The organism is Nocardia amikacinitolerans, from assembly GCF_900215415.1.
In the GTDB taxonomy this organism is placed as follows: Bacteria; Actinomycetota; Actinomycetes; order Mycobacteriales; family Mycobacteriaceae; genus Nocardia; species Nocardia amikacinitolerans.
Genome location: NZ_OBEG01000007.1, coordinates 1 through 57468, shown reverse-complemented (window position 1 = coordinate 57468; position 57468 = coordinate 1). Strand labels below are relative to the sequence as shown.

General features: G+C 69.0%; 50 protein-coding genes and 1 tRNA gene (1 of these 51 only partly in view). 25 read left to right on the top strand and 26 right to left on the bottom strand.

Translation table 11 applies throughout. The features are described from left to right. A protein-coding gene (locus CRP45_RS27745; protein WP_097247697.1) for a penicillin-binding protein crosses the window boundary here: on the top strand, positions 1-110 show its 3' portion. The gene continues 2245 nt to the left of window position 1, outside the view; 110 of the gene's 2355 nt are visible here — the last part of the coding sequence; the start codon falls outside the window, past its left edge; its stop codon occupies positions 108-110. A 60-nt stretch (positions 111-170) separates the two neighbouring features. On the opposite strand, the gene CRP45_RS27740 is transcribed toward CRP45_RS27745, so the two are convergent. Further along, the gene (locus CRP45_RS27740) at positions 171-635 is read right to left on the bottom strand and encodes a GatB/YqeY domain-containing protein (RefSeq protein WP_097247696.1); all 465 of its coding nucleotides are present in this window, start codon (positions 633-635) and stop codon (positions 171-173) included. 153 nt (positions 636-788) lie between these two features. Between CRP45_RS27740 and CRP45_RS27735 the strand changes: the two genes are divergently transcribed. From CRP45_RS27735 to CRP45_RS27725, 3 genes are all read left to right on the top strand, one after another. Continuing rightward, positions 789-1751: a metallophosphoesterase gene (locus CRP45_RS27735; RefSeq protein ID WP_067790227.1), complete on the top strand. Its 963-nt coding sequence runs from the start codon at positions 789-791 to the stop codon at positions 1749-1751. Between the two features lie 648 nt (positions 1752-2399). After that, entirely contained in the window at positions 2400-3380 is a 981-nt protein-coding gene (locus tag CRP45_RS27730) for a DUF8017 domain-containing protein (RefSeq protein ID WP_218841198.1), read from the top strand. 60 nt (positions 3381-3440) lie between these two features. After that, positions 3441-3514: transfer RNA gene (locus CRP45_RS27725), tRNA-Pro, on the top strand. Between the two features lie 163 nt (positions 3515-3677). On the opposite strand, the gene CRP45_RS27720 is transcribed toward CRP45_RS27725, so the two are convergent. After that, entirely contained in the window at positions 3678-5132 is a 1455-nt protein-coding gene (locus tag CRP45_RS27720) for a flavin monoamine oxidase family protein (protein ID WP_143861558.1), read from the bottom strand. Between CRP45_RS27720 and CRP45_RS27715 the strand changes: the two genes are divergently transcribed. The 5 genes from CRP45_RS27715 to CRP45_RS27695 all read left to right on the top strand — a co-directional run bounded on the left by CRP45_RS27715 (position 5113) and on the right by CRP45_RS27695 (position 13694). Then, positions 5113-5697, top strand: coding sequence for a TetR/AcrR family transcriptional regulator (locus CRP45_RS27715; protein ID WP_245910507.1), 585 nt, complete (start codon positions 5113-5115; stop codon positions 5695-5697). The two genes, CRP45_RS27720 and CRP45_RS27715, sit on opposite strands and share 20 nt — an antisense overlap. 557 nt (positions 5698-6254) lie before the next feature. Beyond that, the gene (locus CRP45_RS27710) at positions 6255-6962 is read left to right on the top strand and encodes a GntR family transcriptional regulator (protein WP_067790236.1); all 708 of its coding nucleotides are present in this window, start codon (positions 6255-6257) and stop codon (positions 6960-6962) included. A 10-nt stretch (positions 6963-6972) separates the two neighbouring features. Continuing rightward, positions 6973-10575, top strand: a complete 3603-nt coding sequence (gene uca, locus CRP45_RS27705) for an urea carboxylase (RefSeq protein ID WP_245910504.1) — start codon at positions 6973-6975, stop codon at positions 10573-10575. Next, the gene (gene atzF / locus CRP45_RS27700; RefSeq protein WP_097247692.1) at positions 10572-12299 is read left to right on the top strand and encodes an allophanate hydrolase; all 1728 of its coding nucleotides are present in this window, start codon (positions 10572-10574) and stop codon (positions 12297-12299) included. The genes uca and atzF overlap by 4 nt, the downstream gene beginning before the upstream one ends. 150 nt (positions 12300-12449) lie before the next feature. Further along, complete coding sequence (locus CRP45_RS27695; RefSeq protein ID WP_097247691.1) at positions 12450-13694, top strand: FAD-dependent monooxygenase; 1245 nt, start codon at positions 12450-12452, stop codon at positions 13692-13694. Positions 13695-13719: 25 nt separating this feature from the next. Here the strand turns inward: CRP45_RS27695 and CRP45_RS27690 are convergent, their stop codons facing one another. The 3 genes from CRP45_RS27690 to CRP45_RS27680 form a co-directional block, all read right to left on the bottom strand. After that, positions 13720-14388, bottom strand: a complete 669-nt coding sequence (locus tag CRP45_RS27690) for an arsenate reductase ArsC (RefSeq protein ID WP_097247690.1) — start codon at positions 14386-14388, stop codon at positions 13720-13722. 360 nt (positions 14389-14748) lie between these two features. Further along, positions 14749-15240 (bottom strand): hypothetical protein, encoded by a 492-nt coding sequence (locus CRP45_RS27685; RefSeq protein WP_097247689.1) that lies wholly within the window; start codon positions 15238-15240, stop codon positions 14749-14751. Between the two features lie 630 nt (positions 15241-15870). Continuing rightward, entirely contained in the window at positions 15871-17421 is a 1551-nt protein-coding gene (locus CRP45_RS27680; protein ID WP_097247688.1) for an MFS transporter, read from the bottom strand. 154 nt (positions 17422-17575) lie between these two features. On the opposite strand from CRP45_RS27680, the gene CRP45_RS27675 reads away from it, so the two are divergent. Next, a complete protein-coding gene (locus CRP45_RS27675) occupies positions 17576-18313 on the top strand; it encodes a TetR/AcrR family transcriptional regulator (protein WP_097247687.1) in 738 nt (245 codons plus the stop codon). Positions 18314-18385: 72 nt separating this feature from the next. On the opposite strand, the gene CRP45_RS27670 is transcribed toward CRP45_RS27675, so the two are convergent. The 6 genes from CRP45_RS27670 to CRP45_RS27645 form a co-directional block, all read right to left on the bottom strand. Beyond that, on the bottom strand, positions 18386-19876 hold the full coding sequence (locus CRP45_RS27670) for a catalase (RefSeq protein WP_097247686.1): 1491 nt from the start codon (positions 19874-19876) through the stop codon (positions 18386-18388). A gap of 70 nt (positions 19877-19946) precedes the next feature. Beyond that, positions 19947-20396: a Fur family transcriptional regulator gene (locus CRP45_RS27665; protein ID WP_097247685.1), complete on the bottom strand. Its 450-nt coding sequence runs from the start codon at positions 20394-20396 to the stop codon at positions 19947-19949. A gap of 312 nt (positions 20397-20708) precedes the next feature. Then, complete coding sequence (locus tag CRP45_RS27660) at positions 20709-21941, bottom strand: NAD(P)/FAD-dependent oxidoreductase (RefSeq protein ID WP_097247684.1); 1233 nt, start codon at positions 21939-21941, stop codon at positions 20709-20711. Continuing rightward, on the bottom strand, positions 21938-22123 hold the full coding sequence (locus CRP45_RS27655; protein ID WP_097247683.1) for a rubredoxin: 186 nt from the start codon (positions 22121-22123) through the stop codon (positions 21938-21940). The genes CRP45_RS27660 and CRP45_RS27655 overlap by 4 nt, the downstream gene beginning before the upstream one ends. After that, positions 22120-22305 (bottom strand): rubredoxin, encoded by a 186-nt coding sequence (locus CRP45_RS27650; RefSeq protein ID WP_097247682.1) that lies wholly within the window; start codon positions 22303-22305, stop codon positions 22120-22122. The genes CRP45_RS27655 and CRP45_RS27650 overlap by 4 nt, the downstream gene beginning before the upstream one ends. Next, positions 22305-23522 carry an alkane 1-monooxygenase gene (locus tag CRP45_RS27645; RefSeq protein WP_097247681.1) on the bottom strand — a complete coding sequence of 406 codons (1218 nt, stop codon included), beginning with the start codon at positions 23520-23522 and terminating at the stop codon, positions 22305-22307. The genes CRP45_RS27650 and CRP45_RS27645 overlap by 1 nt, the downstream gene beginning before the upstream one ends. 133 nt (positions 23523-23655) lie before the next feature. On the opposite strand from CRP45_RS27645, the gene CRP45_RS27640 reads away from it, so the two are divergent. Then, positions 23656-24273, top strand: coding sequence for a TetR/AcrR family transcriptional regulator (locus CRP45_RS27640; protein ID WP_245910503.1), 618 nt, complete (start codon positions 23656-23658; stop codon positions 24271-24273). A gap of 45 nt (positions 24274-24318) precedes the next feature. On the opposite strand, the gene CRP45_RS27635 is transcribed toward CRP45_RS27640, so the two are convergent. Both CRP45_RS27635 and CRP45_RS27630 read right to left on the bottom strand, forming a co-directional pair. Continuing rightward, a complete protein-coding gene (locus tag CRP45_RS27635) occupies positions 24319-25398 on the bottom strand; it encodes a tetratricopeptide repeat protein (protein ID WP_097247680.1) in 1080 nt (359 codons plus the stop codon). A gap of 13 nt (positions 25399-25411) precedes the next feature. Beyond that, positions 25412-26878, bottom strand: a complete 1467-nt coding sequence (locus tag CRP45_RS27630; RefSeq protein ID WP_097247879.1) for an ATP-binding protein — start codon at positions 26876-26878, stop codon at positions 25412-25414. Between the two features lie 435 nt (positions 26879-27313). Here CRP45_RS27630 and CRP45_RS27625 point away from each other — a divergent pair, with 435 nt between their 5' ends. Continuing rightward, positions 27314-28552, top strand: coding sequence for an APC family permease (locus tag CRP45_RS27625; RefSeq protein WP_097247679.1), 1239 nt, complete (start codon positions 27314-27316; stop codon positions 28550-28552). A gap of 75 nt (positions 28553-28627) precedes the next feature. Continuing rightward, on the top strand, positions 28628-29986 hold the full coding sequence (locus tag CRP45_RS27620) for a serine hydrolase domain-containing protein (protein WP_097247678.1): 1359 nt from the start codon (positions 28628-28630) through the stop codon (positions 29984-29986). Positions 29987-30003: 17 nt separating this feature from the next. Here CRP45_RS27620 and CRP45_RS27615 read toward each other — a convergent pair whose 3' ends face one another. The 3 genes from CRP45_RS27615 to CRP45_RS27605 form a co-directional block, all read right to left on the bottom strand. After that, positions 30004-30615: a hypothetical protein gene (locus tag CRP45_RS27615; RefSeq protein ID WP_143861557.1), complete on the bottom strand. Its 612-nt coding sequence runs from the start codon at positions 30613-30615 to the stop codon at positions 30004-30006. Positions 30616-30740: 125 nt separating this feature from the next. After that, positions 30741-31775: an aspartate-semialdehyde dehydrogenase gene (locus CRP45_RS27610; RefSeq protein ID WP_067790303.1), complete on the bottom strand. Its 1035-nt coding sequence runs from the start codon at positions 31773-31775 to the stop codon at positions 30741-30743. Between the two features lie 5 nt (positions 31776-31780). After that, entirely contained in the window at positions 31781-33046 is a 1266-nt protein-coding gene (locus CRP45_RS27605) for an aspartate kinase (RefSeq protein WP_097247676.1), read from the bottom strand. 165 nt (positions 33047-33211) lie between these two features. Between CRP45_RS27605 and CRP45_RS27600 the strand changes: the two genes are divergently transcribed. Further along, the gene (locus tag CRP45_RS27600) at positions 33212-33622 is read left to right on the top strand and encodes a secondary thiamine-phosphate synthase enzyme YjbQ (protein WP_097247675.1); all 411 of its coding nucleotides are present in this window, start codon (positions 33212-33214) and stop codon (positions 33620-33622) included. A 3-nt stretch (positions 33623-33625) separates the two neighbouring features. On the opposite strand, the gene CRP45_RS27595 is transcribed toward CRP45_RS27600, so the two are convergent. After that, the gene (locus tag CRP45_RS27595) at positions 33626-34201 is read right to left on the bottom strand and encodes a dihydrofolate reductase family protein (RefSeq protein WP_097247674.1); all 576 of its coding nucleotides are present in this window, start codon (positions 34199-34201) and stop codon (positions 33626-33628) included. A gap of 35 nt (positions 34202-34236) precedes the next feature. Further along, the gene (locus CRP45_RS27590) at positions 34237-34803 is read right to left on the bottom strand and encodes a dihydrofolate reductase family protein (RefSeq protein WP_097247673.1); all 567 of its coding nucleotides are present in this window, start codon (positions 34801-34803) and stop codon (positions 34237-34239) included. A gap of 75 nt (positions 34804-34878) precedes the next feature. Here CRP45_RS27590 and CRP45_RS27585 point away from each other — a divergent pair, with 75 nt between their 5' ends. The 4 genes from CRP45_RS27585 (at position 34879) to CRP45_RS27570 (ending at position 37753) form a co-directional block, all read left to right on the top strand. Next, entirely contained in the window at positions 34879-35451 is a 573-nt protein-coding gene (locus CRP45_RS27585) for a TetR/AcrR family transcriptional regulator (protein ID WP_097247672.1), read from the top strand. Between the two features lie 58 nt (positions 35452-35509). Next, positions 35510-35695, top strand: a complete 186-nt coding sequence (locus tag CRP45_RS27580) for a DUF1918 domain-containing protein (RefSeq protein ID WP_067790338.1) — start codon at positions 35510-35512, stop codon at positions 35693-35695. Positions 35696-35951: 256 nt separating this feature from the next. Continuing rightward, entirely contained in the window at positions 35952-36407 is a 456-nt protein-coding gene (locus CRP45_RS27575; protein WP_097247671.1) for an SRPBCC family protein, read from the top strand. A 131-nt stretch (positions 36408-36538) separates the two neighbouring features. Then, positions 36539-37753 (top strand): low temperature requirement protein A, encoded by a 1215-nt coding sequence (locus CRP45_RS27570; protein ID WP_097247878.1) that lies wholly within the window; start codon positions 36539-36541, stop codon positions 37751-37753. Between the two features lie 60 nt (positions 37754-37813). Here CRP45_RS27570 and CRP45_RS27565 read toward each other — a convergent pair whose 3' ends face one another. The 4 genes from CRP45_RS27565 to CRP45_RS27550 all read right to left on the bottom strand — a co-directional run bounded on the left by CRP45_RS27565 (position 37814) and on the right by CRP45_RS27550 (position 43013). Beyond that, positions 37814-38662, bottom strand: coding sequence for a hypothetical protein (locus CRP45_RS27565; RefSeq protein ID WP_097247877.1), 849 nt, complete (start codon positions 38660-38662; stop codon positions 37814-37816). Positions 38663-38758: 96 nt separating this feature from the next. Beyond that, positions 38759-40345, bottom strand: coding sequence for a GMC oxidoreductase (locus CRP45_RS27560; protein WP_483869975.1), 1587 nt, complete (start codon positions 40343-40345; stop codon positions 38759-38761). Between the two features lie 139 nt (positions 40346-40484). After that, the gene (locus CRP45_RS27555) at positions 40485-42158 is read right to left on the bottom strand and encodes an alpha/beta hydrolase (protein ID WP_245910499.1); all 1674 of its coding nucleotides are present in this window, start codon (positions 42156-42158) and stop codon (positions 40485-40487) included. 87 nt (positions 42159-42245) lie between these two features. Beyond that, complete coding sequence (locus CRP45_RS27550) at positions 42246-43013, bottom strand: sulfite exporter TauE/SafE family protein (RefSeq protein ID WP_067790343.1); 768 nt, start codon at positions 43011-43013, stop codon at positions 42246-42248. Between the two features lie 266 nt (positions 43014-43279). Here CRP45_RS27550 and leuA point away from each other — a divergent pair, with 266 nt between their 5' ends. Then, positions 43280-45073 carry a 2-isopropylmalate synthase gene (leuA, locus tag CRP45_RS27545; RefSeq protein WP_097247668.1) on the top strand — a complete coding sequence of 598 codons (1794 nt, stop codon included), beginning with the start codon at positions 43280-43282 and terminating at the stop codon, positions 45071-45073. 114 nt (positions 45074-45187) lie between these two features. Here the strand turns inward: leuA and CRP45_RS27540 are convergent, their stop codons facing one another. Further along, entirely contained in the window at positions 45188-45544 is a 357-nt protein-coding gene (locus CRP45_RS27540) for a hypothetical protein (RefSeq protein WP_097247667.1), read from the bottom strand. A gap of 176 nt (positions 45545-45720) precedes the next feature. Here CRP45_RS27540 and CRP45_RS27535 point away from each other — a divergent pair, with 176 nt between their 5' ends. Next, positions 45721-47505, top strand: a complete 1785-nt coding sequence (locus tag CRP45_RS27535) for a MinD/ParA family ATP-binding protein (RefSeq protein ID WP_097247876.1) — start codon at positions 45721-45723, stop codon at positions 47503-47505. 997 nt (positions 47506-48502) lie between these two features. Here the strand turns inward: CRP45_RS27535 and CRP45_RS27530 are convergent. After that, the gene (locus CRP45_RS27530; RefSeq protein ID WP_097247875.1) at positions 48503-49399 is read right to left on the bottom strand and encodes a LysR family transcriptional regulator; all 897 of its coding nucleotides are present in this window, start codon (positions 49397-49399) and stop codon (positions 48503-48505) included. Between the two features lie 122 nt (positions 49400-49521). On the opposite strand from CRP45_RS27530, the gene CRP45_RS27525 reads away from it, so the two are divergent. From CRP45_RS27525 to CRP45_RS27505, 5 genes are all read left to right on the top strand, one after another. Beyond that, positions 49522-50454 carry an EamA family transporter gene (locus CRP45_RS27525; RefSeq protein ID WP_097247874.1) on the top strand — a complete coding sequence of 311 codons (933 nt, stop codon included), beginning with the start codon at positions 49522-49524 and terminating at the stop codon, positions 50452-50454. Between the two features lie 500 nt (positions 50455-50954). Beyond that, a complete protein-coding gene (locus tag CRP45_RS27520) occupies positions 50955-52670 on the top strand; it encodes a hydroxysqualene dehydroxylase (RefSeq protein WP_245910497.1) in 1716 nt (571 codons plus the stop codon). 22 nt (positions 52671-52692) lie between these two features. After that, positions 52693-53325, top strand: a complete 633-nt coding sequence (locus tag CRP45_RS27515) for a pyridoxamine 5'-phosphate oxidase family protein (RefSeq protein WP_097247665.1) — start codon at positions 52693-52695, stop codon at positions 53323-53325. Between the two features lie 253 nt (positions 53326-53578). Further along, positions 53579-54799 (top strand): Mur ligase family protein, encoded by a 1221-nt coding sequence (locus CRP45_RS27510; protein ID WP_097247664.1) that lies wholly within the window; start codon positions 53579-53581, stop codon positions 54797-54799. Next, a complete protein-coding gene (locus CRP45_RS27505) occupies positions 54792-55502 on the top strand; it encodes a type 1 glutamine amidotransferase (protein ID WP_097247663.1) in 711 nt (236 codons plus the stop codon). Before CRP45_RS27510 ends, CRP45_RS27505 begins: the two co-directional genes overlap by 8 nt. Before the next feature lie 86 nt (positions 55503-55588). Here CRP45_RS27505 and CRP45_RS27500 read toward each other — a convergent pair whose 3' ends face one another. Together CRP45_RS27500 and CRP45_RS27495 are read right to left on the bottom strand one after the other, a co-directional pair. Next, positions 55589-56497 (bottom strand): transglutaminase family protein, encoded by a 909-nt coding sequence (locus CRP45_RS27500; RefSeq protein ID WP_097247662.1) that lies wholly within the window; start codon positions 56495-56497, stop codon positions 55589-55591. Then, positions 56494-57468: alpha-E domain-containing protein (locus CRP45_RS27495; protein ID WP_245910495.1), on the bottom strand; the 975-nt coding region annotated here is incomplete at its 5' end. The genes CRP45_RS27500 and CRP45_RS27495, both read right to left, overlap by 4 nt.

Below are 57468 nucleotides of genomic sequence, written 5' to 3'. Positions count from 1 at the left end.
TCAGTGACGGCACCCAGCGCCAGGCACCGCCGCCGCCCGCTCCTGGTCCGCTGCCGCCGCCTCCGGCGCTGCCGCCGGGCTTCCCGCTGCCGCCTTGGTGGCCTAGGTAAACAGAGAACCGCCGACCGGCGTTGCTGCCGGTCGGCGGTTCTGGTTTTCGGGGCGCGGTGTCAGAGGCGGGCTTTGACGGCCGCGGAGATGCGCGAGCCGTCGGCCTTGCCTTGGGCGAGCGCGGTCGCGATCTTCATGACCTGACCCATCTGGCGCATGCCGGGTCGCTCGCCGATTTCCTCGGCGACCTGGGCGATCGCGGTGTCGGCCAGGTCGGCGATCTCGGCCTCGGTCAGCTGGGTCGGCAGGTACTCGTCGATGATCCGCGCCTCGGCGTGTTCGTTGGCGGCGAGCTCGCCGCGACCGGCCTGGGTGTAGACCTCGGCCGACTCGTTGCGCTTCTTCGCCTCCTTCTGCAGCACCGCGATCACCTCGGCGTCGGAGAGTTCACGCGCCTGGGCGCCCGCGACCTCGGCGGTCTGGATCGCGGCAAGCAGCATGCGCAACGTCGCGAGGCGTAGCGTGTCCTTGGCTTTCATCGCGGCGGTCATGTCCGTCCGCAGCCGATCTTTGAGTTCCGACATGAGGCACACGGTATCCGGTCGACGTCGCCCGTCCCACTACATTTCGCCTCGGCGCGTGCCATCACCGCTGCTCGCGGACCCTCTCCGTCCGTTCGGCGCGGCTGTGCGGAAACACACTCGGCGTTCTGAGGCACCCTCACCTATGCTGGGCAAATGCCCGTAATCTCGACCGCCGCCGTCCGCCGAACCGCGCTGGGAGCCACCGGGGCCGCGGTAGCCGGAATCGGCTACGCCTCGCTGATCGAACGCAACGCGTTCATCCTGCGCGAGGCGACCATGCCGGTGCTGCCGCCCGGTTCGTCGAGCCTACGGGTGCTGCACATCAGCGATCTGCACATGATGCCAGGTCAGAAGCTCAAGCAGCAGTGGCTGCGCGAGCTGGATCGGCTGGAGCCGGACCTGGTCGTCAACACCGGCGACAACCTTTCGCACCAGAAGTCGGTGCCCGCGGTGGTTCAGTCCCTCGGCGGATTGCTCTCCCGCCCTGGCCTTTTCGTTTTCGGCAGCAACGACTACTTCGCGCCGGTGCCGAAGAACCCGCTGAAGTACTTCAAGAAGGATCACCGCCGCGTCTTCGGCGCGCCGCTGCCGTGGAAGGACCTGCGGGCGGCGTTCACCGAACGCGGCTGGCTCGACCTCACCCACGTACGCCGCGACCTCGAGGTGGCGGGCGTCCGGATCGCCACCGCCGGCGTCGACGACCCGCACCTGCGGCGCGACCGGTACGATACGGTCGCCGGCGCCCCGAATCCCCTCGCCGATCTGCGCATCGGCCTCACCCACTCGCCCGAGCCGCGGGTGCTGGACCGCTTCGCCGACGATGGCTACGACCTGGTGCTGGCCGGCCACACCCACGGCGGCCAACTGGTGCTGCCCGGCTACGGCGCGCTGGTCACCAACTGCGGCATCGACAAGTCGCGCGTGAAGGGTCCGTCGAAGTGGGGCGAGCACACGCAGCTGCACGTCTCCGCGGGCATCGGCACCTCGCCGTGGGCGCCCTACCGCTTCTGCTGCCGCCCCGAAGCCACCCTGCTCACCCTCGTCGCCGCGCCGCCGAAGCGTCCGGCCGCCGAGAGCAATCACGGGCTTTCGACTTCGGAGACCGTCTCTCGCTGATCGCCCCTCGGCGGTACCGGCGGACGTAGTTCGTCATCGGCCCGATCCCGGCGCCGATGAAAGTCATCAGCTCATCGTGGATCTCGGTGTCGCTGTAGGCGTGTCCGGTTTTCGTGTCGCGGACGGCCGGAGGTCGCATATATCAAGCGGCGCAAGGCTTGTCCGTGCTCACCGGGCGCGGGCCGTCCCGTGCCGACCCGGTAGGGTCGCGTGCCGAAACTTGAAACAGTCGACTAGGGGACGACTTTGAGCAGAGGATTCGACGGCCCGCACACCGAACCCGGCGTCATCGGCATGCCCGGCGCTCCGGACCATACGGTGGTGCGGGGCGGTTCGGAGTTCGGGGGTGTGCCGAATCCTCCAGCGGTTCAATGGGCTTCGCACGTCCGATCAATGCCGCCGGGTGCGCCTGTTTTCGCGACGCACCCTCCGTACGTCCCGGGCGGAATCACCGAGGGCTCGCGGCCTGCTGGTGGCGCGCAGCCCGCTGGTGGCACGCAGCCCACTGCGGGTTCACAGTCCACTGCGGCATCGCAGCCCACTGCGACATCGCAGCCCACTGCTGCATCGCAGTCCGCTGCTGCATCGCAGCCCACTGCGGGTTCGCCGGAAGCCGGGCAGGGGATCGAGCCACACATCCATACCTCGATGGAACCAACGGGAGGGCCGCACGGCGGGTTCGCGCCCACTCCGGGTATCGCCCCGCAGCAGGACCGCAGCGGTTGGTCACCTACGCCAGGTCCGGTATTGCACACGCCCACCGACAGCTCGGGTCCACAGCAGGACCGTGACCGTTGGTCGGCCACGCCGGGTGCGGTGCCGCACCTGCCTGCGGACGGGTCGGTTTCGCAGTGGACCACGGCGAACGGGTCGATTCCGCAGTGGGTGACCGAGTCTCCTCGGTCCGGGGCGGGAGGCGCGCGGGCCTGGGTCGGTGTCGGAGTCGCGGCGACGGTGTTGGCGGCGGGCGCTGCGGCGGTGGTCGTCGCGGGCGGGCCGGAGGAGGCCAGCGCGGACGGGACGCCGTCGATGGTGAGCGCGCTGACCACCTCGTCCGGTACGCGAGCCCCGGCGCGGCGGCAGGAGACGAACGCGGGGCCGCCGGTGGTTCCGGGTTACCAGGTCGTCGTCGCGCCCGAGAGCGGCGCCGCGTACGACGTGCCCGCCGACTGGACCGTCGGCGACTCCGGCGGCTTCGGCAAGCCGCCCAACGCCGTCGGCGGAAAGGGCTACGCCACCGAGGGCAAGGACTACTGCCCCGGCTCGACGCGCACCGTGGCGTTCGTCACCGGTTCGGACAACACCGATACCGTCCGCGCCGCAACCGAACTCGGCACGAAGACGGCGAAGATCGCCTACCCGAACGCGCCCGGCGGCGGCATCCCCGGCGCACCGCAGCCACTGGACTCCCTCGACGGCGCCCAGCACGGCACGTTCGTCGAGACCAGGGGCGCCATCACCGACGCGAAGCCCGGCTGCGCCACCGAGTACTCGGTGTACACCTTCGCCACCGGCGCCGACATCGGCAGCTTCGTCATGGTGATCGCGGCCGACACCGGCGTCCCGAACGCCGTCGACGCCGAGACCGCCAAGCGGATCTTCCGCAGCGTTCGCACCTACGAAAGCTGATTGACCTGCCGGTTTAACGTCTGGACCTTCCCTGTTGTAAGCTACTCCAGGTTCGCTTCACGGGGTGTGGCGCAGCTTGGTAGCGCGCTTCGTTCGGGACGAAGAGGTCGCAGGTTCAAATCCTGTCACCCCGACTCGTGTGGTTGAGACACGATAGAGGCCCTGACCAGTTCGCTGGTCAGGGCCTCTGTTTTGTCTGCCGACCGATACAGCTTCCCGGGTTTCGAGCCTTTCCGCAGGAGAGGTTGCTCTGTGGCGTCGTCGGGCGACGTCTGCGCCCCCAACGGGGACGACGAGTCAGATCACGGTCGTTCGGCTGCGCACCAATGCGGCGAGCACTTCACGCGCGGCACGCTCACCTGATTCGACCGCACCATCGATATATCCCGCCCAGCGGGTCGCGGTCTCGGTGCCCGCCCAGTGCAGCGGTCCGATCGGGGTGCGCAGCGCGGGGCCGAAGCGGGTGAGGGTGGACGGTGTCGCGAAAGCTCCGTAGCAGCCGCGGCTGTACTCCTCCTCGGCCCAGTCGCGTTCGCGGTACGCGATCGGGTCGGCCGCCGCGGGGCCGAAATAGCCGACGAGGTCTTTCAGTACCTGCGCTCGGCGCGCTTCGGGATCCAACCGGGACGCGGCGTCGGCGTGCTTGCCTTCGAAGAAGCCGACGAGCACGCCGGGCGCGCCGTCCGGCGGGGTGTTGTCGAAGACCGTGCCGACCGGCCGCGTATCACTGTTGGCCTGGCCGCTGAAACCCTGCGCCCGCCAGAACGGTTCGCGATACGCGACATTGAACTTGATGACCCGCCCCATCGGCATGCGCTGGACCAGCTGATCACGCCCACCGGGCAGCCCGGGCAGGTACCGGATCCGCGCGGCGAGCGGCGGCGGCACCGCGATCACCGCCCGTCGCGCCCGCACAACCGTGCGACCGGCCGAGATCCGCAACTCGTCGTCGCTCCAGATCAGATCCGCCACCGGGGCGTCGAGGACGACCCGCTCGCCGAGTTCCGCGGCCAGCTCGAGCGCGATCCGCTGACTGCCGCCGACCACGCGGTCCTGCTGCGCGCCGCCATCGGTATTGATCAGCGCGTCGAGCCCGCCCGCCGCTCCGACGTAGAACGCGGCCCACAGCGCGGACATATCTTCCGGCTCGGCGGAGAACACCGCCTCGGTGACCAACCGCAGGAAGGCGCGTCCCGTCGGCGTGTAAGCGTGCCTGTTCACCCAGGTCGCGAAGGTCTGGCCGTCCAGCTTGTCGGCCTGCTCGGCGAGCCACGGGTCGCGTTCGGCGACCGCGCGCGCCACCCGGTCCAGCCGCAGCTGCGCCTGTCCGATGTCGGCCAGCGCGAGCGGGTTCAGCTTGGGAATCCGGCCGCTGAAGACCGAACGCTTGCCGCCGAACTCGCCGATGTTCTGTCCGGCGACATGGGTCGGGAACGTGGACAGCCCGAGTTCGGCGATCAAGCCGAGCACCCGATCCTGACCCGGACCGACCCACTGCCCGCCCATCTCGATCGGGATGCCGTCGAGCAGGTCTTCGTTGAGCAGCCGTCCGCCGACTCGGTCCCGCGCCTCCAGGACCAGCACCTCCTTTCCGGCCCGGACCAGCTCGCGAGCGGCAACCAGCCCCGCCACGCCCGCGCCGACGACTACGACGTCCGCCGATTGCACCATCTCGACCTGCTTCCATACACGGTGTATCCGAGATTCAATGTGTATGTGATATCCCTGACGTATGGAGCCTGTCAAGACCATGCGGGACAAGTACGCCGAGAACACACGCCAGACGTTGCTCGACACCGGGCGGCGGCTGTTCGCCGAGCGCGACTACGCCAAGCTCTCGGCCGAAGAGCTGGTACGGACCGCCGGGCTCACCCGAGGCGCGCTCTACCATCACTTCGACGGCAAACGCGGACTCTTCGAGGCGGTCTTCGACGAACTGGAAAGCCAAGCGGCGCAACGAATTCGCGAGGCGACCGCGGCGGGCTCGGATCCGCTCGACCAAGCCGAGCGCGGCGTCGGGGCGTTTCTGGACGTCTGCGCCGACCCCGACTACCGCAAGATCGTCCTGATGGACGGCCCCATCGCCCTCGGCTGGCAGCGCTGGCGCGAGCTCGATCGGCAGCACCTCGGCGGCCTGGTGCTCGACGCCGTCCGAACCCTCCTGGCCGACCAGCTGATCAAGCCCTACCCCGCCGAACTGCTCGCCAGCGCCCTCTACGGCGCCCTCACCGAACTCTCCCTCACCCTCACCGAGGTAGACGACGGCCGCCCCCGAGCCACCGAACTCATGCGCGACCTGATCGAAGGCCTGCGATGACGCGGTGATCGCGCGAGATCGCTTTCGAGACAGGGGCTACAGCGAGGCGGTATAGTTCGTGGCGTCACTTCGGTGATGCCGAGAGGGTGGAGCGCCGCTTCCGACGACGCCCCACCCGGGTGGGTTACCTAGCCCGCACTCGGCGGACCAGAGAGAGCGCCCCGGCGGTCACGACAGCCGCTATGCACAGGATGCCGTAATCGACCGGGGCCTTGCTCTTCTTCCGGCGATGCTTCGCCATTCCCCCACCACCTCCTTTCTGGGCGCGGTGTCTGGACCAGAGTCCACCGCCCCTCGACGGGAGGTGTGCACACCTTATGCGATGTGCTCGGTCAAATGTCCTGTCGCGCAGCATGTCCGGCGGAATGTCCGGATTCGTCGGCGCGTCGCATTGGCGCGTCGCGAGCCGCTCGAGCTCCGAGCGGCGCTGCGGATGGATGTGCCGCGGCGAACTTCGTTTCGGCCGCACTGATCCGGAGTGGGCGGTGAGGAGACGCTTACCGCTTGATAACTTGCGGACACATGGTGGAAACGCGAGGTCCATAGCGTATACACGCATGTCGACAAGGGTGGCCACGACGGCTGATGCGGCGGGACGGCCGTTGCGGGACGTGGTTTATGCGGCGTTGCGCGACGAGCTGATGAACGGTGACATCAAGTTCGGGGAGCGGCTCACCGAGCCGAAACTGTCCGCGCGCTTCGGTATTTCGCGTACTCCGATTCGTGAAGCGCTCACCGTGCTCTGCTCGGACGGCCTGTTGCGCAGGGAGGAGTACGGCTTCAGCCCGGTGCGGCCGAGCATTCCGCTCATTCGCGATCTGTACGAGTTGCGAATCACGTTGGAGCTCGGCGGTATTCAACGCGCCATCAGCAATCCGGCGGTGCGCCACGATCACGCCTTGCTGGAGGCGGAGCGGGCGAGCTGGCTCGAACTCCAGGCCGATCCGCCGGAGCAGGAACCGGGTTTCGTGGTGCGCGACGAGGAATTCCACGTCACGCTGCTCACCGCGGCGGGCAACGCCGAATTGGTGCGCGCGCTGCAATCGGTGAACTCCCGCATTCGGCACGTGCGCATGTACGACTTCATGGTCAACAACCGGATCGAGACCACGATCACCGAGCATCTCGCGATCCTCGACGCGGTGCTGGCCGACGACCTGCCGCTGGCGTATCGCCTGCTGCACACCCACATCGGGGAATCACTGGACGTCGTCCTGGAGCGGGTCACCCGCGCCATCGCGGCGATGTCGATGGCAACTGAATAAGGAGTACACGGTGGAGTTCGACACTGTGCTCGTCGCGAATCGCGGCGAGATCGCGGGCCGGGTACTGCGCACCGCGAAGATGCTCGGCCTGAAGACCGTCGCCGTCTACTCCGACGCCGACGCCGCCGCGCCGCACGTGGCGGCCGCCGACGCCGCGGTCCGGCTCGGCCCGGCCCAGGCGGCCGAGTCGTATCTGCGCGCCGACCTGGTGATCGAGGCGGCGCAGGCGACCGGCGCTGGCGCGATCCATCCCGGCTACGGATTCCTCTCGGAGAACGCGGATTTCGCCGCCGCGGTAGCCGACGCCGGTATCGCGTTCGTCGGCCCGACGCCGGAGCAGCTGCGGATCTTCGGCGACAAGCACACCGCGCGCGAGGCCGCGAAACGTGTCGGCGTGCCGTTGATTCCAGGCAGCGGCCTGCTGGAGTCGGCCGATCACGCGGTCGCTGAGGCGGAGCTGATCGGGTTTCCGGTGATGCTCAAGGCCGTCGGTGGCGGTGGCGGTATCGGCATGCAGAGCTGTTTCACCGCGGACGAACTCCGCGCGGCCTACCTGCGGGTCCAGCGACTCGCCGCGACGAACTTCGCCTCGACGGGTGTCTTCCTCGAGCGTTTCGTGGCACGCGCGCGGCACGTCGAGGTGCAGCTTTTCGGCGACGGGCACGGCAGGGTGGTCAGCCTCGGCACCAGGGACTGCTCACTACAGCGCCGCAATCAGAAGGTGATCGAGGAAGCGCCCGCGCCTGGCATCAACCCAAAGCTGGCCGACCAATTGCTTTCCGCCTCACGAGAATTGGCCAAGTCGGTCGACTACCGCTCGGCGGGCACGGTCGAGTTCGTCTACGACGCCGAACGCGGCGCTGCTTCGTTCTTGGAGATGAACACCCGGCTCCAGGTCGAACACCCTGTCACCGAGGCGATCACGGGCGTGGACCTGGTCGAATGGATGCTGCGGCTGGCGGGCGGCGACGCCACGATGCTGGACGCACTGCCGGAAACCGGTCCCGCCCAATCGGGTTGGGCCGTCGAGGCCCGCGTCTACGCCGAGGACCCCGGTCAGGACTACCGGCCGAGCGCCGGACTGATCACGGCCGCCGAATTCCCCATCGGCGCGCGCGTCGACACCTGGGTGGGCACCGGCACCGAGGTGAGCCCGTACTACGACCCGTTGCTGGCCAAGGTGATCACCGCGGGCCCCACCCGCGACGCTGCCTTCACCGGTTTGGCCGACGCCCTCGCCGAGACCCGGATCCACGGCGTCCAGACGAACCTCGCCCAATTGCACGCCGCGGCTACGGATCCGCGGGTCCTGACGACTTCTCACGTCACGAGCACGCTCGCCGACATCCGCCCCACCGCACCACGCATCGACGTGCTGCGCGGCGGCACCATGACCACCATCCAGGATCGTCCCGGCCGAATCGGCTTGTGGGAGGTCGGAATCCCGCCATCCGGCCCGATGGACGACCTCTCCTTCACCCTGGCCAACGCCGCCGTCGGCAACCCGGAGGGCGTCCCAGCCCTGGAGTGCACGCTGAACGGTCCGAGGCTGCGCTTCGCCGCCACCACCGTGGTCTGCGTGACCGGCGCGGACGCACCGATCACCGTCGACGACGAGCCCGCGCCGATGTGGGAACCGATCACGATCCCCGCCGGTTCGGTGCTGGACATCGGCGCACCGCACGACGCGGGCCTGCGCACCTATCTCGCCGTGCGCGGCGGCATCGACGCCCCGCTCTACCACGGCAGCGCGTCCACGTTCACCCTCGGCGGGTTCGGTGGCACCACGGGCAAAGCCGTTGCGGCGGGCGATGTTCTGCACATCGTCGCCGACCGCGCGGGCTTGACCGAGCCTGCTCCGGCGCCAACGCGGCCGGAGTTCACCCACGAGTGGCAGCTGGCCGTCGGCATCGGCCCGCAGACCGCCCCCGCCTACTTCACCGACGCGGACATGGAGCAGTTCGCGGCGCACCCGTGGCGGGTCGGCAGCCACGCCAACCGCACCGGCATCCGGCTCGAGGGCCCGAAGCCGACCTGGTCGCGGGCCGACGGCGGCGACGCGGGTCTGCACCCGTCGAACCTGCACGACAACCCCTACAGCGTCGGCGCGCTCAACGTCTCGGGCGACACCCCCATCCTGCTCGGCCCGGACGGACCGAGCCTCGGCGGTTTCGCCTGCCCGATCACCGTGATCTCGGCGCACCGGTGGAAGCTCGGCCAGCTCCGGCCCGGCGACACCGTACGGTTCGTGCCCGTGGACGACGCCGAGGCCACCGCGCTGCGCCGTTCCGACAACCGCCGCGCGCAAGCGACGGTTTCGGCCACCAGCGACGCTCTGGGCGATCGCGGCGTCCTCGGCACGGCTCCCGGGGACGAAGACCGACCTCGGGTGGCGTACCTGCGCGGCGGCGACGACAACATCCTCGTCGAATACGGCGAGATGGTGCTGGACCTGGGTCTGCGCATGCGGGTGCACGCGCTCACCGAGGCGTTGTTCGCGGCCGGTCTGCCCGGCATCGTGGACGTGACGCCCGGTGTCCGTTCGCTGCACATCCACTTCGATCCGGAGGTGCTCGCCCAGCACCGTTTGCTCGGCACGCTGGTCGAGCTGGAAGCGGAACTGCCCGCCACCCACGATCTCGTGGTGCCGAGCCGCACCATCCGGCTGCCGCTCTCCTTCGACGACCCCTCCATCGCCGAAGCGATCGACCGCTATCGCAGCGGCGTCCGCGACACCGCGCCGTGGCTGCCGTCGAACGTCGAATTCATCAGGCGCATCAACGGACTCGACAGCGTCGAGCAAGTGCGCGACACCGTGTTCGACGCCGAGTACTTAGTGCTCGGCCTCGGCGACGTGTATCTCGGTGCGCCGCTGGCGGTTCCGCTCGATCCGCGACACCGCCTGGTGACCACCAAGTACAACCCGGCCCGCACCTGGACCCCCTCGGACGCGGTCGGCATCGGCGGCAAGTACCTGTGCGTGTACGGCATGGCATCCCCCGGCGGCTACCAGCTGATCGGCCGAACCGTGCCGATCTGGTCGAGTTATCGGCAGTCCGCGCCCTTCGAGCCGGGTACCCCGTGGCTGTTCCGGTTCTTCGACCGCATCGTCTGGGAACCGGTGAGCCCCGAGGAACTGCTCGAGCATCGCACGGCGGCGGCCGCGGGCCGGTTCGACGCCGAGGTGAGCGAAGGGACGTTCGCGCTGGCCGATCATCTGCGCCTGCTCGCCGAGAACGCCGCATCCATCGCGGAATTCGAGACGAAGCAGACGGCGGCGTTCGAGGCGGAGAAGCGGGCGTGGCACGCGGCGGGCGAATTCGAGCGCACGGCAACCGAACCGGAGCGGCTCGAATCCGTCGCGGACCCGTTGGCCGGGCTGCCCGCCGACGCGACCGTCGTGACGGCGCCGATGATCGGCAATGTGTGGCGTGTCGAGGTCGAGGAGGGGCAGCGGCTCGAGGTGGGCGCGCCGGTCGCCATCCTGGAGGCCATGAAGCTGGAGCTGCCCGTGCACAGCCCTGGCGCGGGCACGGTGCTCAGGGTGTTGACCGCGCCGGGCGCCAAGGTGGCCCCCGGTACCCCGCTGGCAGTGATCGGAGTGGACGAATGACCGCAGGCGTCGTCGGTATCCAGCAGGATTCGCCCACCGCGCGGGTCGCGGCCGCGTACCGGCGCATCGCCGAGGTGGACCGCCCCGAGGTGTGGATCACGCTGCGCCCCGAGCACGAGACCGCCGCCGACGCCGCCGAGGTGGAGCGGCGGCTGGCGGCGGGTGAGACGCTGCCGCTGGCCGGGCAGCTGGTCGCGGTCAAGGACAACATCGACGTGGCGGGACTGCCCACCACCGCCGCCTGTCCCGAATTCGCCTACACCGCAACGGTTACCGCGACGTCGGTGGCGCGGCTGCAAGCCGCGGGCGCCATCGTGCTCGGCAAGACGAACCTGGACCAGTTCGCCACCGGCCTGGTCGGCACCCGGAGCCCGTACGGCGCGGTGCGGCATGCCGAGCATCCCGAGCTGATCTCCGGCGGCTCGTCCTCGGGTTCGGCGGTCGCGGTCGCGCTCGGCCTCGCCGACATCGGCGTCGGCACCGACACGGCCGGGTCGGGCCGGGTGCCCGCCGCGCTGCACGGCATCGTCGGCATCAAGGCGACCCTGGGGATCATTCCGGCGCACGGCGTCGTCCCGGCCTGCGCCGACTACGACGCCGTCACCGTGTTCGCCACCGACCTCGATCGGGCGGTCGCCGCGGCGGCCGTGATGGCCGGTCCCGAGGCGGACGATCCGCGCAGTCGCGACTGGCCCGCCGATGTCCGGCTCGCCGCGCCGCAGTCCCCGCGCGTCGCGGTGCCGCGGGCCGCGGATCTCGCCGCACTGAGCGACGAATACCGCGACGCCTTCGCGAGAACCGTTGCCGCCGTGGCCGATTCCGGTATCGAGACGGTCGAGCTGGATATCTCGCCGCTGCTCGAGGCGGCGCTGCTGCTCTACGACGGCGCGATCGTCGCGGAACGCTATGCGGCGGTGGGGCGGTTCCTGGCGACCGGTCCTGCGGGTGCGGATCCCACGGTGGCGGCCATCATCGGCGCGGCCGAGTCCACCACCGGCCCTGGCTTCGCCGCCGACCTCGACACGCTGACCCGCACCCGCGCGAGAACCGCGCTGCTGCTGCGGGACTGCGACGCGCTGCTGCTGCCGACCACCACCGAACACCCGAGTATCGCCGCGGTGCAGGCGGATCCGATCGGCATCAACCGCCGCATGGGCACCTACACGAACTTCTGCAACCTGCTGGACATGTCGGCGGTCGCCGTTCCCGGTCAACCGACCGCGGCGGGCACTCCCTTCGGCGTGATGGTGGTGACGCCGACCTTCGGCGATCAGGTCGCGATCGACATCGCCGCCCGCATCGGCGGACTCGCGCACGCGCCGCTGCTGGTCGAGGACGGGGTGCAGCTCGCCGTGTTCGGCGCGCACCTGCGCGGCCAGCCGCTGCACTGGCAGCTCGAGCGGATCGGCGCCCGGTTCGCCGGTGAGATCTCCACCACCGACGCCTATCGGCTGACCGCCCTCGACACCGTTCCCGCCAAGCCGGGACTGGTCAGGCACGGCGCTGGCCTCGGCGCGCCGATCCTCGGCGAGTTGTTCACCGTCTCGCGCGCCGGGCTCGGCGGCTTCCTGGCGGAACTGCCCCCGCCCATGGCGTTGACCAGCATCGAACTCGCCGACGGGCGGTCCGTGGTCGGTTTCGCCTGCACCTACGACGCGGCCCTGACCGCCACCGACATCACCGAGTTCGGCGGCTGGAAGGCGTATCTGAACGCCGCGAACTGATCACCCGCGCTCCTCCGATGGCCCGGCAGCCCACCCGCTGCCGGGCCATCGGCGTTCGGCGTGTCCACGGATTTAGACATTTGTACTAGACAAACGTGCAACTCCTCTGTTAGACATTTGTCTAAGACATTCGAACCAGGAGCAGCCGACATGAGCATCACCCCCACCACCAACTCCCTCCGCGTGCTGATCAGCGGCGGCGGTATCGGCGGCAATGCCGTTGCGCTGCAACTGCTCCGCGCAGGTATCCGCGCCACCGTCGTCGAGCGGGCGGCCGCGCCGCGCCCCGGCGGGCAGGCGGTGGACCTGCGCGGACCCAGTCGAGAGGTCGCCGAGCGAATGGGACTGATGCCGGGCATCCAGGCCCGACAGCTCGACGAACGCGGCATGCTCTACCTCGACGACGCGGGCCGCGAGGAATTGCGCTTGCCCGCAGAGCTTTTCGACGGCAAGGGCGGCGTCGCCGAAATCGAGATCACCAGGGGCGATCTGAACCAGGTCCTGCTCGACGCGCTCGCGGCGGCGGGTGGTGTCGACTACCGCTACGGCGAGTGGGTCACCGAGATAGATCAGGACACCGAGGGTGTCGAGGTCATCTTCGCCTCGGGCGCCGTCGAGCGCTTCGACATCGTGATCGGCGCCGACGGATTGCATTCCGCGACGCGGCGATTGGTGTTCGGGCCGGACGAGGCCTTCGCCACCTACCTGGGCGGATACATGTCGTTCTTCACCATGCCGACGCCGAAAGGCACCGAACCGCATTGGTTCTCGATGCATTCACTGGTCGGCGCGACCGGCATCGGACTGCGCCCCGATGCCGACCCGTCGACGTGCAAGGCGATCGTCATGCTGCGCGGCGACGCCGATCCGACGCTGCGCCGCGATGTCGCGGCGCAACAGCGACTCATCAGTGAGCGGCTCGCGGGCGGCGGCTGGCATTCGGCCGCCATCACGGCGGCGATGACCGAGGCCGAGGACTTCTACTTCGACGAACTGGCCCGGATCGACATGCCGAGCTGGATCCGCGGCCGCGTCGCCCTGCTCGGCGACGCCGGATACTGCGGTTCGCCGCTGACCGGGCAGGGCACCGCCATGGCGCTGGTCGGCGCCTACGTGCTTGCCGGTGAGATCGCCTCGCGCGCAGACGATCCGGAACGTGCACTTGTTCGCTACGAGGAGGTGCTTCGGCCCTTCGTCGCCAAGGCCCAGGAGCTGCCGCCCGGTGGTCTGCGTGCGATGACCCCGAAGACCCGGCTCGGCATCCGCGCGGGGCGCGCGGTGTCGCGATTGATGACCGCCAAGGTGATGAAGCCGCTGATGATGCGGATGCTCACCGCGACCGAGTCCTACGAACTCCCCGCATATCCGACACAGCCGGACGCAGTCCGTCCGTAGCCCGCGCATGGCCGGAGCGAAGCGTCTAGCGAACCGGCACACCGAGTTCCGCGAGCAGACCTTCGACCCGCCGACCCACGTCGTCCCGGATGGGTCGCACGTCCTCGAGTTCCAATCCGGCCGGGTCCTCGATGATCCACTCCAGGTAGCGCGGGCCCGGCACCAGCGGGCAGGTGTCCCCACAACCCATCGTGACGATCACGTCGGCGGCGCGAACGATCTCCTCGGTCCACGGTTTCGGATACTCGCCCGAGATAGCGATGCCGATCTCGGCCATCGCGTCGACGGCGGCCGGATTGAGCCGCGAACTCGGCTCCGAGCCGCCCGACCACGCCACCGCGCGGCCCCGAGCGAGATGGGTGAAGAAGCCGAGGGCGATCTGGGAACGGCCCGCGTTGTGCGTGCACAAGAACAGAACGGTCGGACGCGGTTGCGCCACTTTGCCTTCCAGCTTCGCCTTGGCGTCCAGCTGCTGGCGGGCGAACTTCTCCGCAAGGGTCGGCAGATACAGCGTCACCGTGGCGCGCGCGAGGAACTCCTCGTACGACGAAAATAGGTAGGCGACAACGGTTTCGGGTGTGAACATGGTGGCGAACTCGTCGAGCAGCCGCTTTTCGGCGGCATTCAACTGTGTCTCGTGATCGAGGGCCAGCAGGCGATAGGCAGGCCCTGTCGGTGTGACCGAGCGTTCCATCCATCCAGCGTGACAGCCGCGCGTTCGACGCCGCAAACGAACTTACCGTGAACGCGATCCACCGAGGTGACAACGATGGGGCGGGCCGGTTACCCCTCGTGAACCGGCCCGCCCATACCTTCGGGTGGGACTCCTGGCCTGCGACCGGACGGTTACCTTCGGCAGGGGGCGATCCTCCTTCGCCCACCAGCTCCAGGAAGAGCCGTCGATGGCGCCGCCGGAGGAGATCCGGCCGGGTCGGTCACCCCTCGTGGACCGACCCGGCCGGGCTATCCCCGGGGCCCGACCTGTCACCCCTCGTGGACAGGTCGAGCCCGGTTCCCCACCCCCGGTGGTGGCTTGTTCCCCCCTTCCCCCTGGTTACTGGCAGTACTCGAACGTGCCGAGTTCGGTACGGCCGTCCTTGATCAGGTATCCGGTGGCGGCGAGATCGGCACTGGCGACCGGGTTCTCCCCGTCCGGCGCCAGCCACTCGACCTGCTGCACGACCTGGTAGGCGTTCGGGTCGTTGCGCAGCACCTTTACCTCGGTGTCGTCCATCTCGGCGGGCTTGGTGTCGGTGGCCTTGCCCTTCTCCCACTCCCCCGCGCTGGCCAGCGTGTGCTGGGCAGCGTCGTAGACGAGGGTGCGGTACCGGATCTGCTGGTGCTCGCCGGGGCGGTAGCCGGGCTGCGCGTAGACGATCGGGGCGGCGATCTCGATCTCGATCCGGTCGTCCTTGTGGGTGCAGGTCGCCTGACCGGTGAGCGCGACGCCGGGGACTCCGATGTCGGCCGAGGCGGCGCCCGCGCCGAACACGAGCGCGGCGGTGGTGGTGGAGAGAGCGAGGGCGGTGCTCAGCTTGCCGATCATCGTCTGTGCGTCCTTCGTGAGGTCCGGTGTTCCGGTCGAACCGGTGTTGACACAAACAATGCGGCCCGCGTCTTGCCGCGCCCTTAAGAACACCTTGTATGGGCGAAGTGCCTGGTAGATCCGGATTTGCTAACACTTCCCCGCCGCGCGAGCGATGATGGAATCGTTGCGATCGATGATTGGAGCGACGATGGAAACCGTGGTGGTCTGGATCCTTGCCGCAGTGCTGTACTGGTGGGGTCTGCTGTAGTGAAGCAACCTGGCCGGGCACCGGCCAGGTCCATCCGTCGGACTCGATCCGCCGCCCGTCGGCGATCGGAGCGCCCCCCTTCGGGCGCACTGCGCGCTGCCCGGAAAAACACCGTCCGTGTGCATCGCATTCGCCACCGGCGTGCGTGCTCACGGCTCCGAATACAGGCGTTCGCAAGGCTGGCGCGGTAGGCCGTCGGCCGACCGCACCGTGACCGCATGTCCTGGACGAGCTCCTGGTCGACGCGACAACCGTTGTGGCAGAACGCGAAAGGTGCGCACCGTACGGGTGCGCACCATTCTCCGCGATCCTTCGGACGCTCGGCTTCTGTTGGCGGTTCGGCGGTAGCTCAGCTTCCCTTTTCGCGGATCGACTGTTGCTCAGCGTGATTCGGCGAGCACCTCGGTGGACTCGTCCGATTCCAGGACCGGCGCGTCCGGGTCTTTGCGTTCGCGCAGGAGCACCAGGGAGAGGGCGGCGGCGCAGAGGACCGAGGAGGCGGCGACGATGAAGGTGGTCGACATGCCGGAGGTGAAGGCGTCGCGGGCGGCGGCGGCCAGGCCGGTGTCGCCGGTGGCGGTGCTGATGGCGAGTGCGTCGGAGATGGACTCGCGGCCGGATTCGGGTGCTTCGGCGGGCATTGCGTCGGAGTAGGTGCTCGACAGCACCGCCCCGAGCACCGCGACGCCGAGGGCGGCGCCCGCCTGCTGGATGGTGTCGTTGAGAGCGGAGCCGACGCCCGCGTGCTCGCCGGGGACCGCGCCCATCAGCGCGCCGATCGTCGCGGGCATCGCGAGACCGAAGCCGCTACCCATGACGGCCATCGCGAGTGCGGGCAGCCAGAAGCTCGAGGTCGGCTCCAGCAGGGTGAGCAGTCCGAAGCCGACGGCGGTCACGGTCAGGCCGACCGCGGTGATGCTGCGGTTGCCGACCTTGCTCGCCAGGGTTGCGCCGAGTCCGTTGAAGGCCAGCACGGCCACGGCCATCGGGGTGAACGCGAAGGCGGTCTCGGTCGGCGTGTACTCCAGCACGAACTGCAGGTACTGGGTGAGCGCGAGCAGCAGGCCGCCGTTGGCGAAGGTGAGCAGCACCAGCGAGAAGCTCGATCCGGTGAAGACGCGGTTGCGGAACAGCCCAAGCGGCACCATCGGCGAATCGGTGGTCAGTTCGCGAATCACGAAGCCCGCCAAGCAGATCACGGCGATAGCGCCCGCGGTCATGGTGCCGCTGTCGGTGAGGCCGTGCGTGGGAACCATGATGATCGTCCAGACCAGCGCGGTCATGCCGACGACGGACAGCACCATGCCAGGCAGATCCGGCTTGCGCCACGGGCCCTTCGACTCCGGCATCAGCACGATCGCGGCCACGATCGCCAGCACCACGATCGGCAAGTTGAGCACGAACACCGAACCCCACCAGAAGTGATCGAGCAGCAGCCCGCCGGTCACCGGTCCGCCGACCATGCCGACCACCGCGACCGCGCTCCACGCCGCGATCGCCTTGGGCCGCTCGTCCTCGTCGAAGACGGTGATCAGGATCGACAGGGTGCTCGGCATGATGAGCGCGCCGCCGATGCCCATCACCACCCGGCCCGCGATCAGCAGTTCGGGCGTCGTCGCGAAGGCCGCCAGGACCGAGGCGGCGCCGAACAGCGCGAGGCCGACGATCATCACCAGCCTGCGGCCGAACTTGTCGGACAGGCTGCCCGAGGTGAGCAGCAGCCCGGCGAACACCAGGATGTAGGAGTCGATGATCCACTGGATGTCCTGGGCGCTCGCGCCGAGGTCGGTGGCGATCTGCGGGATGGCCACGTTCAACACCATGTTGTCGATGACCAGCACCAGTGTGCTCAGGCACAGCACGATCAGGATCAGCCAGCGCCGCGGGTCGCGGCTTGTCGCGGTCGCCTCCGCGAGGTCGGTCGTTTTCATCGGGAGCCCTTTCGAGTAGCCGTACCGTACGGCGTGCGTTCTGACGAACACTGTACGGTCACCGAACACTGTTCGCAATAGCGAACGTCGTGTGATCGAGCGAACGCCGTGCGAGCACGCGCTACGCTGACCGAAGGACCGAGGAGGAACGCAGATGGATGCCGACGACGGCGAGATCCAATCCGTATGGACGCGGCCGCAGCGGCGCAAGCGCGATCAGCCCGCGCTGACCCGCGCGCAGATCGTCGCCGCGGCGATCGAGCTGCTGGCCAGCGAGGGCACCGAAGCGCTGAGCATGCGCAAGCTCGGCGCGAAACTGAACGCGGGGGCGACCTCGCTCTATACGCACGTCGCCAACAAGGACGAGATCATCGAGCTGGCCGCCGATCAGGTGATCGGCGAGCTGACCGTCCCCGATTCCGCGCACCCCGGCGGCTGGCGTGCCGCCATGCGGGAGTACGCGACGGAGCTGCGCGGGCTGATCCTGCGCAACCCGTGGCTAGCCGCGGTGTTCGGCGAGATCGGCACCCTGTACCTGGGGCCGAACATGATGCGCTCCTGCGAGGGCGTTCTCGCGGTGCTCGAATCCGCCGGATTCGATGAGGAGCGCGCAGACAACGCGATGAACGTGCTGTTCGGCTACGTCGTGGGAATCACCTCGGCGGAAGCGGCCTCGCTCGCGGTGATCCGGCGCAGCGGGCTCGATGCCGCGGACTGGCTCGACAAGATGCTGGCGGCGGGCGAGGCCGCGTCCCGGAACTACCCCCGGCTGCACAAGCGCTACACGTCCAAGGCGGACTCCGCGGACGTGCGGATGCCGGCAGACACCTTCGCTCAGCAGGTCGAGATCATTCTCGACGGCTTGGATCCCGCGCTCCGCGGCTGCGGCTGATCGCGAGAACCACTGCGGGAGAACGCAAAAGGCGCGCACCTTTGCGGTGCGCGCCCTTGTGTGCACGAAACGTCAGCCCTGCGCGGGCGGCGGGGTGGAACCGTTGCCGTTCAGCCCGGCACGCACGCCCTCCTCGACGCGCTTGCCGAGATCCGCGTCCACGTTCTTCCAGTACTCGAAGACCCGCGACAACACCGGTTCCCGGACACCGCCGAGGACGTGCCCGACGATGTTGTCCACCAACCGATCACGCTGCTCGTCGTCGTACACCTCGCGAACGAGGGTGCCCGCCTGGGTGAAATCGCCGTCCTCCGCGTGCTGGACGTACCCGGCGCGCACCATGGTCGGATCGAAGTCCCAGATGCCGCTGTCGCCCGCGCGTTCCGGGTCGGCGTGCGGGCCGCCGAACGAATTCGGCGCGTACACCGGCACACTCGCGTCGTTGTAGTCGTAGCGCATGGCGCCCTCCTTGGAGTAGGAGTTCACCTCCGCCGCCCGCGCCCGGTTCGGCGGCAGCTGTGCGTAATTGGTCCCGATGCGGTAGCGGTGCGCGTCGGCGTAGGCGAACACGCGGCCGAGCAGCATCTTGTCCGGCGAGAAGCCGATGCCGGGAACGACATTCGACGGCTCGAACGCGGCCTGCTCGATGTCGACGAAGTAGTTGCCCGGGTTCCGGTTCAGCGTCCACTTGCCGACCTCGATCAGCGGGTAGTCCTTGTGCGACCACACCTTGGTCAGGTCGAACGGGTTGAAGCGGTAGCCCTCGGCCTCGGCCACCGGCATGACCTGCACGTACAGCGTCCAGCTCGGGAAGTCGCCGCGCTCGATCGCCTCCCACAGGTCCTTGCGGTGGTAATCGGCGTCCGCGCCCGCGATACGGTCGGCCTCGGCCTGGGTGAGGTTTTCGATGCCCTGGTCGGTCTTGAAGTGGTACTTCACCCAGAAGCGCTCACCGGCGGCGTTGATCCACTGGTAGGTGTGCGAACCGTAGCCGTTCATGTGCCGGTAGGTCTTCGGGATGCCGCGATCGCCCATCAGCCAGGTCACCTGGTGCGCGGTCTCGGGGCGCAGGGTCCAGAAGTCCCACTGCATGTTGTGATCGCGAAGTCCGTTGCCCGGCAAGCGCTTCTGCGAGCGGATGAAGTCCGGGAACTTGATCGGGTCCTTGATGAAGAAGATCGGGGTGTTGTTGCCGACGAGGTCGTAGTTGCCGTCCTCGGTGTAGAACTTCACCGCGAAACCGCGCGGGTCGCGCCAGGTGTCTGGACTGCCCTGCTCACCCGCGACGGTGGAGAACCGGACCAGCGACTCGGTGCGCGCGCCGGGCTGGAACAGCTTGGCCTTGGTGTACTCGCTGACGTCGTTGGTGACGACCAGCTCGCCGTAGGCGCCCGCGCCCTTGGCGTGCACGATCCGCTCCGGCACCCGTTCCCTGTTGAACTGGGCGAGCTTCTCGATCAGGTAGTGGTCGTGCAGCAGGATCGGTCCCTGCGCGCCCGCGCTGAGCGATTCGTTGTCGCTCTCGACCGGGATTCCGGTGTTGGTGGTTGTCGGCTTGGTCATTCGAAGCCTCCTTCGCAGATGGGCGTCGACCGGGGACGGGCAGAGCCCCGGCTGTCTCGGTGGGCGGAGTTCAGTCCGTCCCGTCGGGCTGCCGCTCCCGTGAGCCGCAGGTCGGGCACAGGCCCCAGAACACGATCTCGGCCTCGTCGACCACGAAACCGTGATCGTTCGACGGTTGCAGGCACGGGGCACTTCCGACGGCGCAATCGATGTCGACGACCGTGCCGCAGCTCCGGCACACCAGGTGATGGTGGTTGTCGCCGATCCGGGTCTCGTACCGCGCGGGCGAGCCCGCCGGTTCGATGCGCCGCAGGATGCCGGCGCGCACGCAGGCGTTGAGCACGTCGTAGACGGCCTGCGTCGACACCGCACCCAAGGTCTTCCGGACCGTGGCGGCCACCCGATCGGCGTCCGAATGCGGTACGGCCGCGACCGCGTCCAGCACCGCGACCCGCGGGGCTGTTACCCGCAGGCCTGCCGCTCGCAGCAAGGCGCGAGGGTCGGCGTGGTTGGTGTGCATGAACCCATGATGCAGACTTTTCTGGAATGAGTCAAGAAAACTATCGACTCCAATAAATCCTGCCAGCCCGAGGACACGCCCCGACCGAAGGCGTCCCCCACACCGTCAGACCGACTGAACGTCACCTTCAATCGAAATAGGCCCGCAGGGGGTGGATCGCTAGAAGGTGGCCGCCAGTCGGAGGGGGCCGCTGGTGGTCACCTTCAGTCGGAATAGGCGCGCGCGGGGGTGGAGCGAAAGAAGGTGGCCGCCAGTCGGACGGGGTCACTGGTGGTCACCTTCGGTCGGAATAGGCGCGCGCGGGTGGATGGCTCAGCGCTCGGTGAGGGGGCGGTGGTGGGTGGCGAGGGTGGTCAGGTCTACGGATTCGTCGGAGCATTTGACCGGGTCGAGGATCACTCCTTGGGCGATCAGCTCGCGGGCGGCGCGGATGTCCGAGGGGCGGGCGATGGCGACCGCGCCGACCAGGCGGCGGTGGCGAAGGGCGAGGACGGTGAAGTTGGGCTCGGCGAGCGTGCCGCGCAGCACGAAGTCGTCGTCGTGTCGCAGGCGTCCGGCGAACTGGAGGTTCAGACCGTACTGGGTTGACCAGCCCCACGAGACATCTTGGCGGACAGCGGGTTTGCCGAGCATCGACTTCGCGGCGGCCGCGCCCTGCGCCAGCGCGCTGTTCCAGTGTTCGGTGCGCTCATGGGTACCGAACTCGGGATCGAAGCGCTTGGCCGCGTCACCCGCGGCGTAGATCTCCGGCGCGGAGGTGCGGTAGTGCTCGTCGACGAGGATGCCGTCGTCGACCGACAGCCCCGCCGCCTCGGCGAGAGCCGTGTCGGGGACCGAGCCGATGGCGACGAGCGCCACGCCCGCCGTCCACTCGCGACCGTCGTGCGCGGTCGCCGTCACGCCGTCCTCGTGACCCTCGACGCGGGTCAGCCGCACGTCGTCCACGATCTCGACGCCGTTGTCGGCGTGCAGCTTTCGATAGAACGAGCCCACCGAGGGTGGTGCGACGCGATCGAGCGGTGCCGAACCGGCGTGCACCACGCTCACCTCGGCGCCCAGCGAACGCGCCGTCGCCGCGACCTCGCAGCCGATCAGACCGCCGCCGACGATCAACAGCGATTTGCCCGCGTCGATCGCCGCGCGCAGCGGTTCGATGTCAGCGGCGCCGCGCAGGGTGTGCACATTGCGCTGCGGTGCGGGCAGGGTGCGGGCGCGGGCGCCGGTCGCCAGCAGCAAGCGGTCGTAGCCGAGCGCTTCGCCACCGGCCAGCCGCACGAGTCCACGCTCGGTGTCGATGTCTTCGACCGTGACGCCGGTGCACAGCTCGATGCCCTTGTCGCGCCAGGATTCCGGCGACTCGAGCAGCGCCCTGCGCTCGACCGCGGTGCCCGCGAGCAGTTCCTTCGAGACCATGGGACGCCGGTACGGCAAGGCGTCCTCGGCGCCGATCAGGACGATGCGGCCCGAAAACCCTTCGGCGCGCAGAGTCTTCGCCGCCGTCGCTCCGGCGACGCCCGCGCCGACGATCACGATCTTTTCGGTCATGCGCGACTGACCTCCACCATCTCGAAATCGGCCTTGGCCGCACCGCAGTCGGGGCAGGACCAGTCGTCGGGAATGTCGTCCCAGCGGGTGCCCGGCTCGATGCCGTCTTCGGGCCAGCCGAGCGCTTCGTCGTATTCGAAGCCGCACTGGACGCACTGGAAGAGTTTGTAATCGGTGTTCATCGCATGTCTCCTGTTGTGAGGGAAGCGTTTTCGAAGTCGAGCTTTTCGCGGACGCCGCAGTCGGGGCAGCACCAGTCCTCGGGCACCGCGGACCACGGCGTGCCCGGCGGGAAGCCCTCGCGTGGCGCGCCCGCGCTCTCGTCGTAGGTGTAGTCGCAGATCGGGCAGCGGTAGACGGCCATCACCGCACCCCGTACTTCGCCAGCACGCTCTCGCGCTTGCTCGGCTGGATATTCACCCGGGTGATGTCGCCGCCGTAGTGCGCGAGCACCCGGTCGTCCATCACCTTGCGCCACAGCGGCGGCAGGTAGGCCAGGGTGATCATGCTGGCGTAGCCGCTCGGCAGGTTCGGGGCGCCGTCCATGCTGCGCAGGGTCTGGTACCGCCGAGTCGGGTTGGCGTGATGGTCGCTGTGGCGCTGCAGGTGGTACAGGAAGATGTTGGTGACGATGTGGTCGGAGTTCCAGCTGTGCTCCGGCGTGCAGCGCTCATAGCGACCGCCCGCGGTCCGCTGCCGCAGCAGGCCGTAGTGCTCCAGGTAGTTCACGGTCTCCAGCAGGGAGAAGCCGTAGACGGCCTGAATGATCAGGAACGGCAACACGAACGGGCCGAACACCGCGACCAGCGCGCCCCACAGCACCGCCGACATCAACCAGGCGTTGAGCACATCGTTGTGGATCGTCCACGGGCTCTTGCCCATTCGCGCCAAACGAGTCTTCTCCAACTCCCACGACGAGCGCAGGCTGCCCCACACGCTGCGCGGCAGGAAGGCCCAGAACGTCTCGCCGAACCGGGCGCTCGCCGGGTCCTCGGGGGTCGCGACGCGCACGTGGTGGCCGCGGTTGTGCTCGATGTAGAAGTGGCCGTAGAAGGTCTGGGCCAGGGTGATCTTGGACAGCCAGCGCTCCAGCTCGTCCTTCTTGTGGCCCAGTTCGTGCGCGGTGTTGATGCCGACGCCGCCCATCGTGCCGATGCTCAACGCGAGGCCGATCTTGGAGATCAGACCGAGTCCGCCGTCGATGCCGAGCCAGGACAGGTCCGTCGCCGTCCACAGGTAGCAGGCGAAAACCAGGCTCAGCAGTTGCAGCGGGATGTAGGCGTAGGTGCAGTACCGGTAGTACTTGTCGTTCTCCAGCTGCTCCATCACCTCCTCGGGCGGGTTCTGTCCATCGGGGCCGAAGAAGCGGTCCAGCAGCGGCAGCAACACGTAGACCAGCAGCGGGCCGATCCACCACCACACCGGCGCGATTTGCTGCAACCCGAACTGGTTGAACATCCAGACCAACCACGCCGCGAGGAAAACGGCCGTTGGCGCCACCAGGCCGAACAGCCACAGGTACCGCTTGCGGTCCGTCCATTGCAGCGCAGGCGTCGGCGCTTCCGATCGCGATGTCGTCATTCTTCGTCTCCTCGAACGATCTTGTGTGACGTGGCGCACTTTACAAAAGATGCCGCTGTGTCCAATTGAAATACACTTCGCCGCGAAGTGTCAATGAATCGGACAAAATAGGGTGCTGTGTACGATGGGTGCCGTGCCCGAAGCGCCGAGATTTCACTCCCAGATGCGGTTACTGCTGCGCGAACGGGTCATCGAGACCGCGCGCGAGCTGGTCTGCACCGAGGGGTGGGGCGCGGTGAACATGTCGCGGGTGGCCAAGGAGGTCGGCGTCAGCCGCCCGGTGCTCTACAAGGAGATCGGCACCAAGCAGGAGCTCGCCGACCTGGTCATCCGGGCGGAGCTCGAGAGCTTCCTGATCGGCATCGCGGGCAGCCTCGCCGAGCACCCGGAGGACGTGATCGCGGGACTGAACGCCGCGGTCGACTTCACGCTGCGCACCGGGTCCGACAACGAATTGCTCAAGGCCGTGCTGTCCGGGCGCTCGCCCGCCAACGTGGAACTGCTGCCCACGCTGATGACCGACCCCGAGCCGGTACTCGGCCGGGCGCTCGACGCGGTCGGCGCGGCGGTGCGGGCGCGGTACGGGCTCACCTACCTGTCCGACGACGAGCTCGCCGCGCGCACGGAAATCGTCATCCGGCTCACCCTCAGCCACCTCTTCCAGCCGCTCGGCCCGGTCGAGCGTGCGGTCGCGCAGGTCGCCGCGACACTTCGGGCGCTGTTCGCGACCGTCGGGGCTTCGGCTCCCTGACGCCGCGCGAACCGGCGGGTCGAGGCGTTGAGTTCGCCAATCCGCTCAGGGCACGCGGGGCGGGACCGCGATCGTCGGAGACGGCGCTCGGGGCGGCGTGACACCGGGCCGGGGAAAGCCCGAGGGCCAGGGGCGAACGGTCGGCGGGAAGCCCGACGGCCACGGGCGGAGGGTCGGCGGGAAGTAGGGCGTGGGAATGTTCGGCGGTACGCGGTAGGTCGGCACCTGACGTGTCGGCGACCAGCGCGACGGTTCCGTTTCGGGGTTGGAGCCCGCCGCGGCGAAGATCAGCCGGAGCACCAGGAAGGCGCCGAACACCAGCGACACCCAGACCCGCCAGTTGGACCGCGGCGTCTCCGGCAGGTATCGCGCTTCCGGTGGCGGCGGCATGGACGCGGACACCGGTGCCGGCTCGCGGCGAGCCTCCTCGTCGACGGCGGCGAGGGTGGCGCGCACGAAGTCGGCGCGGCTCGGATCCCATTGCGCGACAAGGCGCAGACCCCGCTCCCCCGCTTCCCGGTCCCCGCGATCCAGGTCGAGCAGCGCGAGTTCCTGGGTGGCGTCGACGTGCTCGGGTTGCCGCCGAAGCGCCTCGCGCAGCGCCGCTTCCGCGTCGGCCGCGGACCAGCCGCCGCGCCGCAGGATCGAACCGCGGACGCGGTGCAGGTCGGCGTGGGCGGGGTCGATCTCGATCGCCCGGTCGATGGTCGCCAGCGCCGCGACCGGGTCCGTCACCGACTGAACTCCCGCGAGCAGGCGCAGGTTCTCGACGTACTCCGGGTCGAGTTCCGTGCTGCGGGTGGCCGCGGCGAGCGCGCGGGCGTAGTGCCGCTGCTGTTCCGCCGAGTCGTGCTCGGACAGGTGCGCCAGCTCCTGCTCGGCCAGCGCGAGCACCCGCAGCGCGGACTGGTAGTCGGGGAACGCGGCCAACGCGGCGGCGCTGTAGCCGATGGACTTCTCGTACTCGCCGGTGCGAAACCAGGCGTAACCCATCAACATCAGCGCGTCGGCATTGTCGGGTTCGCCAGCAAGCACCGCGCCGAGCTTCGCCTGCGCGGCTTCGATCCGGCCGAGGTCGATGAGCACCTTCGCCCGCGCGACCTCGTCGTGCGCGAAACTAGTCATTCCGCAGGACTTTTCAGCGCATCTTCATCCGCTTCATGTACATCGCGAGCTCGTCGTAGCTGCCGTCGCCGTTGGCGAATTCGACCACGTTGCGCGCCGATTCGAACCAGGCGCCCGCACTCGGCTTGATCTGGGCCATCGCGGCCTCCAGGTCGGCCATGCCGATCGGGCGGACGGTGCCGGTACGGATCGATTCCGCCATGGCCAGCTGGGTGGCCGAGGTGCACACGTGCGCGAGGTCGGCGCCGGAGAACCCTTCGGTGCGCGCGGCGATCGCGCCGAGATCGATGCCCGCCACCGGACGCTCCCGCAGGTGGTAGTGCAGAATCGCCTTGCGCGCCGCGGGATCCGGCAGCGCGACCAGGATCATCCGATCGAAGCGGCCCGGCCTGCGCAGCGCGACGTCGATGTCCCACGGGTGGTTGGTCGCGCCGAGGATGTAGACGCCCTCGTTGTCGACGGTGGCCGAATCCATCTCGTTCAGCAGCTGATTCACCACGGTGCGCATGGCCGAGTTGCCCGACATCTGGCTGCGCTTGTGGCCGAGCGCGTCCACCTCGTCGAGGAAGAGCACGCACGGCGCGTTGCGCCTGGCCACCTCGAAGACGCTGTGCAGGTTGCGTTCGCTGGAGCCGGTGTAGATGTCGAGGATGTCGGCGATCTCGATCGGATAGAAGTTCGCGCCGAGCTCGCCCGCCACCGCCGAGGCGATGAAGGTCTTGCCGCAGCCGGGCGGGCCGTACAGCAGCAGGCCGCCGCGCGCGGAAGTGCCGAATGCCTTGGCCAGCTCGGGGTTTCGCAGCGGGCCGAGCAGGGTGAGGTCGAGCTGACGCTTGACCTCGTCCATGCCGCCGACGTCGGCGAGCGTCACCCTGGTGCGGGAGAACAAGCCCGCGTCCGAGGACGCGGCGTATTCCGCAGGGCCTGGATCGATGAAGGCGGGGGCGATGATGTCGGAGACCTGGTCCTCGGCGGCGTCCCAGTCGTAAGCCGCGACCGATTCGGGGTTCGACGGCGGAGCAGGTTCGACGTTCGACGCTTGCCCGTCGGCAAGTGGCCCGGCGGGTGCTGCGTCACCCGAAATGCCATCGGTTACAGCAACATCGGGATCGGTCGCCTCCGCCGCGCCCGGTGCCGCGTCAGCAGGCCCACCGAAAGCGGGTGAGGCGGCGTTGTGGCCAGCGGTGCGTGTCGCGCCCGGCGCAGCGGCATCAGTCTCATCGAAAGAGGACGCGGCGGAAGGAGACCCCGCTGACCCTGATGCGACGTCGGCGGAAGCAGGTGTGACCGCGGCACCACCCGCGAGCGCGGCGGTGCACTGTTGCAGCAACTCCACCGCCCGCGCGTTGCCGGGCTCCTGGGTCAGCGCGGCCCCGCACTGCGCGAGCGCCTCGGCATGACGGCCACGTTCGGCGAGCAGTTCGATGACCCGCAACCGCAGCGCGAGCACATCGGGACTACGGTCCAGCGCGGCAAGCATTTCGACCAGCACCGGATCATCGGTCACGGCGATTCCCCCGTTCGAGCACACGAATACCCCGCTGATCCTAAACGGTCGCCGTCCGGAATCCTCGCGTCCTCCGGTCGCGTCCCGCCGCGCACCGAACGTGACGCACAACACATTTGGGCGCTGGAATAGTTCCATCCTTGTGCCGGTTGTAGCTCACCGTCGGCGTCCGGACAGCCCCGGGCCGCACCCTTCGTCGCTTCGAGCGACCACTCGCCGAGAGGCGCTTGTGGGACGTCGACACCCGAGTCGGGATGCTGGCGTGGCGTCCCGCTACTCGTCGCGGCGCCGCCAGGTTACCCCCCGACCTGGCGGCGTTTCGCATATCGGGCGTCAGCGGACACGACCCGCGCGTGACCGCCGCGAAGGCTTGGGTTCGCGTTCACCGAAGTGGTCCAAGATGCTGCCATGACCTCACGCGACGCGGCACTGCACCGAAGGCTGGGACTGGCCGACTCGGTTCTGATCGGTCTCGGCGCGATGCTCGGCGCCGGAATCTTCGCCGCGCTCGCACCCGCAGCGGCGGCCGCCGGCTCCTGGCTGCTGCTCGCGCTGGCCATCGCCGCGCTGCTCGCGTACTGCAACGCGACGTCCTCGGCACGGCTCGCGGCGCGCTATCCGGTGTCGGGCGGCACGTACGTGTACGGCAGGGAACGGCTCGGCCCGTTCTGGGGATACCTGGCCGGGTGGGGATTCGTGGCGGGCAAGACGGCCTCGTGCGCCGCGATGGCACTGACCGTCGGGCACTACGCGTGGCCCGAGCACGCCAAGCCGGTCGCCGTCGCGACGGTCCTCGCCATCACCGCGATCAACTACACCGGCGTGCAGAAGTCCGCGCTGGCCACCCGGATCATCGTCGCGATCGTGCTCGCGGTGCTCGCGATGGTGGCGGTCGTCGGACTGACGGGGGCGCACACCGCCGCGGCGGCGCTGCCGGACCGGATCGGTCCGCGCGGCGTGTTGGAGGCGGCCGGGCTGCTGTTCTTCGCGTTCGCCGGTTACGCGCGGGTCGCCACGCTCGGGGAGGAGGTGCGCGAGCCGCGGCGCACCATTCCGCGCGCCATCATGATCGCGCTGGCCGTCGCGCTCGCGGTCTACGCCGTTGTCGCGGCCGCCGCACTCGCCGTGCTCGGCTCGTCCGGCTTGGCCGGCGCGATAGACCCCTTGGCACGGGTGGTTTCGGAAGCGGGCGCTCCCGCGCTGGCGCCCGTGGTGCGGATCGGCGCGGTGGTCGCGGCGGCGGGCTCGCTGCTCGCGCTGATTCTCGGCGTCTCGCGCACGACACTCGCCATGGCACGTGACCGCTACCTGCCGCACGCGCTCGCCGCGGTGCATCCCCGCTTCGGTGTGCCGCACCGGGCCGAGCTCGTCGTCGGCGCGGTGGTCGCCGTTGTCGCGGCGAGCTTCGATCTGCGTGCGGCCATTGGGTTCTCGTCTTTCACTGTGCTGATCTACTACCTCGTGGCGAATGTCTCGGCGGGCACGCTGACGGCGGCCGAGGACCGGCCCGCCCGGTGGATTCCGGTGCTGGGCGCGTTCGGCTGCGTTGTCGTCGCGGCCGCTCTGCCGACCGCGTCGGTGCTCGTCGGACTCGTCGTCTTGGCGCTCGGCGCCGCGCTCTACGCGGTGCGGCGCCGGGCACGCTGAGCCGCCGCGATTTTCGTGCCGCGCGCCGCCGCCTATTGGCCGGTTTGCGCGGGCCAGGGACGATAGCCTCATTCCATGGGGCGTTTCTGTGGATTCCTCGCCGGAATCGCGGCGGTTTCGCTGGTCGCGGGATGTCTTGTGGGCGCGACGGCCCATGCGGCTCCGGCCGCTACCACGAAACAGGTTCGCTGCGAGGTCAGCTCCGGTCGGGAGCCGCGACGCGCGACTCCGGAACAAGCCGGGTTCGACGCCGAACTGCTCGACGCAGCACTGGAGTTCGTCACGGCCCGAAACCGCTTCAACGTCCAGGTCTTTCGGCACAACTGCCTGGTCGGCGAGGGGCTGAACAACGCGAAGAGCGGGCGCGTCGCGTGGAACATCTGGAGCGGCACCAAGAGTGTCGTCTCGTTGATCGCCGGCATCGCCTGGGACCGCGGGCTGCTCGACCTGGACGCACCGATCGACAAGTACCTGCCCGCCGGTCTCGGCGACCCCGCGCACCGCGCCATCCGGGTCGAGGACCTGCTCACCGAGACCTCCGGCATGACGGTGGGCGTGCTCACCGAGGGCATCACCGGAGTTGTCCCCATCGATCCACACAGCGCCGTGCAGGCGCTCGGTGTGCCGCTGGACAATCCGCCGGGCACCGCCTTCAGCTACAGCCAGCGCAACGTCGACCTGCTGACATTCGTCATCGAACTCGCGGTCGGCGAGCCGTTCCAGCAGTTCGCACAGCGAGAGTTGTTCGATCCGCTCGGTATCCCGCGCGGTGACTACTACTGGGCGAAGGATCGCGCCGGAAACACCTACGGCTACGCGCATCTGATGATCCCGCCGGACGATTTCGCCAAGCTCGGCTTGCTGGTGAGCAATCAAGGGCGCTGGGGCGCAGAGCAACTCGTGTCGCAGCGGTATATGTCGATGGCGCTGACGCCGTCGCAGACGAACCGCTGCTACGGGTACCTCTTCTGGCTCGGCCCCGGCTGCGCGGAGGCGGCCCCGTCCCTGCCGCGCGATATGTACATGATGGCGGGGCTCGGTCTACAGAACGTCTTCGTCTTCCCGAGCCTCGATCTGATGGTGATGTGGACCGGCGTCTTCGGCAACGTCAGCAAGTACGGCGTCTCCGGCATCGTGCAGAACACGGCCGAGCTGCCGCACGAGTTCTTCCGCAGACTCTTCGCCGCCATGCCCGACAACCCGTACCCCGATCCCGGCCCGTACGTCGAGCCGCCGATCCGGCTGGATCCGCGCCGCTTCGTCGACGCCAATCTCCTGCTCGCCGTCTTCGGCATCGGCCCCGCCGCCTACCCGGGCTGCAACGTTGTCGCCTGCCTGAACTACCAGCTCACCCCGCCCTTCGCCGACATCGCCCCCGGCTGCTTCGTCCTCGTCTGCGTCGGGCACGATCCCCGCACGCCTGGCATCCGCTGAGCTCACGCCGCGTCGGCTCACCACATGTCGACGAGCATGCCCCAGCGGCGGGTGTCGGCTTCGTGGACCACCTCGCCCCAGTCGCGGAGGAGGCGTTCGAAGGCGGCGGGGTTGGTGATGCGGTGGCGGTTGGTGGTTTCGCGTTCCAGGTGGGGGTGCAGGTCGGGGATGCGGGGGGCGATGCGGCCCCAGAGGTTGGCGAGGGTGGCCAGGTGGGCCGGGGAGTGGGCGAGCCAGGTGGTGGGCTGGATGGTGTCGCTGTGTGGGCGCCACGGGTGGTGGGCGGCGGGTTCGACGGGGAGGTCGGCGCCGTAGAGGCCGCGCAGGAACAGGTCGGTGTCGGCGATCAGCTCGGCCGTTTCGGTCGGCGCGTCCCACGGCACGAACAGGCGGGCGTCGCGCCAGACCGCTTCGAATTCGGAGTGCAGCGCGGCGGAACTGTAGGCGTGGAAACGGTACTCGGCGATCCAGTGCTCGGCGCTGTCGAGCCAGCGCAGGCCGATCGGATATCGCTGGCGATGGTCTTCGTCGGGCCAGTCCAGGTCGGCGAACCGGCGCGGCGCCCGCTCGGTCACCGTCCGCGCCAGCCGCGGCCAGTCCGCGATGTGCACGGCGACATACGAACCCACCGGCCACACCTCTCCACGCCGAACTCGATTACCGAAGCGATTGTGCCAGCCCCGACCCCGGCCGAAACGACAACGGGCCGGGCCGAACCCCGTGGCTCGGACCGACCCGTCGGCAATCGCGTGGCTCAGCGGTCGCTGAGCAGCACCTCGGCGATCTGAATGGTGTTGAGCGCCGCGCCCTTGCGCAGGTTGTCACCGGAGACGAACAGCGCGAGACCGCGACCGTCCGGCACACCGGGATCCTGGCGGATGCGACCGACCAGCGACTCGTCGGCGCCCGCGGCCTGCAGCGGCGTCGGCACGTCGACCAGCTTCACACCGGGCGCGCCTGCCAGCAGCTCCTTGGCCCGCGCCACCGACAGCGGGTTGGCGAACTCGGCGTTGATGGACAGCGAGTGCCCGGTGAAGACCGGAACCCGCACGCAGGTGCCGCTCACCAGCAGCTCGGGGATGCCGAGAATCTTGCGGCTCTCGTTGCGCAGCTTCTGATCCTCGTCGGTCTCGCCGGACTCGTCGTCGACCAGCGAACCGGCCAGCGGGATCACGTCGAAGGCGATCGGCGCGACGTACTTGTTCGGCGCGGGGAACGCCACGGCGCCGCCGTCGTGCACCAGCTTCTCTGCGTCGTCGATCACCGCGCGCACCTGCGAGGCCAGCTCGTCGACACCGGCCAGACCGGAACCGGAGACCGCCTGGTAGCTGGAGACGACCAGCCTGGTCAGGCCCGCCTCGTCGTGCAGCGGCTTGAGCACCGGCATCGCGGCCATGGTGGTGCAGTTCGGGTTGGCGATGATGCCCTTGACCAGATTGCGGGTCTGCTCCGGGTTGACCTCGCTGACCACCAGCGGAACCTCGGGGTCCTTGCGCCAGGCCGACGAGTTGTCGATGACGGTGACGCCCGCCGCCGCGAACCGAGGGGCCTGCACCCGGGACATGGTGGCGCCCGCGGAGAACAGCGCGATGTCCAGGCCGGACGGATCGGCGGTCTCGGTGTCCTCGACCACGATCTCGCCGCCGCGCCACGGCAGCTTCTTGCCCGCCGAGCGCGCGGACGCGAAGAACCGCACCTCGTCGGCCGGGAAGTCACGCTCCTCCAGCAGCTTGCGCATGACGGCGCCGACCTGTCCGGTCGCGCCGACGACTCCTACTCGAATACCCATAACGCTTATCGCCCCGTTCCGGCGTGCACCACGGCCACCTCGTCGCCGCCGAGGTCGAAGGCGCGGTGCAGCACCTTCACGGCGTCGTCCAGCTCGGTGTCCTTGACCAGGACCGAGATACGGATCTCGGAGGTGGAGATCAGGTCGATGTTGATGCCCGCCTCGGCCAGCGCCTCGCAGAACGTCGCGGTGACGCCCGGGTGGCTCTTCATGCCCGCGCCGACCAGCGACACCTTGCCGATGTGGTCGTCGTAGAGGACCTGGGAGAAGCCGATCTCGCCCTGGCGCTTGGTCAGCATCTCCACGGCGCGCGCGCCCTCGGTCTTGGGCAGCGTGAAAGTGATGTCGGTCTTGCCGGTCTCCACCTTGGAGATGTTCTGCAGGACCATGTCGATGTTGATCTCGGCGTCGGCGATGGCACGGAACACCTTGGCGGCGAATCCCGGTTCGTCCGACAGCCCGACCACGGTCACCTTGGCCTCGCTGCGGTCGTGCGCGACGCCAGTGAGGATTGCTTTCTCCAAGGGGATGTCCTCCATCGATCCGTAAACGTAGGTGCCCTGCTTGTCGGTGTAGGACGAGCGCACATGCACGGGCACGTTGTAGCGGCGCGCGTACTCGACGCAGCGCAGCATCAGCACTTTGGAGCCGCAGGCCGCCATCTCCAACATCTCCTCGTAGGAGACCTGCTCGAGCCGCTGCGCGTCGGAGACGATGCGCGGGTCGGCGGTGAAGACGCCGTCCACGTCGGTGTAGATCTCGCAGACGTCGGCGTCCAGCGCCGCGGCCAGCGCGACCGCGGTGGTGTCGGAGCCGCCGCGACCGAGCGTGGTGACGTCCTTGCTGTCCTGGCTGACGCCCTGGAAACCCGCGACCAGCACGATGGTGCCCTCGTCGAGGGCTTCGCGCAGGCGGCTCGGGGTGACGTCGATGATCTTCGCGTTGCCGTGCGCGCCGGTGGTGATCACACCCGCCTGCGAGCCGGTGAACGAACGCGCCTCCGCGCCGAGCGAGTGGATCGCCATGGCGACGAGCGCGTTGGAGATGCGCTCGCCGGAGGTGAGCAGCATGTCCATCTCACGCGCGGGCGGCGCGGGCGCCACCTGCTGGGCGAGGTCGAGGAGTTCGTCGGTCGTGTCACCCATCGCCGAGCAGACGACCACCACGTCGTGGCCTTGCTTCTTGGTCTCGACGATCCGTTCAGCGACGCGCCGGATACGCTCGGCGGTAGCGACCGAGGATCCTCCGTACTTCTGAACAACGAGAGCCACGACAGGGTCCTCCAAGATCGACAATCAGCTGGTAACAGCCACCAAGAGTACCGGCCGCCGTCCACGGGATTTGTCGCTACCTCCCCGAGCTGTGCAAAAGCACACACGCGCAGGAACTCTCGAATGATCATCCGCGCGGCACCGCGAACCGGGAATGATGGGGCCATGAAGAGCTCACTGATCGCGGTCACCACGGGCCGCCGCGAGGTGGTGCACGACATCACGCCGCAGTGCGCGGAGTTCGCCGGATCGGCAGGCGGCGACGGGCTGCTGCACGTCTTCGTACCGCACGCCACGGCCGGTATCGCCATCATCGAACTGGGCGCCGGCAGCGACGACGACCTGCTCGCCGCGCTGCGCGACCTGCTGCCCGCCGACGACCGGTGGCGGCACGCGCACGGCTCGCGCGGGCACGGGCGCTCGCACGTCATGCCCGCGATGATCGCGCCCTATGCCACGGTGCCGGTCGTCGGCGGGAAGTTGATGCTCGGCACCTGGCAGTCGATCGCCATGGTCGATCTGAACGTGGACAACCCCGATCGCCAGGTCCGGCTGTCGTTCCTCACCGCTGCCTGACTGTCACGCCCTGGTCAACCAGGTGACCTGGGTGCCGTTGCCGAACTCATGACGCCGGGTCGGGGCGAACAGCGTCGGCCGGAACGGACCGTCGAACGCGCGGACGCCCGCGCCTGCCGTGACCGGGTAGCTCTTGATGATCAGTTCGTCGATCTCCTCGAGAAGCGCGCCCGCGAGCTTGCCGCCACCGGCCAGCCAGATGTCCATGCCGTCCTCCTGCTTCAACCGGCGGACCAGATCGACCGGATCGCCGTCGACCAGCTCGACCGTGGGGTCATCGATCCGGCCGAGAGTGCCGGACACGACGTACTGCCGCATGTGCGAGTAGGGACTGGTGATGCCGACCCGCAAGGCGGGTTCGTAGGTGCCGCGACCCATCACCAGACTGTCGAAGTTCTTGCACGGCGCGTCGGCCGCGACATCGAAGTGCGGACGCGCATGCGTCGGTAGGGTCTCCGGGTACTCGGCGCCGAGCCATTCGGCGAAGTCCTGCGCCAAGGGGAAGAATTCGATGCCGCCGTCCGGACCGGCGATGTAGCCGTCGAGGGACATGCCGACGAAGTAGACGAGCTTTCGCATGGGGATCCTGCTTTCTGGGGAGGGTTCGGTCGGCTTCAGGCGCGGCTGTACCACGTCACCTGGGCGTTGTTGCTGAATTCCATCCGCCGGGTCGGGGTGAACAGTGTCGGGGTGAAGGCACCGGCGAAGGCCGGGATGCCGCTGCCCGCGACGACCGGGTAGCTCTTGATGATCAGTTCGTCGATCTCGCAGGCCAGCTGGGCCGCGAGGTTGCCGCCACCGCAGAGCCAGATGTCGAGGCCGTCCGCCTGCATCAGCTTCCGCACCAGGTCGACCGCGTCGCCCGCCACCACTTCGACGGCCGGGTCGCTGTTCGGATCGAACGTGTTGGAGATGACGTACTGCTTCAAGTGCGTAAATGGGCTGGTCACCTCACCGGCTTCGTAGGTGGCGCGCCCCATCAGAACCGTGTCCCAGTTCTTGTTCGGCGTCTCCACCGGCATCCCCACCAGCGGTCGGATTTGGGTGGGCATCGGCTCCGGATAGTGCGCGTTCACCCAGGCGGACATGTCGTCGGCGAGCGGATAGAAGTCGAACTCGCCGCCGGGACCCGCGATGTAGCCGTCGAGGGACACGCCGACGTAATACACAAGCTTTCGCATTCGGAGACCACCCGTCGTGTTGTACTCTGTCTGTAGTGATTTGAACTGTAGTACTACAGACGGAGTGGTGTCAATATGCGGACGAACCCGGAACGGCGGCAGGCGCTCATCGACGCGGCGATCGAGGTGCTCGCGGACGAGGGCGCGCGCGGCCTCACCTTCCGCGCGGTGGACAAACGGGCCGGGGTCCCGGCGGGCACGGCGTCGAACTACTTCGCCAACCGCGACGATCTGCTGACCCAGGTGGGCAGCCGCTTCTACGAGCGGCTGCAACCGAGCGACGAGACCATGGCCAAGGTGACCGATGGTCCGCGCACCCGAGCCAACATCACCGAGCTGATGAAAGACATCGTCGCGCGCATCGAGGCGTTCCGCACCGGCTATCTCGCCATGCTGGAACTGCGCTTGGAGGCCACCCGGCGACCCGAACTGCGCGCGGTACTCACCGAACGGGTGCGCGAGGACCTCGACTTCAACGTGCGCACCCACCTGGAATCGGGCCAGCCCGGCGACGCCGACGCCGTCCGCCTGCTCTATCTCGCGCTGAACTGGCTGATCGTGGACCGCATGACGCTGCCCGACATCTTCTCCGAGGAACAGAGCATGCATTTGATCGAGACGGCGGTCGAACGACTCGTCCGCGACTGACGCGCCCGAATTCGCCGGAACCTTGTGACACGCGTCACGCCCATCGGATAATGGACCGATGATGGCGAACGTTGGAGACCGGCTGCACGTGCACGGCCACGTGGTGGGGCAAGGTGATCGCCAAGGCGAGATCATCGAGGTCCGCGGATCGGACGGCGGACCGCCCTACGTGGTTCGCTTCACGGACGGACACGAATCCCTGGTGTATCCGGGACCGGACGCGACGATCGAACATCCCGAGTGATCGCGCGTCAAGGCGCCTGAACCGCGCCGCCCCTCGAAAAGGACGAACAGGCCCGCCGATTCCCGGCGGGTCGCCGACCCGACCACCGCGAATAGCGTTTCAATACCCGCTGCCACGGCCGACGCGAAAGTCGTTCCGGCCCCCGCAGATATCTACTCGCCAGTAGCAGCGCGCACCATAGACCTCGTTGTTGACGGATGGGAAGAGCGCTGTGCAGAATCGGCGAGTTGATCCACCGGGGGGCGGAGGTACAGGCATGCGCACGAAAACCGATATCCGCTTCACCGTCGAGGCAAGTCCGGCTCACGTTCTCGACGCTTTGGCGGCGATCGAAATGCTCCCGGAATGGTCGATGTATCAGGACGCGCGCGTGGCCACTCGCGACGAATACGGCAGGCCGCATCGCGTTTACGTCACCGCCGACGTGCTCGGCAGCTCCGATTTGCAGGTGCTGGAATACGAATGGACCGAGAACCGCTCGTCCTGGCAGGTCGTGGACAGCTCGCGCGGCATCGGCGGCGGCGGCTGGTTCGAGGTCTCCGAGGGCGCGGAAGGCGCCGACGTCTGGTACCACTCCGAGTTGCATTCCCGCCTGCCGCTGCCCGGACTGCTGATGAAACGCACCGTGCAACGCTGGAATGAAACGGTGGTGCAGAACTTCATCGAATTCGCGGAAAGCTACCCGGAATCCGAGAGTTTTCATTCCGTATAGCGAGTGCGCATAATTCGCTATATAGCGAGCGCGCATAATTCGACACCGCGGATGACGCCCTGAGCGAAAACCATGCCCGCGCTTTGTTTCCGGGCCGCGCCGAACCCCCTGCGGGTGCGACGATGGGCACCATGATCGGTACAAAACGGGCTCGGGTCCAACCGATGGCCGAAGGCGCCTCGGTGACCCAGCTCGAGCTGTTCTTCGACCTCGTCCTGGTTTTCGCGTTCACCATGGTGACCGCCCTCGCGGCAGGCGACACCAGCGCCAAGAACATCCTGCGCGCCCTGCTGGTGCTCGCGGTCATGTGGTGGGTGTGGATCGCCTACGCGTGGATCGGCAACGTGGTCCGCGCCGACGAGGGCATCACCCGGGTGGCGATGTTCTTCGCGATGGGCGGTGCGTTCCTCGCGGCGCTGACCATCCCGGAGGCCTTCGACGACATGGACGGCGGCTGGTTCGGCCCGCTGGTCTTCGCGATCGCCTACCTGCTGGTTCGCCTGGTGCACCTGTGGGTCTTCTGGCTGGCCAGCGCCGGTGACGCGCAGCTGCGCGGACAGGTGGTGCGCTGGGGACTCGGCTCGATCACCATCGGCACCACGCTGCTTGTGATCGCCGCGCTGACCGACGGCGCGGTGCAGATCGGACTGTGGATCGCGGCGATCGTCGGCGACATGCTGTGGACGATGCTCGCCGGCGAGGACTGGCGCCTCAACTCGGCCACCCACTTCGCCGAGCGGCACGGGCTGATCATCATCGTCGCGCTCGGCGAATCGATCGTCTCGATCGGCATCGGCGTCGCCGGACTGCCGATCTCCTGGCCGATCGCGCTCGCGTCGATGCTCGGCCTCGCGGTCTCCGGCCTGCTGTGGTGGGCCTACTTCGACGTCGCCGCGCTCTCGGTGGAACACGAGCTGAAGCGCGCCGAGGGCGAACGCCAGATCAAGATCGCCCGCAATTGCTATACGTACTGGCACTTTCCGATGGTCGTCGGCATCATCGCTCTCTCGCTCGGGATGAAGAAGGTGCTCTACTACGTCGGCGACACGTCGGAGCACACGCTGAGCGACGCGCTCTACGGCATCCCGCTGTTCGCGCTGTACGGCGGCGTGGTGATCTACCTGGTCGCGCTGGTCGGCTTCAAGCACTACGCGACCCGCGAGATCACCGTCCCGCGCGTGGTCACCGCCGTCCTGCTGCTCGCCCTCACCCCCTTGGCGTGCGCGCTGCCCGCACTGGCCTCGCTGGCCATCCTGTGCGCGGTACTCATCGGCCTGATCCTCTGGGAAACCGTCCGCTACGCCCGCCCGCGCGACGAGATCCGGCACGGCGCGCACGCCGGGTGACCGTCCGCATCGACCGAATGCCACCTTCACCCTGTCCGGGACCGTCGCGGTCACCTTCGATCAGGGGGAAGGCTTTTGGTTGGCCAGCAGGTAGCGGATGGAGCGCTCGTGGTGGGTCGGGCCGTAGGCGGAGGGTTCGACTCGGACGCCGTCGCGGACCGCTTGGCGGATTTGTTCGACGTTCTCTCTGATCATGTCGGAGACCAGTTCGTCGGTGCGGGGGTCGGCTAGCACCTGGAACACGATGCGGAAGCTGGTGTCGGCGATCAGGCGGATGATGTCGTCGTGGAACGGGATGTAGCGGACCTTTCCGGCCTGCGGATCCTTCTTGATCAACTCGAGGATCATCTCGTCCATCTCCGCGCGGTTCTCTTCCAGCGCGGCGGCGATGTTGCGGGTGTAGTGCCCGGTGCGCAGCACATGTGCCACTTCGTCGAGGACCGCGATCGTCATGGGGCGCTTGATCACGTCGACGATGGTGGTGACGAACCGGTTGATCACCGCGGCGGTCACCCGGTCGCCGAAGACACGGTCGGCGACCCGGGCAAGCCGCACCACGATCACCACGAGGCGCAGCAGCCGGAAACCGCGGAACAACGGGTTCGCCACCGGGATCATGCCGATGACCTCGTACCAGTAGACGAACGGGAACGTCCACGGCCAGCCCGCCCTTCGCCAGCGCCACAGGAACTCCACGGCGAACACCGCGCAGATCGCGTAGTCGACGATCACGATGGTGCGATAGGTGCGGTCGGACACCGGGAAGAAGGTGATCCACACGACCAGCGCCACCGAGACCACCGCGAGCGCGAGCATCACGAAATCGGTCCACAGCGCGGGCGGTTTACGCGGGTACTCGTTCGCGTACGGTGGCTGCGCGAAGTCCGGTGTTGTGGTGGGGACTGTCACGGAAAGAATCCCTTCGACGCCGACGTCCCCGCCGAGCGTAATCGGCCCGCCGCCCGCGAACGGCCGACCGGACATGGTTCCCGGCAAATCCTCGGCTCAGCGACCGGAGCGGATGATCTCCTCGATGTTGCGCTCGGCCAACGCGGTGATGGTCAGCGAGGGATTCACCGCGCCCGAGCTGCCCGGCATGGCCGCGCCGTCCATCACGTACAGACCCGGATACCCGTGCACCCGGCCGTGACCGTCGGTGGCAAGGCCGAGCACCGCGCCGCCCAGCGGGTGCGCGGTGAACAGCGCGTTCGCGTCGTAGCCGAGCGCGCCGTATTCGACGAGGGCGTCGGCACGTTCGGCGATGCGGCGGTCGACGGCCCTGGCGGCGGCGACCACCTCGTCACGATTGCGCGTCGACCAGGACAGCCCCACCGAGTCGCTGGCCCGGTCGTAGCCGAAGCGGGTGCGCGTCGGGTCGAGCACCATGCCGAGCGAGGCGAGCGCGCCCGTCTCGAACGGGATGCCGGGGATGTACCAGTTCTCCAGGGTGACCGGCACGGTCGATTCGTCGAGGATGCGGCTTGCGCTCGGCACGCCCTGGCCGTGTCCGGCCACCGAGCTGGCGCCGCGCGCGAGCACCACGTCGCCGTTGGTGCCCCAGCCTTCGCCGACGTGCTCGTTGAGATCCGGTAGCGCCCCGGTGGCCCTTGCGCGGACGAGCAGTTCGGAGGTGCCGATCGAACCCGCGCCGAGGAAGAGCCGGTCGCAGGTGAGCGTGCGGGTGCCGAGCACCTCGCCGGTCGGCGCGAGCTTGCTGACGCTCACCGTGTAGCGACCGCCGGACTCCTTGCCGATGGCGTCGACCTGATGGCCGGGGAACACCGCCGACCTGCCGGTCTGCTGGGCGTAGCGCAGGTAGTTCTGGTTGAGGTCGAACTTCGCGCCGTTCGAGTTGCCCAGATTGCTGCGCGCCACGGTGGCCGACGGCCGGGTGGTGCCCGCCAGCTCGCCGCGCAGGATGTCCCAGGTGAAGATCGAATCGTTGGGGAGCGGGTGGTATCCGGCCTTGCGCACCTGGTCGTCCCAGGCGCGGGAGTGCGCGAACGGGGCCGAGGCGTAGATGTCGGCCGGAATCGGGTCCAGCCGCAACATTTGGCGCACCCGCGGGTAATAGACGCGCTCGAGTTCGTCGTAGGCCACCGAACCACGGAAGACCTCGTCGAAGAAGCGGCGCTCCGGCGCGATCATCGCGCCGGAGAAGATCACCGAGCCGCCGCCGACCGCCGCCGCCCGCCACACATCGATGCCCGGGTATTCGGTGCAGTCGAGCACGCCGCCGAACTTGGCGAAATGCATCGGAACCTTGGTTACGCCGGTGAAATCGGTGCGGTGCCAGAAGCCGCGGCCGTCGGGCAGGTCGTCGCCGGTGAAGATCTCCCGCCACGGGTCGTTCGGCCAGCGCGATCCGCGCTCCAGCACGGTGTTGGCGACGCCTGCCTCGGCGAGCCGCAGCGCGGTGACGGCGGCGCCGAAACCGGAGCCGATGACGATCGCGGGCGAATGCTCGGGCGGATCGGGAAGTGGCGCAAAGATTTCCGGCACCCATTCGCGGAACAACGAGTGCCAGACCGGGTCCGCGGCGGCAGGCCGCGAGTCGAGCGTCGAACCAACAGCGCCGAAAAGCGCTGCCAAACCCGCCGCCTTGAAAAAGGCGCGTCTGTGCACCAGGCCACCTCCCTCATCACGCATGGCCGAGCGCAGAATAGCGCGCCCGGCCGGGGGGAGGGAATCCACTGTGAAACGTCACGGTCCCACCGCGGGACGGCGTGGTTCAGGACGCGAACGGCCGCCGATCGGCGGCGCAGGTGGCGCCGGGCGCGGGCAGTCGCAGGTCGACCAGGTAGCGCTCGCGCAGCTGTCGCACGCACTCGCCGTCCGGTTCGTGGCCGTAGCCATCGGCGACCACGACGAGCCTGGCGTTGACCAGCTCCTGCTGCGCGCGCTTGGCGAAGGTCACCGGCGTCACCGGGTCGAAGCGGTTGTTCAGCAGCAGCGCGGGTTTGTCGGAGCCGAGCGTCCACGGGCCGGTGTAGCGCTGCGGGTAGCCGCCCTCCGGTGCGGGCCACGTCGCGCACGGCTGGTGCATGCCGAGCCAGAACCGGCCGAAAATCGGTTCGGCGGAAGCGATCTCGTGGGAGAGAGCGGGCCAGTCGACGGACCGCCAGCCCGCGCTCTGGTCGGCGCAGGTGATCGCGGTGAAGGCGTCGAGGAAGTCGTAGTCCGGCACGGCCGCCGCCAGGATCTCGCGCACCTTCGCCGGATCGCCCGCCGGGCCGCGTTCCAGTTCGATCAGCAGCTCGGCGAGCGCGGGCCAGCCGCGCTCCGGGTCGTAGAGCATCAGCGCGTGCGCCTGCACGACCTCGCTGTAGCGCACCGGCACCGCGGGCTCGCCGGCGCCGATCGTGATCGGGGCATGACGCAACAGCTCGAGCAGGGCGTTGTCCCTGGCGCGCAACCGATCCGCCCCGCTGTCCGCGGGCGTGGGGGTGGTGGTCTCGACGCGCTCGGGCCCGGCGCTGCCGGCCTTCTCGGCCCGCTCCTGCGGTGTGGCGGGACCGGTCAGGTCGGACCGCTCGGAGCCACCGGCGAAGGCGCACTTGGCCTTTCCCGCCTCGGCGCACAGCCGCAGGAACTCCGCGTGAATCTCCGCGGTGCCCGCGGCGGTATCGATGACGTAGGCGCGGACGTCGTCGGTGTAGACCCTCGGGTCGAGCATCGAGGACAGCTGGAGTGCGCGCACACGTTCGCCGAACAGCGCGCCGTACACCTGCCCGAGATAGCTGGCGTAGGACCCGCCCGCGTACGTCAGCTTCTCCTCGCCGACCGCGCGCCGCAGCAGGTCCATGTCCCTGGCCGCGTCGACCGTGGTGAGGTGCCCGAGCAATTCGCCGCTGTGCTTCGCGCACCCCTCCGCGAGCGTGCGCGCCGCCTGCTCGGCGGCGCGCTCCTGCTCGGCGTTCGCGGGCGGCAACAGCGTGGCGTCCCAGAACCGGCGCCGTTGCTCGTCGTCGGCGAAACAGCGCACCGGGGCGCTGCGGCCGATCCCGCGCTGGTCGAAGGTCACCACGTCGAAACGCTCGCGGGTCTCCCCCTCGGCCAGTTCGCCCTGCCGCGCCCAGTCGATACCGGAGCCGCCGGGCCCGCCCGCGGCCGTGAACAGGGTGCCGATGCGGCGCTCGGGATCGGCGGCCAGCTGCCGCACCACCGCGAGCTCGATGGTCTTGCCCTCGGGCTCGGCGTAGTTCAGCGGTACCGCGGCGGTCGCGCACTCGAGGCCGCCGAGATCGGCATCGGCGCATGGCCGCCAGTCGAGTCGTGGCGTCGGCGCCGCGTCGGCCTGCCGGACCAGCTCCGAGACGGCCGTCGCCTGCTGAACCGCGGTACACGCGGTCAGCACGGGCGCCGCCGCCGCGACCACGATCAGCACGAACTTCCACCTACGCACAGTGACCATCCTGTGCCCCGGCCACCGCGCGCGTCGTCATCCTTAGTGACGAATTCGACCCTGAGATCGCCTCGGGTCCTTGCCTTCTCATGACATGAGCAGCCGGACCACCGCGATGCTGCCCACCACCACGATGACGGCGCGCAGCACGTTCGGCGGCATCCGCCTGCCGTAGTGGGCGCCGAGCTGGCCGCCGATGATCGAGCCGATCGCGATCATCGCCACGGCCTGCCAGTCCACCTCGGCGACCACGATGAAGATGACCGCCGAGACCGCGTTGACGATGAGCGCGAGCACGTTCTTCACGGCGTTGAGCCGCTGCAGCTCGTCGTGCACGAAGATGCCGAGCAGGCCGATCAGCAGCACGCCCTGCGCCGCGCCGAAGTAGCCGCCGTAGATGCCGGTGCCGTACACCGCCGCGAGCAGGATCGGTCCGCCGTGCTCCGGCACGGTCCCCGCGCCGTTCTCGCGCCGCCGCTTCACCCAGGCCGAGAGCCGCGGCTGCACCACCACCAGGATCAGCGCCACGATGATCAGCGCGGGCACGATCGCCTTGAACGCCGCGGCCGGCAGCACGAGCAGCAACACCGCGCCGGTGATGCCGCCGAGCAGCGAGGCCGTGCCGAGCTGGAGCAGACGGGAACGTTGACCGGCGAGCTCGCGCCGATAGCCGATGACGCCGCTGATCGAACCGGGGACCAGGCCTATGGTGTTCGACACGTTCGCGGTGACCGGCGGCAGCCCGAAGCCGAGCAGCACCGGGAAGGTGATCAGGGTGCCGGAGCCGACGATGGTGTTGATGCCGCCCGCGGCGATGCCCGCCCCGAAGACGGCGAGTAGTTCGAGCCAAGTCATCCGATACGTTCCTTCGACGTCCCGTCGGACCCGCGGCCCGTACAAGCGTTCAGTTCTCCCGGCACGCTATCGGCAGCCCCGCATACCACGCGCAATCGGACCGGGCTTCCAGCACCGCGCCGCGACACGCTAAACTCGTCAGAATCATGCAGCGGGCACTTCTTCTCGGCCGCCGCGACGGGGTCTGATCGGACCGGCTCCCGTCGCGGGGTTTCGCCTGCCGGTCGCCCAATAATCGGGAAACCCCCACACCATGGAGAAATCGCATGTCCCCTGCTGACGCCTACGTTTCCGGCTCGCGCACGATCACCGCTCCCAGCAAGGCCGCGCCCGCCGACCAACCCGGATGGAACAAGCAGAAGAACTCCTCGATGCCGACATTCCGGTATCGGCCGTTCGCCGAGGAGGTCGAGCCGATCACGCTGCCCGACCGTACTTGGCCGGACAAGATCATCGACCGCGCCCCCGGCTGGTGCGCCGTGGATTTGCGCGACGGCAACCAGGCACTGATCGATCCGATGAGCCCCGCGCGTAAGCGCCGCATGTTCGACCTGCTGGTGCGGATGGGCTACAAGGAGATCGAGGTCGGCTTCCCGTCGGCCAGCCAGACCGACTTCGACTTCGTCCGCGAGATCATCGAGGACGGCGCCATCCCGGACGACGTCACCATCCAGGTGCTGACGCAGTGCCGCCCCGAGCTGATCGAACGCACCTTCGAGGCCTGCGCGGGCGCGAGCAACGTCATCGTGCACTTCTACAACTCCACCTCCATCCTGCAGCGGCGGGTGGTCTTCCGCGCCGAGCGCGACGCGGTCAAGAAGATCGCCACCGACGCCGCCAAGCTGTGCCTGGAGGTCGAGCAGCGCTACCCCGACACCAACTGGCGCTACGAGTACAGCCCGGAGTCCTACACCGGCACCGAGCTGGAGTACGCGCGCGAGGTGTGCGACGCGGTCTCCGAGATCATCGCGCCGACCCCCGACAAGCCGCTGATCATCAACCTGCCCGCCACCGTCGAGATGGCGACGCCGAACGTCTACGCCGACTCCATCGAGTGGATGAGCCGCAACCTGGCCCGCCGCGACTCGATCGTGCTGTCCCTGCACCCGCACAACGACCGAGGCACCGCGGTCGCCGCGGCCGAGCTGGGCTACCAGGCGGGCGCCGACCGCATCGAGGGCTGCCTGTTCGGCAACGGTGAGCGCACCGGCAACGTCTGCCTGGTGACGCTGGGCATGAACATGTTCTCCCGCGGCGTCGACCCGCAGATCAACTTCTCCGACATCGACGAGATCCGCCGCACCGTCGAGTACTGCAACCAGCTGCCGGTGCACGAGCGGCACCCGTACGGCGGCGACCTGGTCTACACCGCGTTCTCCGGCAGCCACCAGGACGCCATCAACAAGGGCCTGGACGCGATGAAGGCCGCGGCCGACGCGCAGGACGCCGACGTCTCCGAGATCACCTGGGAGGTGCCGTACCTGCCCATCGACCCGAAGGACGTCGGCCGCACCTACGAGGCGGTCATCCGGGTCAACTCGCAGTCCGGCAAGGGCGGCGTCGCCTACATCATGAAGACCGATCACGGCCTGGTGCTGCCGCGCCGCCTGCAGATCGAGTTCTCCCAGGCGATCCAGCGGATCACCGACGGCGAGGGCGGCGAGGTCACGCCGAAGGAGATGTGGGACGTCTTCCACGAGGAGTACCTGGCCCCGATCCGGCCGCTGGAGCGGATCCGGCAGCGGGTCACCGCGTCCGAGACCGACGGCGGGGTGGACTCCATCACCGCCGTGGTGAAGGTGGACGGCGTCGAGCAGGAGGTCACCGGCAACGGCAACGGGCCGCTGGCCGCGTTCGTCGACGCCATCGCGACCGTCGGCTACGACGTGCGGGTGCTGGACTACTCCGAGCACGCCATGTCGGCGGGTGACGACGCGCAGGCCGCGGCCTACGTGGAGTGCGCCATCGGCGACAAGGTGGTCTGGGGCGTGGGCATCGCCACCTCGATCACCACCGCTTCGCTGCGCGCGGTCGTCTCCGCGATCAACCGCGCCAGCTGACGCGTTCGACGTGGTCGGGGTTTCCGCCCCGGCCACGTCACCAGCGCGTGCCGCGCGGTCGGCCGCGCCTTCGACGGAGCTGCGGCGTCACCGGCGCCGGCTCGTCGCCGAGTCTCACCAGCGCCACTGGATCCAGCCGTCGAGGAAGTCCAGCGAATACGTCTGGTGCTCAGTCCCGTCCGCGGTGACGATCGTCCACACCGCCGATTCGCACTGTCGCACATCGGCATCCGACAGGCCGAGTCGCGCCTGCTCGCGCGCGTATCCCGCGTCGTATTCGTCGTCCGTCAGCAGCTCGGCCTGTTCGCGCGACCACCGCTGCAGCGCACCCGCGCGATCGAACCTCTCGAACTCGACCGGATCGTGAGCGCGCAGCTCGCCGGTGGCCCACGGCGTCTCGTAGCCGTAGCGGACGATCGTGGCGAAAGGTTTGCCGTCACAGCGCAGTAGCATCGGCGCCTCGAAGATCATCGCGCCAGGCTATGGGTGCTGCGCGGCAGGACACAGCCTGCGCGGAGGTTTGCTCACCTGCTAGCGTTGGTTGCACTCAAGCGCCGAGCTCTCTGCTCGAATCCCGAGCAGATGGGGGAACTGTGACAAACAACGACCACAATCCGACCTCTCCGCCCTGGCTGCAGAGTCATTCGGTGGATACGGCCGCGGTCACTGCCGAACCCGCCGGATCGCATGTGGCGCAGGACGAGACGAACGAGACACCCGCCGAGGCGCCCGAAAAGGACGCCGTAGCAGCGGCCGAAGCCCCCGAGGGGCAGGAGGCCGCACCGGGTGGTCGTGAACCGGCGCAGGCCGATGCCGCGCCGGAAACGGGGCAGTTCACCGGTTATCCGCCCGCCGTTGGCCCCGGCGATCCGACCGGCGTGTATCCGCAGCCCGTCGCCCCGCCCGGCTACGGCCCAGCCGAGTTCGCGCCGAACGGAGCCGCGGAGCCGTACGGTCCGTACAGCACCGGCCCGTTCGCGCAGCAGCCCGGCCTCTACCAGGGTGGGCCGTATCAGCCGGGCCTCGAACAGCTTCCGCCGCCGCCCGGTCCCGACCAGCGCGGCGCGCCCTACGGCGAGTACCGCCAGGAGATCGGACCGGACGGTCTGGTTCGCCGGGTTCCGCAGGAGAGCGGCCCGGAAGCCGGTGCGGCACAGGATCAATCGAGCGGTCCGATCTACAGCTGGGCGCCGCCGCCTCCGCCGGTCCAGCCGATGGCCCCGCCGCAGCCGATGTACCAGGAGCCGCCAGCGCCGATCGGCCCGCCGCCGCTCGGGCCGACCGGTCCTGGGCAGACACCGCTCGGCCCGACGGGTCCCGGGCAGACACCGCCCGGGCTCACCGGTCCCGGGCAAACGCCGCCCGGACTCACCGGACCCGGCCAGACGTCGCCCGGACACACCGGTCCCGGCCAGCAGTGGGGTGGCCCGCAGCAGCAGCCGTTCCAGCCGCAGCACGTGCCGCAGCCCGGCCAGCCCGGGCACTCGGTCAACGACCTCAACCTGCTGAAGCGGGCCCGCCGGGCGCCGCGCAGCGGGTGGCGTCGCGCCGTCCACAAGGCCTCCGGCGGCATGATCAACCCGGGCGAATCCGCGGCCGACATCGTCTACCGCGACCTCGTCGACCGGGTGAACCAGCCGGTGCGCGGCGACTATCGGATCGCGATCCTCTCGCTCAAGGGCGGCGTCGGCAAGACGACGACCACGGTCGGCCTCGGCTCGACCTTCGCCTCGCTGCGCGGCGACCGGGTCATCGCGATCGACGCCAACCCGGACCTCGGCACGCTGGCGCATCGGGTGCCGAGGCAGACCCGCTCCACCGTGCGCAACCTGCTGGAGGATCAGCAGATCTCCAGGTACTCGGACGTCCGCGCGCACACCTCGCAGGCCCCGAGCCGACTGGAAGTGCTTGCCTCCGAACAGGATCCGGCTGTCTCCGAGGCGTTCAGCGAGGCCGACTACCGCAAGGCGATCAGCATCCTGCAGTCGTTCTACAACATCATCCTCACCGACTGCGGCACCGGTCTGATGCACTCGGCGATGTCCGGCGTGCTCGATATGGCCAGCTCGCTGGTGCTGGTCACCTCGCCCGCGATCGACGGCGCGCGCAGCGCCTCTGCCACGCTGGACTGGCTCGACCACCACGGCTACGGCAAGCTCGTCGAGCGCACCGTGGTGGTGGTCAACGCCTCGCGCCGCGGCGCCTCCACCGTCGACCTGGACCAGCTGCGCAAGTTGTTCCTCGATCGCACCCGCGCGGTGCAGGTGGTGCCCTTCGACGATCACCTCGCCGAGGGCGCCGAGATCGACCTGGAGCTGGTCAGCAAGCCGACCCGACGGGCCCTGCTGGAACTGGCCGCGATGGTCGCCGACGATTTCGGCTACATCGGCGCGCAGCAGTACCAGCATCCGGGGCCGATGGGTCTGCGTTAGACGGGGCACGCGGCGGGTCTTCCGGTTGACTCGCCCGGCACCGGGCCATAGTCGAAAGTCGCGGCAGGGCAAGTCGACTGCCGAGCGGCCTTCGGTCCGGCGGCTACCCACTGCGCGGCGGACGATCCGCCGCCGCGAACGCCATGCACCGGCAATGGCTGGCAGTTCACCGCGGCATACGCTCTGCCAGAAGCACGTCTCGGCATGCGGAGCACGCTGGCATGGCGCCGATTTCGCGTCTGCTACTCCGCCGGTGACCTGGTCCGCAGCGGCGCGAAAGGCCACCAGCACCCGACCGCGGCCGCCACTCCGCAAGCGGACCACTCTGGCAGAGCGGCGATTTCGCGTCTGCCACTTCCGTGTGCCCCGGTCGGCAGCCGACCGGAACGCCAGGCGCCTGGCGATCGCGAGCCGCTACTCCGCAGTCACTCGGTCTGCGGCGGCGCGAAGGGAAGCCAGTACCCGGGCGATGGCGGGCCACTACTCCGCCCGGCGGCTACCCACTGCGCGGTGGACAATCCGCCGCCGCGAACGCCATGCACCGGCAATGGCGGGCTCGTTCACTGCGGCATACGCTCCGCCAGGAGCACTGTGGCGGGCGACAACATTCGCGTCCGCACTCCGCGGTGACGCGCCGCGCCGTCGGAGGACGCCGCGAAAGCCGAGACGACCGCGGGCGCCGCGGGCGCCACTCCGCGGTGACTCGGTCCGCGGCGGAGCGAAAGGCCGCCAGCACCATGGCGACCGCGAGCCGCTACTCCCCAGTGCCGGGGCCAGCGGCAGAGCGAAGGGAAGCCAGCACCCTGGCGATGACGGGCCACTACTCCGCGAGCGGACGGCACTGGCAGAGCGGCAACTTCGCGTCTGCCACCTCCTTGCGCCCCGACCCGCAGCCGACCGGAACGCCGCAGACACCTGGCGATCGCGAGCCGCTACTCCCCAGTGCCGGGGCAGCGGCAGAGCGAAGCGCAGCCAGCACCCGGGCGATGACGGGCCACTACTCCGCAGTGACTTGGTCAGCGGCGGAGCGGAAAGCGGCGAGGACCGTGGCGATCGCGGGCCGTCTTTCCGCGTGCGCACGGGTGACCAGGTCGTAGTTGCGGGCGGCGCGGACGCCGGAGAGTCGCAGCACCGCGAGATCCGGGTGGGCGACGGCGAAGCGCGGCATCAGCGCGACGCCGTAGCCGGATGCGACGAGCGTTTCGATGACGCGGAAATCGTTGAGCCGCTGCGCTATTCGCGGCTGAACTCCGGTCACCGTTGCGATCGATTCGAGCACGTCGTCGACCGGGAAGCCGCCGCGCACGCTGAGCCAGGTCTCGTCCGCGAGTTCGGCGGGGGTCACCGAGCGCTGCCCAGCCAGCCGGTGCGTCGGGGCGACGACAACGTCGATGGGTTCGCGCATAAGGAACCGCGAGGTGATGCGCGGTCCGGCCACCGAGCCGGAGCGCTCGTCGCGGTGGGTCAGGACGATGTCGTAGTCGGCGAGCAGGCCCGGCACTCCGCTCGGGGGCACGTCTTCGTCGCGGGCGACCACGTCGACGTCGCTGCCCGCCAGCGCGGGCAAAACCAGCGGAAGCAGCAGCGCCGCACCCGACGGGAACAGCGCAACCCGCACCTGCCCCCTCGGCGACCCGCGATAGTGCGCCATCTCCGCGACCGCCCGGTCCATGGCGGCGAGCACCTCGTCGGCGCGGACGACAAGCGCCTGCCCCGCGTCGGTGAGACGGATGCGGCGGCCGTCGGGCTCCAGCAGCGCGACACCGGCCTCCTTGGCCAGCGTCTTGAGTTGCTGGGAAACCGCGGACGGCGTCATGGACAACGCGTCGGCCACGGCGGAAATGGTTCCGCGGTCGGCGAATTCGCGCAGGACTCGCAGCCGATCCACGGACATCGGCGGCCCCTGCGACCCGATCGGCACAGGCGCATCCTTTCGTCGATAGTGAAGCATTGCTACAGTATCAGTGCAGATTTATTCGATTGTGCTGATGCTTTTCCAGCTCGACCATGGTGAGCGTGACCAACCGCGACCGCCTGCTCGGCCTCACCGTCGTCCTGCTCTGGGGCCTGAACTTCATCGCCATCCGAGTCGGCCTCGACCACTTCCCGCCGCTGTTCTTCGCGGCCCTGCGTTTCGCGGTGCTCGCCGTGCCGGTGCTGCTGTTCGTTCCGCGTCCGAACGTGCCGTTGCGCTGGCTCTTGTTGTACGGCACGGGTTTCGGCGTGCTGCAATTCGCATTTCTGTTCACCGCGATGCGCGAGGGCATGCCGACCGGGCTGGCCTCGCTGGTGTTGCAATCCTCTGCACCGTTCACGGTGGTGCTCGGCGCGCTGCTGCTCGGTGAGCGGCTGCGCCCGATCCAACTGGGCGGGTTGTTCGTCGCGGTGGCCGGGATCGTGGTGATCGGCGCCGACCGCGTGCACGTCGCGCCGCTGCTTCCGCTGCTGCTCACCCTGGCGGGCGGGCTCGGCTGGGCCTTCGGCAATATCGGCTCTCGGCTGGCCGCGGCTTCGAGCGAGGTCAACCCGCTGCACCTGACCTTGTGGATGACGGTGGTTCCGCCGCTTCCGCTGTTCGCTCTCTCCACGCTCACCGAAGGCCCGGCGACCGGTTGGCACGCACTGGCCGACATCTCCGCGCCGACCGGGTGGCCCGCGCTGCTCGGCCTGGCCTACATCGTCGCGCTGGGCACGGTCGCGGGATCGGGGTTGTGGACGTACCTGATGAGTCGCTATCCGGCGGGCGCGGTCGCGCCGCTTTCGCTGCTCGTCCCGGTCGTCGGCATCGCCGCGGCCTGGGCTTTCCTCGACGAGACGCCGACCGGGTGGCAGTTGCTCGGCGGCCTGGTCGTGATCACCGGCGCGTTCGTCGCCACCACCGCGGGCAAGCCGACGCGGGTAGCTGAGACCGCGGAATCGGATCCGGCCACCGAACCCGCGCTGCGCTGATCGTCCGCCCACTGGTTCCGTGGGTCGCGAACACCGCGAAATCGGGTCCGGCAGCTGAACCCGCGCTGCGCCGAGCATCCGCCGAGTACGGATTCCGTGGGCCGCGAGGACCGCGGATCGGATCCGGCCGCCGAACCCAGCGGTGCGTTGAGATTCCACCGAATACGAGTTCCGTGGGTGAGACAGCCGCCGAACGGAGCGGGCAGGCGAACTCGGCTGCGTTGAAACCCCTCCCGAGTGCGAGTTTGCGAATTGCGAGTTTCGGGAAGTAGCTCGCGTCGCGCGAGGGCGGCGGTACTCTCGGGGCGCTGTACTCGCCGCGGCCGATCCATACGGCCGCGACCCGGCGGCGGCAGGGGCGGGTGGGATGGCCCCGAACAGGCGCTTTACAGTGGGTGCGGCGGTGAAGGTAGGGTCCCGAAGGCTAGGCAGCAGAGACGCGCATGGCAGAACAGCGATGGGCCGTCTCGCGAAGAACGATGCTTCGCGGCACGGTGGCAATGGGGGTTTCGTCGGCGGGGGCTTTCACGGCCAGTGCGCTGAGACCGGGGCTCGCATCGGGGGCTCCCAGCGGCAGACGGGTGGCGGTGCTCGGCGGCGGGGTCGCGGGACTCACCGCGGCGCACGAACTTGCCGAACGCGGATTCCAGGTCACCGTCTACGAGAGACGGGCGCTCGGCGGTAAGGCGCGCAGCATTCCGGTGCCTGGCAGCGGGTCCGGCGGACGTCCCGATCTCCCCGGCGAACACGGCTTCCGTTTCTTTCCCGGCTTCTACCAGCACATTCCGGACACGATGCGGCGAATCCCGTTCGCGGGTAACGCCGAAGGAGTCTGGAACAACCTGATCGCGATGCCCGAGGCGCGCATGTCCCGCCGCGACGGCGACGACTTCCAGATACCGCTCGGCTTCCGCGCCAGACCGAATCCGCGGCCGGAGGACTTCCGCGAGACCGTCGGCGCCGCCATCGCGACGGCACTGAAAATGCCCGCCGCGGAAGGACTTTACTTCGCCAACCGGCTGCTCGTGTTCAACACCAGTTGCGACGCCCGCCGCTACGGCCAGTGGGAGCACATGGCCTGGCGCGATTTCGTCGGCGCGCACCACCGTTCGCACGAATTCCGCGCGCTGATCTCGCGCACGCTCACCAGCATCATGGTCGCCGCCAAGGACAACCTCGCCAGCGTGCGCACCATCGGCAATATGGGCGAGCAGTTCCTCGGCAACCCGTTCGAGGTCGGCAACGACGGCGCGCTGGACCGGGTGCTGAACGGCCCGACCAACGCGGCGTGGATCGATCCGTGGACCGCACGGCTGCGCGAACTCGGCGTCGAATTCGCGCTCGGCGCGGAGGTGCGCGGGCTCGAGGTGCGGGACCGGCGCATCAGCGGCGCCCGCATCGTCGACGGCAACGGCAGCCGCACGGTCGAGGCCGATTACTTCGTGGTGGCGCTGGCCGCCGAACAGGCCCGCGCGCTGTGGTCGCCCGACGTGCTCGAGGTGCGCCCGGAGCTGGCCGCGATGGACCGGCTGTTCGTGGACTGGATGACCGGCATCCAGTTCTACCTGCGCAGACCGGCCGAGATCTCCAGGGGCCACACCGCCTACATCGACGCGCCGTGGTCGCTGACTTCGATCAGCCAGAACCAGCTGTGGACGCGCAAGCTCGCGGAATTCGGCGACGGCACCGTGCAGGATTGCCTCTCGGTCGACATCTCCGACTGGAACACCCCCGGCATCCTGTACGGCAAGACCGCCAAGGAATGCACGCACCAGGAGATCGCGCGCGAAGTGTGGGCGCAGATGCAGGCGCACCTCAACGATCGCGGCGAGGAACTACGCGACGCCGACCTGCACTCCTGGTTCCTCGATCCCGCGATCGCCTGGCAGTCCGAACAGCGCCGCAACACCAACGCCGACCCACTGCTGATCAACACCGCCGGGTCGTGGGAGCACCGCCCCGAACCGCACGGCGATCTCGAAAACCTGTTCCTCGCGGGCGATTACGTGCGAACCAACGTCGACCTCGCCACCATGGAGGGCGCCAACGAGTCAGCACGGGCCGCGGTGAACGCGCTGCTGGACGTCGCGGGTTCGGACGCGCCACGCTGCCGCATGTACACGCTGTACCGCGCGACCGAACTGGAACCGTTGCGGCGCATGGACGCCGACCGGTACGCGGCGGGTCAGCCGAATCTATTCGACGTGCACTTCTGATCGGGGGTGCTTCAATCGAGGTATGGGAGAGACCACAGAGATCACCGACACCGCCGACCTGCGTGCGTTGCTCGGCGCGGTGATGCCGCGCGCGGCGACGAAAGAGCGCGTCGCACTGCACCAGCGCGACCGCGAGTGGATCGCCAACTCCCCGTTCCTGGTGATGAGCACCAGCGACGCCGACGGCAACTGCGACGCCTCGCCCAAGGGCGACCCTGCGGGTTTCGTGAAGGTGCTCGACGACCGCACCATCGCCATCCCCGAGCGCCCTGGCAACCGCAGGGCCGACGGCTACCTCAACATCCTCGCCAACCCGCACGTCGGCCTGCTCTTTCTCATCCCAGGCCGCCGCGACACCCTGCGCGTCAACGGCCGCGCCCGCCTGGTCCGCGACGCCGCCTACTTCGACGACATGGTGGTCAAGGGCCACCGCCCGATCCTCGCCGTCGAGGTCGCCGTCGAACAGATCTTCTTCCACTGCGCCAAAGCGTTCATCCGCAGCCACCTGTGGGAGCCGGAGCAGTGGCCCGCCGACACCCTCCCCAGCACCGCCTGCCTGGTCAAGGACGTGGATCCGAATGTGAAGGAGACGGTGGACGAACTGGAGCGGTACTACTCGCCGGAAAACTACGCGGCCAAGCTGTACCGAGACTGACCTCCGCCCGGCCGTCGCGTCGCGCCCACCCCACCAATCCCCAACCACCACGCAGCGACTGCTCCCACACACCCCGTATACGCGTCACATAGCCACCGCCTATGTGAGGAGTGCAAAGCCTGTGTGGCCACCACCCCTACGCCGCAACTTGCCGGCGCGCAGGCGCAACCCCGTGACCCCGACCTCACCGACCCACGCTGTCGCGGCGCACCAAGAACCCCGCACATAGACTCTCGGCGTGGCGAAGATATCGATGCGTGGGCGGATCGCCCTGCGGGCCGCGGCGGCAGCGTCGTGGGCCTCGCAGAAGGCGGGACGCGGCAAGGGTTCGATGATCGGCGGCCTGATCGCGCTGAAGATCGACCCGACGATCATGGACCAGCTCGGACGTGGCAGGCGGACGGTGCTGGTCACCGGCACCAACGGCAAGTCGACGACGACGCGGATGACCACCGCCGCGCTGAGCACCCTCGGTCAGGTCGCCACGCAGGCCGACGGCGCCAATATGGACGCGGGCATCGTGGCCGCGCTGAGCACGCACCAGGGTGTGCCGCTGGCCGCCATCGAGGTGGACGAACTGCATCTGCCGCACGTCAGCGACTCGCTGAACCCGGCGGCCGTTGTGCTGCTGAACCTCAGCCGCGACCAGCTGGACCGGGTCGGCGAGATCAACATGATCGAGCGCAAGCTGCGCGCCGGACTCGCCAAGCACCCCGACACGGTGGTGATCGCCAACTGCGACGACGTGCTGGTCACCTCGATCGCCTACGACCACCCGAACGTGGTGTGGGTCGCCGCGGGCAGCGGCTGGGCGATGGACGCGACGAGTTGTCCGCGCTCCGGCGAGCCAATCATCTGGGAGGGCGAGCACTGGCGCAGCACCGGCACGGATTTCCAACGGCCGCAACCCGATTGGCACCTGGAGGGGAACGACCTCGTCGGCCCCGACGGCGAACGCCATCTGCTCGAGCTCGCGCTGCCCGGCAGGGCCAACCGGGGTAATGCCGCGCAGGCGGTCGCCGCCGCGGTCGCGCTGGGCGCCGAAACGGCCAAGGCCGTCGTAGCCGCGGGCACGGTGCGCGAGATCGCGGGCCGCTACCGGACCGTGCAGGTCGGCGAGCACGCCGCGCGGCTGCTGCTCGCCAAGAACCCGGCGGGCTGGCAGGAAGCCCTTTCGATGATCGAGCCGACCGCGGCCGGACTGGTGATCGCGGTGAACGGGCAGGTGCCCGACGGCGAGGACCTCTCCTGGCTGTGGGACGTGCGCTTCGAGCACTTCGAGGGCGTGCAGGTCGTCGCCTCCGGCGAGCGCGCGACCGACCTCGCTGTGCGCCTCACGTACGCGGGCGTCGAGCACACCACCGTGCCGGATCCCTTGCGCGCCATCGCCTCCTGCCCGCCAGGGCAGGTCGAGGTGCTCGCCAACTACACCGCGTTCCGCGACCTCAACCGCGACTTGGAGAATCATGGGTGACTCGACGGTACGGATCGGCCTCGTGCTGCCCGATGTGATGGGCACCTACGGCGACGGCGGCAACGCGCTCGTCCTGCGCCAACGGCTGCGCATGCGCGGCTACGACGCCGAGATCGTGGAAATCACGCTGCCCGAACCGGTTCCGAACTCGCTGGACATCTACACCCTCGGCGGCGCGGAGGACTCGGCGCAGCGGCTGGCCACCCGGCACCTGCAGCGCTACCCCGGCCTGCAGGAGGCGGCCGCGAAAGGCGCTCCGGTGCTTGCCATCTGCGCGGCGATTCAGGTACTCGGCAACTGGTACGAGACCTCCTCGGGCGAGCGTGTCGACGGCGTCGGCCTGCTCGACGTGACCACCTCGCCCCAGGCCAAGCGCGCCATCGGCGAAGTGACGACCACTCCCATGCTCGACGGACTCACCGCTGCGCTCACCGGATTCGAAAACCACCGTGGCGGAACGAAGCTCGGCCCGGAGGCGACCGGCCTCGCGCGCGTCACCCGCGGCGTCGGCAACGGCGTCGGCGACGGACTCGAGGGGGTCGTCCAGGGCTCGGTCATCGGCACCTACATGCACGGCCCGGCCCTCGCCCGCAACCCCGAGCTCGCCGACCTCCTGCTCATCCGAGCCCTCGGCGTCGACACCCTCGAACCGCTGAATCTTCCCGAGGTCGACCAGCTCCGCCGGGAACGTCTCCGCGCCTGAGGGCAGGTCACAAGCTCGCGCGAAGTCGCCGACCAACCGCGTGTTCTCGACGAGGGCAGTGGCGGAGGTTATCGCGAAACGGGAATTCACACCTCGACGGGAGCGACGTCGACCGCGACCGTGATCGAGCTCTCCTTGGCCTCGGTGTAGATGATGCCGCGCAGCGGTGGCACATCCGCGTAGTCGCAGCCCCACGCTGCGACGACGTAGCGCTCGTCCGCGAGCTGGTCGTTGGTGGGGTCGAAGCCGATCCAGCGGCCCGCGCGTTCGGACGAGTTCTGGCCCGGGACCCACACCGCCGCCCAGGCGTGCGTGGCGTCGGCGCCGACCATGCGCTCCTTGCCCGGCGGCGGGTCCGTCGCGAGGTAGCCGGAGACGTATCGCGCGGCGAGCCCGTGCGACCGGAGGCAGGCCGCGGCGATTCTAGCGAAATCCTGGCAAACGCCCGCGCGCGCGTAGAACACGTCGGAGACCCTGGTCGAGACGGTCGTCGAGCCAGACCAGTAGGTGAAGTCGGTGTTGATGCGGGTCGTCAGCTCGGTCACCGCGGCGAGCAGCGGGCGTCCCGGTGTGAGCGAGCGCGCCGCGTAGGCGGTGATCTCCTCGGTGATCTCCGGCGGGTGCAGGTCGAGGGTGAACTCAACGGCCAGCGGACCGGTCGCGTGGCTGGGCCTGGCGGACTCCCACGGCAGCAGCGCCGGGTCGTCCGTCGGCTCGGCGGGCGGGTCGACCTCGACCGTCGACTCCGCGCTGACGACCAGCTCCCGGTGTTCGGCCGTGACATGGAAGTAGTGCGTGGTGTTGCCGTACACATCGGTGCCGATGGACCGGTCCGACGGCGCCGGGTCGATGTTCACCTCGTGCGCGAGCACCCGCTGACCGGGGAACTCGCGCGGTGTCAGGTAAGCGCGCCCGTAGGAGCTGGTCACGTCCTCGGAGTAGGTGTAGGTGGTGCGGTGGGATACCCGGTACCGCCGCGTCGCGCCGTCGATCATCCGACCACCCGCGTGCTACCCCACAGCGGCTGAATGCCCACCGGCAGCGAGAGTTTCGTCGTCTCGAAGGATTCCGCCACCTTGCGCAGCCGCAGGTGCACACCGTCGAGCAGTTCGGCCAGCTCGGTGCGCCTTCCGTTCTCGTCGGTGACGTTCAGGTCGTCCGGATCGACGCGGCGCAGCATGCGCTGCGCGTCGGCCAGCAACCGTTGCGGCCGTGAGGATCCCGAGGCGCCGGGCAGCGCGGCGAAATCCGCGTCGAGCCGTTCCAGCTGGTAGGCCAGCGACCGCGGATTGCCCCTGTCGAACAGCAGCAACCCGGCGACCGCCGAGACCCGTACCGAATCCCGGTGGCGCCGACGGTAACTCACCGACGACTCGGCCGCCTGCAACACCGCCTCGGTGACCACCCGCTCGGCCTCCGGCGGATACGTCTCGGTCAACGCCGCCGAGAGCAGCGCCGTCACGGCCAGCCCGCGCTCGATGCGCTTGCCGATATCCATGACGCACCAACCGATGTCGCGCACCAGCGACTCGGCGCCGATGCCGGACAGCGAGAGCAGGGCGGCCAGCGTCAGCGAATGCACCGCCGAGAGCGCCGTCTCGTCGCCATCGCTCTCCCGGTACTCGGCCAACGCCCGGTCCACCGAGCTGAGGATCATCCACGTGTCGTGCGAAAGCTGGTCGCGCACGGCCCGCGCCGAGGATCCGTACCGGTCGATCGCGTAGGCCAGCGACCCGGGCAGCTCCCGATCGATGGTCAATGCCTCGAGATAGTCGTGCCCCTCGCGAGACGCACCCGCCACCGCGGCCACCCCGCCGTTGCTCCCCGGCACACTCTCACCCTCGAATCCGCTTGCCGCACCACCCAACTCGGACTCCGCACCACCCAATCCCAGACCCTCGCCGAGAGCTTGGGACTCCCCACCCCTGTACTCCGGCTCCCCGCCACCCGGCCCCCCGCCGAGGGC

Bases quoted from the DNA above. Each gene is read 5' to 3' on its own strand.
- CRP45_RS27740 (WP_097247696.1), bottom strand. From the start codon at position 635: ATGTCGGAACTCAAAGATCGGCTGCGGACGGACATGACCGCCGCGATG.
- CRP45_RS27735 (WP_067790227.1), top strand. From the start codon at position 789: ATGCCCGTAATCTCGACCGCCGCCGTCCGCCGAACCGCGCTGGGAGCC.
- CRP45_RS27730 (WP_218841198.1), top strand. From the start codon at position 2,400: ATGGAACCAACGGGAGGGCCGCACGGCGGGTTCGCGCCCACTCCGGGT.
- CRP45_RS27715 (WP_245910507.1), top strand. From the start codon at position 5,113: ATGGAGCCTGTCAAGACCATGCGGGACAAGTACGCCGAGAACACACGC.
- CRP45_RS27720 (WP_143861558.1), bottom strand. From the start codon at position 5,132: ATGGTCTTGACAGGCTCCATACGTCAGGGATATCACATACACATTGAA.
- CRP45_RS27710 (WP_067790236.1), top strand. From the start codon at position 6,255: ATGTCGACAAGGGTGGCCACGACGGCTGATGCGGCGGGACGGCCGTTG.
- atzF (WP_097247692.1), top strand. From the start codon at position 10,572: ATGACCGCAGGCGTCGTCGGTATCCAGCAGGATTCGCCCACCGCGCGG.
- CRP45_RS27695 (WP_097247691.1), top strand. From the start codon at position 12,450: ATGAGCATCACCCCCACCACCAACTCCCTCCGCGTGCTGATCAGCGGC.
- CRP45_RS27690 (WP_097247690.1), bottom strand. From the start codon at position 14,388: ATGGAACGCTCGGTCACACCGACAGGGCCTGCCTATCGCCTGCTGGCC.
- CRP45_RS27685 (WP_097247689.1), bottom strand. From the start codon at position 15,240: ATGATCGGCAAGCTGAGCACCGCCCTCGCTCTCTCCACCACCACCGCC.
- CRP45_RS27680 (WP_097247688.1), bottom strand. From the start codon at position 17,421: ATGAAAACGACCGACCTCGCGGAGGCGACCGCGACAAGCCGCGACCCG.
- CRP45_RS27675 (WP_097247687.1), top strand. From the start codon at position 17,576: ATGGATGCCGACGACGGCGAGATCCAATCCGTATGGACGCGGCCGCAG.
- CRP45_RS27670 (WP_097247686.1), bottom strand. From the start codon at position 19,876: ATGACCAAGCCGACAACCACCAACACCGGAATCCCGGTCGAGAGCGAC.
- CRP45_RS27665 (WP_097247685.1), bottom strand. From the start codon at position 20,396: ATGCACACCAACCACGCCGACCCTCGCGCCTTGCTGCGAGCGGCAGGC.
- CRP45_RS27660 (WP_097247684.1), bottom strand. From the start codon at position 21,941: ATGACCGAAAAGATCGTGATCGTCGGCGCGGGCGTCGCCGGAGCGACG.
- CRP45_RS27655 (WP_097247683.1), bottom strand. From the start codon at position 22,123: ATGAACACCGATTACAAACTCTTCCAGTGCGTCCAGTGCGGCTTCGAA.
- CRP45_RS27650 (WP_097247682.1), bottom strand. From the start codon at position 22,305: ATGGCCGTCTACCGCTGCCCGATCTGCGACTACACCTACGACGAGAGC.
- CRP45_RS27645 (WP_097247681.1), bottom strand. From the start codon at position 23,522: ATGACGACATCGCGATCGGAAGCGCCGACGCCTGCGCTGCAATGGACG.
- CRP45_RS27635 (WP_097247680.1), bottom strand. From the start codon at position 25,398: ATGACTAGTTTCGCGCACGACGAGGTCGCGCGGGCGAAGGTGCTCATC.
- CRP45_RS27630 (WP_097247879.1), bottom strand. From the start codon at position 26,878: ATGCTTGCCGCGCTGGACCGTAGTCCCGATGTGCTCGCGCTGCGGTTG.
- CRP45_RS27625 (WP_097247679.1), top strand. From the start codon at position 27,314: ATGACCTCACGCGACGCGGCACTGCACCGAAGGCTGGGACTGGCCGAC.
- CRP45_RS27620 (WP_097247678.1), top strand. From the start codon at position 28,628: ATGGGGCGTTTCTGTGGATTCCTCGCCGGAATCGCGGCGGTTTCGCTG.
- CRP45_RS27610 (WP_067790303.1), bottom strand. From the start codon at position 31,775: ATGGGTATTCGAGTAGGAGTCGTCGGCGCGACCGGACAGGTCGGCGCC.
- CRP45_RS27600 (WP_097247675.1), top strand. From the start codon at position 33,212: ATGAAGAGCTCACTGATCGCGGTCACCACGGGCCGCCGCGAGGTGGTG.
- CRP45_RS27595 (WP_097247674.1), bottom strand. From the start codon at position 34,201: ATGCGAAAGCTCGTCTACTTCGTCGGCATGTCCCTCGACGGCTACATC.
- CRP45_RS27590 (WP_097247673.1), bottom strand. From the start codon at position 34,803: ATGCGAAAGCTTGTGTATTACGTCGGCGTGTCCCTCGACGGCTACATC.
- CRP45_RS27585 (WP_097247672.1), top strand. From the start codon at position 34,879: ATGCGGACGAACCCGGAACGGCGGCAGGCGCTCATCGACGCGGCGATC.
- CRP45_RS27580 (WP_067790338.1), top strand. From the start codon at position 35,510: ATGATGGCGAACGTTGGAGACCGGCTGCACGTGCACGGCCACGTGGTG.
- CRP45_RS27575 (WP_097247671.1), top strand. From the start codon at position 35,952: ATGCGCACGAAAACCGATATCCGCTTCACCGTCGAGGCAAGTCCGGCT.
- CRP45_RS27570 (WP_097247878.1), top strand. From the start codon at position 36,539: ATGATCGGTACAAAACGGGCTCGGGTCCAACCGATGGCCGAAGGCGCC.
- CRP45_RS27550 (WP_067790343.1), bottom strand. From the start codon at position 43,013: ATGACTTGGCTCGAACTACTCGCCGTCTTCGGGGCGGGCATCGCCGCG.
- leuA (WP_097247668.1), top strand. From the start codon at position 43,280: ATGTCCCCTGCTGACGCCTACGTTTCCGGCTCGCGCACGATCACCGCT.
- CRP45_RS27540 (WP_097247667.1), bottom strand. From the start codon at position 45,544: ATGATCTTCGAGGCGCCGATGCTACTGCGCTGTGACGGCAAACCTTTC.
- CRP45_RS27530 (WP_097247875.1), bottom strand. From the start codon at position 49,399: ATGTCCGTGGATCGGCTGCGAGTCCTGCGCGAATTCGCCGACCGCGGA.
- CRP45_RS27520 (WP_245910497.1), top strand. From the start codon at position 50,955: ATGGGGGTTTCGTCGGCGGGGGCTTTCACGGCCAGTGCGCTGAGACCG.
- CRP45_RS27515 (WP_097247665.1), top strand. From the start codon at position 52,693: ATGGGAGAGACCACAGAGATCACCGACACCGCCGACCTGCGTGCGTTG.
- CRP45_RS27510 (WP_097247664.1), top strand. From the start codon at position 53,579: ATGCGTGGGCGGATCGCCCTGCGGGCCGCGGCGGCAGCGTCGTGGGCC.
- CRP45_RS27505 (WP_097247663.1), top strand. From the start codon at position 54,792: ATGGGTGACTCGACGGTACGGATCGGCCTCGTGCTGCCCGATGTGATG.
- CRP45_RS27500 (WP_097247662.1), bottom strand. From the start codon at position 56,497: ATGATCGACGGCGCGACGCGGCGGTACCGGGTATCCCACCGCACCACC.